This window comes from Bacillota bacterium (assembly GCA_013178305.1).
GTDB lineage: Bacteria > Bacillota > Sulfobacillia > JABLXB01 > JABLXB01 > JABLXB01.
Window position 1 is genome coordinate 403,032 of sequence record JABLXB010000002.1, and the last position, 57,671, is coordinate 460,702.

At 63.1% G+C, this 57,671-nt stretch carries 51 protein-coding genes, 1 tRNA gene and 1 riboswitch (2 of these 53 cut by a window edge); of the genes, 8 read left to right on the top strand and 44 right to left on the bottom strand.

Translation table 11 applies throughout. The features are described from left to right. The 7 genes from HPY55_07335 to HPY55_07365 form a co-directional block, all read left to right on the top strand. Positions 1 to 364 carry the final stretch of a TAXI family TRAP transporter solute-binding subunit gene (locus HPY55_07335; protein ID NPV70438.1) on the top strand. 692 nt of this gene lie to the left of the window's left edge, so the window shows 364 of its 1,056 coding nt (coding positions 693-1,056); its start codon lies beyond the left edge, outside the window; the stop codon is at positions 362 to 364. Positions 365 to 425: 61 nt separating this feature from the next. Then, a complete protein-coding gene (locus HPY55_07340; GenBank protein NPV70439.1) occupies positions 426 to 968 on the top strand; it encodes a DUF1850 domain-containing protein in 543 nt (180 codons plus the stop codon). Positions 969 to 1,020: 52 nt separating this feature from the next. Next, entirely contained in the window at positions 1,021 to 2,898 is a 1,878-nt protein-coding gene (locus HPY55_07345) for a TRAP transporter permease (protein ID NPV70440.1), read from the top strand. Positions 2,899 to 2,928: 30 nt separating this feature from the next. Further along, positions 2,929 to 4,020, top strand: coding sequence for an NAD(P)-binding domain-containing protein (locus HPY55_07350; GenBank protein ID NPV70441.1), 1,092 nt, complete (start codon positions 2,929 to 2,931; stop codon positions 4,018 to 4,020). A gap of 38 nt (positions 4,021 to 4,058) precedes the next feature. After that, positions 4,059 to 6,137, top strand: coding sequence for a transporter substrate-binding domain-containing protein (locus HPY55_07355; protein NPV70442.1), 2,079 nt, complete (start codon positions 4,059 to 4,061; stop codon positions 6,135 to 6,137). Further along, the gene (locus HPY55_07360; GenBank protein NPV70443.1) at positions 6,134 to 7,600 is read left to right on the top strand and encodes a sigma-54-dependent Fis family transcriptional regulator; all 1,467 of its coding nucleotides are present in this window, start codon (positions 6,134 to 6,136) and stop codon (positions 7,598 to 7,600) included. Before HPY55_07355 ends, HPY55_07360 begins: the two co-directional genes overlap by 4 nt. Before the next feature lie 25 nt (positions 7,601 to 7,625). Then, positions 7,626 to 8,651 (top strand): TAXI family TRAP transporter solute-binding subunit, encoded by a 1,026-nt coding sequence (locus HPY55_07365; protein ID NPV70444.1) that lies wholly within the window; start codon positions 7,626 to 7,628, stop codon positions 8,649 to 8,651. A gap of 105 nt (positions 8,652 to 8,756) precedes the next feature. Here HPY55_07365 and HPY55_07370 read toward each other — a convergent pair whose 3' ends face one another. The 38 genes from HPY55_07370 to HPY55_07555 all read right to left on the bottom strand — a co-directional run bounded on the left by HPY55_07370 (position 8,757) and on the right by HPY55_07555 (position 50,629). Continuing rightward, positions 8,757 to 10,025 carry a DUF1015 domain-containing protein gene (locus tag HPY55_07370; protein ID NPV70445.1) on the bottom strand — a complete coding sequence of 423 codons (1,269 nt, stop codon included), beginning with the start codon at positions 10,023 to 10,025 and terminating at the stop codon, positions 8,757 to 8,759. A 15-nt stretch (positions 10,026 to 10,040) separates the two neighbouring features. After that, positions 10,041 to 11,624 carry a phosphoglycerate dehydrogenase gene (locus HPY55_07375; GenBank protein NPV70446.1) on the bottom strand — a complete coding sequence of 528 codons (1,584 nt, stop codon included), beginning with the start codon at positions 11,622 to 11,624 and terminating at the stop codon, positions 10,041 to 10,043. 5 nt (positions 11,625 to 11,629) lie between these two features. Further along, positions 11,630 to 12,781 (bottom strand): alanine--glyoxylate aminotransferase family protein, encoded by a 1,152-nt coding sequence (locus HPY55_07380; protein ID NPV70447.1) that lies wholly within the window; start codon positions 12,779 to 12,781, stop codon positions 11,630 to 11,632. 537 nt (positions 12,782 to 13,318) lie between these two features. Further along, positions 13,319 to 14,158: a hypothetical protein gene (locus tag HPY55_07385; GenBank protein ID NPV70448.1), complete on the bottom strand. Its 840-nt coding sequence runs from the start codon at positions 14,156 to 14,158 to the stop codon at positions 13,319 to 13,321. A 467-nt stretch (positions 14,159 to 14,625) separates the two neighbouring features. Then, a riboswitch (cobalamin riboswitch) is annotated at positions 14,626 to 14,821 on the bottom strand. 568 nt (positions 14,822 to 15,389) lie between these two features. Next, on the bottom strand, positions 15,390 to 16,613 hold the full coding sequence (locus tag HPY55_07390) for a CapA family protein (protein NPV70449.1): 1,224 nt from the start codon (positions 16,611 to 16,613) through the stop codon (positions 15,390 to 15,392). A 71-nt stretch (positions 16,614 to 16,684) separates the two neighbouring features. Continuing rightward, entirely contained in the window at positions 16,685 to 18,913 is a 2,229-nt protein-coding gene (locus tag HPY55_07395; GenBank protein ID NPV70450.1) for a DUF3160 domain-containing protein, read from the bottom strand. Beyond that, positions 18,913 to 19,554: a VCBS repeat-containing protein gene (locus HPY55_07400; GenBank protein ID NPV70451.1), complete on the bottom strand. Its 642-nt coding sequence runs from the start codon at positions 19,552 to 19,554 to the stop codon at positions 18,913 to 18,915. Before HPY55_07400 ends, HPY55_07395 begins: the two co-directional genes overlap by 1 nt. 258 nt (positions 19,555 to 19,812) lie before the next feature. Continuing rightward, entirely contained in the window at positions 19,813 to 20,370 is a 558-nt protein-coding gene (locus HPY55_07405; GenBank protein ID NPV70452.1) for a metalloregulator ArsR/SmtB family transcription factor, read from the bottom strand. Positions 20,371 to 20,700: 330 nt separating this feature from the next. Next, positions 20,701 to 20,775, bottom strand: a tRNA-Asn gene (locus HPY55_07410). Between the two features lie 59 nt (positions 20,776 to 20,834). Then, positions 20,835 to 22,856: a DUF342 domain-containing protein gene (locus HPY55_07415; protein NPV70453.1), complete on the bottom strand. Its 2,022-nt coding sequence runs from the start codon at positions 22,854 to 22,856 to the stop codon at positions 20,835 to 20,837. Between the two features lie 217 nt (positions 22,857 to 23,073). After that, entirely contained in the window at positions 23,074 to 24,174 is a 1,101-nt protein-coding gene (gene rpoD / locus HPY55_07420; GenBank protein NPV70454.1) for an RNA polymerase sigma factor RpoD, read from the bottom strand. A gap of 31 nt (positions 24,175 to 24,205) precedes the next feature. After that, the gene (locus HPY55_07425) at positions 24,206 to 26,056 is read right to left on the bottom strand and encodes a DNA primase (GenBank protein ID NPV70455.1); all 1,851 of its coding nucleotides are present in this window, start codon (positions 26,054 to 26,056) and stop codon (positions 24,206 to 24,208) included. 149 nt (positions 26,057 to 26,205) lie between these two features. Continuing rightward, complete coding sequence (locus HPY55_07430) at positions 26,206 to 27,207, bottom strand: deoxyguanosinetriphosphate triphosphohydrolase (protein NPV70456.1); 1,002 nt, start codon at positions 27,205 to 27,207, stop codon at positions 26,206 to 26,208. Between the two features lie 78 nt (positions 27,208 to 27,285). Further along, positions 27,286 to 29,937 carry a pyruvate, phosphate dikinase gene (locus HPY55_07435; protein ID NPV70457.1) on the bottom strand — a complete coding sequence of 884 codons (2,652 nt, stop codon included), beginning with the start codon at positions 29,935 to 29,937 and terminating at the stop codon, positions 27,286 to 27,288. Next, on the bottom strand, positions 29,930 to 30,757 hold the full coding sequence (locus HPY55_07440) for a kinase/pyrophosphorylase (protein ID NPV70458.1): 828 nt from the start codon (positions 30,755 to 30,757) through the stop codon (positions 29,930 to 29,932). The genes HPY55_07435 and HPY55_07440 overlap by 8 nt, the downstream gene beginning before the upstream one ends. A gap of 91 nt (positions 30,758 to 30,848) precedes the next feature. Then, positions 30,849 to 31,313 (bottom strand): HAD family hydrolase, encoded by a 465-nt coding sequence (locus HPY55_07445; protein ID NPV70459.1) that lies wholly within the window; start codon positions 31,311 to 31,313, stop codon positions 30,849 to 30,851. 14 nt (positions 31,314 to 31,327) lie between these two features. Next, complete coding sequence (locus HPY55_07450; GenBank protein ID NPV70460.1) at positions 31,328 to 31,573, bottom strand: hypothetical protein; 246 nt, start codon at positions 31,571 to 31,573, stop codon at positions 31,328 to 31,330. Positions 31,574 to 31,616: 43 nt separating this feature from the next. After that, a complete protein-coding gene (locus tag HPY55_07455) occupies positions 31,617 to 33,827 on the bottom strand; it encodes a glycine--tRNA ligase subunit beta (protein ID NPV70461.1) in 2,211 nt (736 codons plus the stop codon). Next, entirely contained in the window at positions 33,824 to 34,735 is a 912-nt protein-coding gene (gene glyQ / locus HPY55_07460) for a glycine--tRNA ligase subunit alpha (GenBank protein NPV70462.1), read from the bottom strand. The genes HPY55_07455 and glyQ overlap by 4 nt, the downstream gene beginning before the upstream one ends. Before the next feature lie 127 nt (positions 34,736 to 34,862). Beyond that, entirely contained in the window at positions 34,863 to 35,300 is a 438-nt protein-coding gene (locus HPY55_07465) for a DUF4342 domain-containing protein (protein ID NPV70463.1), read from the bottom strand. Positions 35,301 to 35,401: 101 nt separating this feature from the next. After that, positions 35,402 to 36,148, bottom strand: coding sequence for a DNA repair protein RecO (gene recO, locus HPY55_07470; GenBank protein NPV70464.1), 747 nt, complete (start codon positions 36,146 to 36,148; stop codon positions 35,402 to 35,404). A 54-nt stretch (positions 36,149 to 36,202) separates the two neighbouring features. Next, positions 36,203 to 37,117, bottom strand: a complete 915-nt coding sequence (era, locus tag HPY55_07475; protein ID NPV70465.1) for a GTPase Era — start codon at positions 37,115 to 37,117, stop codon at positions 36,203 to 36,205. Between the two features lie 16 nt (positions 37,118 to 37,133). Further along, the gene (locus HPY55_07480; GenBank protein NPV70466.1) at positions 37,134 to 37,757 is read right to left on the bottom strand and encodes a DUF502 domain-containing protein; all 624 of its coding nucleotides are present in this window, start codon (positions 37,755 to 37,757) and stop codon (positions 37,134 to 37,136) included. Positions 37,758 to 37,764: 7 nt separating this feature from the next. Next, a complete protein-coding gene (locus HPY55_07485; protein NPV70467.1) occupies positions 37,765 to 38,217 on the bottom strand; it encodes a diacylglycerol kinase family protein in 453 nt (150 codons plus the stop codon). 1 nt (position 38,218) lies between these two features. After that, positions 38,219 to 38,608, bottom strand: coding sequence for an rRNA maturation RNase YbeY (ybeY, locus tag HPY55_07490; GenBank protein ID NPV70468.1), 390 nt, complete (start codon positions 38,606 to 38,608; stop codon positions 38,219 to 38,221). After that, positions 38,574 to 40,799, bottom strand: coding sequence for an HDIG domain-containing protein (locus HPY55_07495; GenBank protein NPV70469.1), 2,226 nt, complete (start codon positions 40,797 to 40,799; stop codon positions 38,574 to 38,576). The genes ybeY and HPY55_07495 overlap by 35 nt, the downstream gene beginning before the upstream one ends. Before the next feature lies 1 nt (position 40,800). Continuing rightward, on the bottom strand, positions 40,801 to 41,694 hold the full coding sequence (locus tag HPY55_07500; GenBank protein NPV70470.1) for a PhoH family protein: 894 nt from the start codon (positions 41,692 to 41,694) through the stop codon (positions 40,801 to 40,803). A 105-nt stretch (positions 41,695 to 41,799) separates the two neighbouring features. Beyond that, complete coding sequence (gene yqfD / locus HPY55_07505; GenBank protein ID NPV70471.1) at positions 41,800 to 43,032, bottom strand: sporulation protein YqfD; 1,233 nt, start codon at positions 43,030 to 43,032, stop codon at positions 41,800 to 41,802. A gap of 12 nt (positions 43,033 to 43,044) precedes the next feature. Next, positions 43,045 to 43,323: a sporulation protein YqfC gene (yqfC, locus tag HPY55_07510; protein ID NPV70472.1), complete on the bottom strand. Its 279-nt coding sequence runs from the start codon at positions 43,321 to 43,323 to the stop codon at positions 43,045 to 43,047. Beyond that, a complete protein-coding gene (locus HPY55_07515; GenBank protein NPV70473.1) occupies positions 43,292 to 43,828 on the bottom strand; it encodes a hypothetical protein in 537 nt (178 codons plus the stop codon). Before HPY55_07515 ends, yqfC begins: the two co-directional genes overlap by 32 nt. Before the next feature lie 9 nt (positions 43,829 to 43,837). Next, positions 43,838 to 44,815: a flotillin-like protein FloA gene (floA, locus tag HPY55_07520; protein NPV70474.1), complete on the bottom strand. Its 978-nt coding sequence runs from the start codon at positions 44,813 to 44,815 to the stop codon at positions 43,838 to 43,840. Between the two features lie 25 nt (positions 44,816 to 44,840). Continuing rightward, positions 44,841 to 46,217 (bottom strand): nodulation protein NfeD, encoded by a 1,377-nt coding sequence (locus HPY55_07525; protein NPV70475.1) that lies wholly within the window; start codon positions 46,215 to 46,217, stop codon positions 44,841 to 44,843. Between the two features lie 69 nt (positions 46,218 to 46,286). Then, positions 46,287 to 46,754 carry a GatB/YqeY domain-containing protein gene (locus HPY55_07530; protein NPV70476.1) on the bottom strand — a complete coding sequence of 156 codons (468 nt, stop codon included), beginning with the start codon at positions 46,752 to 46,754 and terminating at the stop codon, positions 46,287 to 46,289. 67 nt (positions 46,755 to 46,821) lie between these two features. Next, complete coding sequence (locus tag HPY55_07535; protein ID NPV70477.1) at positions 46,822 to 46,998, bottom strand: 30S ribosomal protein S21; 177 nt, start codon at positions 46,996 to 46,998, stop codon at positions 46,822 to 46,824. Between the two features lie 45 nt (positions 46,999 to 47,043). Beyond that, positions 47,044 to 47,388: a histidine triad nucleotide-binding protein gene (locus tag HPY55_07540; GenBank protein NPV70478.1), complete on the bottom strand. Its 345-nt coding sequence runs from the start codon at positions 47,386 to 47,388 to the stop codon at positions 47,044 to 47,046. A gap of 140 nt (positions 47,389 to 47,528) precedes the next feature. Beyond that, complete coding sequence (locus HPY55_07545) at positions 47,529 to 48,638, bottom strand: D-alanine--D-alanine ligase (GenBank protein NPV70479.1); 1,110 nt, start codon at positions 48,636 to 48,638, stop codon at positions 47,529 to 47,531. Between the two features lie 9 nt (positions 48,639 to 48,647). Further along, positions 48,648 to 50,078, bottom strand: coding sequence for a MiaB/RimO family radical SAM methylthiotransferase (locus tag HPY55_07550; protein NPV70480.1), 1,431 nt, complete (start codon positions 50,076 to 50,078; stop codon positions 48,648 to 48,650). Positions 50,079 to 50,239: 161 nt separating this feature from the next. After that, positions 50,240 to 50,629 (bottom strand): hypothetical protein, encoded by a 390-nt coding sequence (locus HPY55_07555; GenBank protein ID NPV70481.1) that lies wholly within the window; start codon positions 50,627 to 50,629, stop codon positions 50,240 to 50,242. A 190-nt stretch (positions 50,630 to 50,819) separates the two neighbouring features. Here HPY55_07555 and HPY55_07560 point away from each other — a divergent pair, with 190 nt between their 5' ends. Beyond that, positions 50,820 to 51,971, top strand: a complete 1,152-nt coding sequence (locus tag HPY55_07560; protein ID NPV70482.1) for a DUF362 domain-containing protein — start codon at positions 50,820 to 50,822, stop codon at positions 51,969 to 51,971. Positions 51,972 to 52,005: 34 nt separating this feature from the next. On the opposite strand, the gene HPY55_07565 is transcribed toward HPY55_07560, so the two are convergent. From HPY55_07565 to HPY55_07590, 6 genes are all read right to left on the bottom strand, one after another. After that, entirely contained in the window at positions 52,006 to 52,740 is a 735-nt protein-coding gene (locus HPY55_07565; protein NPV70483.1) for a 16S rRNA (uracil(1498)-N(3))-methyltransferase, read from the bottom strand. A 63-nt stretch (positions 52,741 to 52,803) separates the two neighbouring features. Continuing rightward, a complete protein-coding gene (dnaJ, locus tag HPY55_07570) occupies positions 52,804 to 53,952 on the bottom strand; it encodes a molecular chaperone DnaJ (protein NPV70484.1) in 1,149 nt (382 codons plus the stop codon). Beyond that, positions 53,945 to 54,283 (bottom strand): Hsp70 family protein, encoded by a 339-nt coding sequence (locus HPY55_07575; GenBank protein NPV70485.1) that lies wholly within the window; start codon positions 54,281 to 54,283, stop codon positions 53,945 to 53,947. Before HPY55_07575 ends, dnaJ begins: the two co-directional genes overlap by 8 nt. After that, a complete protein-coding gene (locus tag HPY55_07580) occupies positions 54,280 to 55,869 on the bottom strand; it encodes a chaperonin (protein NPV70486.1) in 1,590 nt (529 codons plus the stop codon). The genes HPY55_07575 and HPY55_07580 overlap by 4 nt, the downstream gene beginning before the upstream one ends. A 115-nt stretch (positions 55,870 to 55,984) precedes the next feature. Beyond that, positions 55,985 to 57,028 (bottom strand): heat-inducible transcription repressor HrcA, encoded by a 1,044-nt coding sequence (hrcA, locus tag HPY55_07585; GenBank protein ID NPV70487.1) that lies wholly within the window; start codon positions 57,026 to 57,028, stop codon positions 55,985 to 55,987. Positions 57,029 to 57,335: 307 nt separating this feature from the next. After that, a protein-coding gene (locus HPY55_07590; GenBank protein NPV70488.1) for a 6,7-dimethyl-8-ribityllumazine synthase crosses the window boundary here: on the bottom strand, positions 57,336 to 57,671 show its 3' portion. It continues 192 nt past the right edge of the window; only the last 336 of its 528 coding nucleotides appear in the window; its start codon lies off the right edge, out of view; it ends in the stop codon at positions 57,336 to 57,338.

Here is a 57,671-nt window from a genome sequence, read left to right on the forward strand (position 1 = left end):
TGCCGTAGTGGACGCGTCGAGCTCACTCCCGATCAACCTGATCGAACTCGACCAGGCGAAGCTGGCCGATCTGTTCAAGAAGGAAGTGTACCTGACGGGAGTGACGATACCGGCGGGCACCTACAAGGGCATTGACAGGGACGTCTTCTCCGCCGCGAGCCCCGCGCTCCTGCTGGTCCGCGAGAACATGGATGAGGAAACGGTTTACAGGATCACGAAGGCCATCTTCGAGAACATCCAGGCAATCGCCGAGGCCCACGTCCAGGGCAAGACCATAACCCTGGAGAACGCCGTCAAGGGCGTCTCGATCGAGTTCCACCCGGGGGCGAGGAAGTATCTGCAAGAAAAGGGCGTGCTCAAGTAGGCAACTCCATCGAGAAGGAGCGGCGCCGGCTCCGGGACACCGGCCGGCGCCGGCCCGGCGAATGCGGACCTGCGTGCTGGCGCTGGTAGTGATGCTCGTCCTGGCCGCCTGCCTGTTTCTGTGCTGGCGTACGCCGTTTCTCTGCGTGGTGAACGCCGGTTCCGGCGAGACGCTGTTTCAGGGACCCGTGACCCCCGGGTATAAGCTATCCACCCACATCATTCATTCGGTCCAACTGACTCCCGTCACGGAGTATTTCGAGGTCGATCCGGACGGGTGGATCGTGGCGACCGGTATGGACCACGCCGACCTTGGATGGGGGTTGCCGTCAACGGTGGAAGGGAGCGTGGAGATACGTGGCGGTACAGTACGGGTTCGCGGCCAGGTGGTGCGCCTCCGCGAACTCCGGTTCAGGGTCAGCTACATCAACCGGCCCAGGCTGATCCTCGTAACCGACCGGCGATACATCCTGCTGGCGAATCTCGTTCCCGACGGGGCGGCTGTGATCGTCCGCGTCGAGAACAGGCCTCGCTACGCACGCTATTTTGGAGGTGCGAACGGTGTTACGATTCCTGCGGAAGACGGAGCCCCGTCAGGGAGATGAGCGTCACCGCGAGCAAACAGCGGAAGAGCGGCTCAAGCGGATGGGAGAAGTCATGGAGAAGGAGCGCGCGCTCAACGGACCGGCGGCAAGGCTCGCGGCGCTGGTAGCCATCGCGTTTTCCCTGTACCAGCTATCCTCGGTTGCCTACAAGATGCTTCCGGCCATGCAGCATCGCGCCATCCACGTCTCGTTTGCGCTGGCGCTGGCCTTCCTGCTCTATCCCGCCTCGAAGAAGACGCGCGGGTTCATCAGCCCGGCGGACGTGGTGTTCGCGCTGCTGGGTGTGGCAGTGGGCGCCTACATTGTCGTGGACTACCACAATATCATCTACCGTATAGGCGCGCCGACCACGATGGACGTCGTAATGGGCGCCATCGCCATCGCGGTCATGATGGAAGCCTGTCGTCGCAGCATGGGACCGGCGCTGGTATTAGTCGCGGGGGTGTTCATGGCATATGCGCTGTTCGGGCACTTCCTGCCGGGACCGCTCTCGCACAAGGCCTACAGTCTCTCGCGGGTCATCGAGCATATGTACCTCACCTCGGAGGGCATCTACGGGGTGGCTATATATGTGACGGCCACGTTTGTGTTCACGTTTTTCCTGTTCGGCTCTTTCCTCAACCAGTCCGGCGGGGCCAGGGCGTTTATCGACATTGCTTTCGCGATCGCGGGGCGGTTTCGGGGAGGCCCGGCGAAAGCCGCGGTGGTCGCCAGCGGCCTGATGGGCATGATTTCGGGGAGCTCGTTCGCCAACGTCGTGGGCACGGGCACGTTTACGATCCCCCTGATGAAAAAAGTCGGCTACCGGCCGGAATTCGCGGGCGGTGTGGAGGCGGCGGCGTCGTCCGGCGGGCAGATCATGCCCCCCGTCATGGGGGCGGCCGCGTTCATAATGGCCGAGATGACGGGGATAAAGTACAAGGATATCGTGATCTACGCGGCGATTCCGGCCATCCTGTACTACCTCGCGGTCTTCATGATGGTCGATCTCGAGGCAGCGCGCACCAACCTCAGGGGACTAAAGCCGCACGAAATGCCAGATCTGCGACAGGCTTTGAGCAGGGGTTTTCTCCTCCTGGTTCCGCCGGCAGGCATAGTCTACTTCCTCATGGCGGGATACACCGAGATCAAGGCTTCGTACTACGCGATAATACTGGTGATTCTCGTCAGCATGCTTCGCAGGGACACGAGGCTCGACTGGAAGAAGGCGCTGGCCGCCCTCGAGAGCGCCGCGAAAGGCGCCGTAAGCCTCGTCGCGGCCTGTGCCGTTGCGGGCCTCATAGTGGGCACAGTCACCCTGACCGGCCTCGGGCTCAAGTTCGCCGATCTGGTTGTGGCCGTATCGGGGAACAACCTCTATCTCGCTCTATTCATGACCATGGTGGCCTCCATCGTGATGGGAATGGGCATGCCGACGGCCGCGCTGTACATCATCCTCGCCGCCATGGTGGCGCCCGCCCTCGAAAGGCTCGGAGTGCCGGTCGTCGCGGCGCACCTGTTCATCTTCTACTACGGCTGCTTTGCGGCGGTCACGCCACCGGTGGCGCTCAGCTCCTACGTGGCGGCCGCCATAGCCAGGGCTGACCCGTTCAGGACGGCGTTCGCCGGGTGGAAGCTCGCGTCGAGTGCCTTCATAATGCCCTTCATTTTTGCCGTATATCCTGAGATGCTCCTGCTGAATGGCTGGACCGCCAACACGATGTTGGTCCTTGGCCTCACAGTCCTCGCGGTTGTCGCGGCGTCGGCAGGGCTGGAGGGGTATCTGCTGCTGCCAATGACCATACCGGAGCGTGCGGCGATCCTCGGGGCGGCGCTGGTGCTCATGCGGCCCAGCCTTCTGACCGGCCTCGTGGGGGTGTTGGTGTCCGCGGGCGTGGTCGCCTGGCAGGTGAGGCGCGCCAGGCGGCAGTCGCAACCGGCGTGCCTGTAGGCAGGGCGCTCGAGGGAGAGGTGTTCTGTGATGAACGTGGCGATACTGGGCGCCGGTCACGGCGGGACGGCGATGGCCGCTCATCTCATGCTCAACGGCCATTCCGTCAGATTGTACGATAAGTACCCCGATGTCCTCCGGCCGATTCGCGAAGCGGGCTTCATCAGGGTGACGGGGGTCATTGGCGAGGGTGAATACCGGCCGGATCTCGTGTCCGACTCGCTGGAGGACGCAGTGACGGGCGCGGAAGCGGTCATGGTTGTGACCCCCGCCTTCGCGCACGGTGAAATTGCGGAGAACGTCGCCCCCCATCTCGAGGATGACCAGGTGATAGTGCTTCACCCCGGACGGACGGGTGGGGCCCTGGAATTCCGGCGGATCATCCGTGAGATGGGGTGCGCGAGGCGGGTGTACGTTGCCGAGGCGGGCACGCTCCTCTATGCGTGCAGGAAGATGGGGCCCACTGAAGTGAGGGTGATGGGGGTGAAGCAGAAAGTCAGGCTCGCGGCCCTGCCTTCGACGGATACTGCTCACGTGCTCGGGGTTATCGGCCGGCTCTTCCCACAATTCGCCGGGGCCAGGAATGTCCTGGAGACCAGCCTCATGAACATCGGCGCCGTGTTCCACCCCGCGCCGACCCTTCTGAACATGGGAAGGATAGAGGAGACACTGGGGGATTTCCTCTACTACCATCAGGGGATCACCAGGGGGGTGGCCCGCATCGTAGAGCGGGTCGACGGGGAGAGGGTTGACGTGGCCCGGGCGCTCGGGGTCGAGGTCGTCCCCGCGCGTGAGTGGCTTGCCGAGGCCTACGGGGTCGGCGGCGACACCCTGTACGAACGCATCCAGAACAACGCGGCCTACTCCGGTGTAAAGGCCCCCGGCAACATGAATGTCAGGTATATCACCGAGGATGTGCCAACGGGCCTGGTGCCCCTATCTTCGCTGGGACGCGTTGCCGGCGTGAAGACGCCGGTCATGGACGCGCTGATCGACCTGGCGTCGGCACTTCACGACAGGGACTACAGAGCCACCGGTCGAAATGAAACCACACTGGGCATTAGAGGGCTGACGCCGGCGGGTCTACAGAGGTTCGTCGACGAGACCGCGGTGTGGATCTGAGTGGCGCGGATCGCTCGCGACCGTAAGGGTGTGCCACCATGCGTTGTGCTGGACTGCGGTTGATATGCGGCAAGAAAGGCGGCGGCCGGGTGGCGACCAGGGCTGCTCGCTGGTTCGCCGCGACGGCTCTGGCTCTACTGCTGACACTGGTCTGCCCCCACGGGGCCAGCGCCGCTCCACCGGTTCCCGGGCGTACCGTCAAACTGGGTGCGAACAAGCACCTGCCACCGTACGAATTCCTCAACGAGTACGACATGTTCAAAGGCTTCAACGTGGACCTCATCAACGCCCTCGCCATAGAGACAAACCAGGACATCGAGGTGTACCCGATGTCCTGGGCGCTGGCACGGATATCCCTGAACAGAGGGTACGTGGACGGCTTGCAGGGGCTGGCGCGAACGCCTGCAGAAGCGAGCCTGTTCGACTTCACTGACCCGTACCTTACGGTCCAGGGCAGGATCGTCGTCCGGCGGGAATCGTCGAACATCGTCGACGTGGAGGATCTGAAGAGCCGGAGGGTGGCCGTAGAAAAGGACAGCGCCGCCCATGAGGCGCTGAGCAGGTATAACGCTATTGAACTCGTGCTATTGAACAGCCAGGTGGAAGCGGTAGAAGCGCTGCTCAGCGGCGAAGTAGACGCCGCCGTAGCGTATGACGTCGCGGCCCGGTACGTTGCGGAGAAATGGCGAAAGGCCGATGAAATCAAGATAACGGGTGAGCCGGTGTTCGATCTGCCGTATTGCATAGCCCTGGTGAAGGGGAACTCTCATCTCGTCGACTCCCTTAATCGCGGTCTCCGTTCGTTGAAAAGGAAGGGGATCTACGACCGGATATACGAAAAATGGTTTGGGCGCCCCGTGGACGTCAGCGGGTACTGGTCGCGGCGGTACCTGTACCCTGCCGTTTATGCGCTTGGGGCCCTTGCTCTGGTAGCCCTCGGTTCGCTCAGCTGGAACTACGTGCTGAACCGCGAAGTCAGGAACCGTACTCTCAAATTGAAAGAGATCAACACCCAGCTGGAGGAGCAGCGCAAGGCTGTCGCGGAAAGCGATGCTTTCAAGGAACAGATCCTCAACAGCGTGGGCAGCGGTATAGTCACCCTCGACAGAGCCGGGCGGATCGTGGCGATGAACGAGGCGGCCGCATGCTACCTCTTCCCGTTGAATGGAGGGAAGGCGCCCGATGGAGTTCCGGGATCCCGCTACGATGAGACCCCTCTGGCCACGTTCGTGGAACGCGCATCCATCGATGATTGTATGAATATTTCGCGCGCCATATCCGGGGTGGACAGGGAGATCACGCTGCCCGACGGGCGACGGTTGTTTTTCAGTATCAACGCCTATCCACTCGTCAATGTCGACGGAGAAGCGGACGGAGCGATCGTTGTCTTCACCGACGACACCGAGAGAAGACGACTCCAGGAACAGGTACACAGGCAGAACAAGCTGCAAGCCCTCGGCCAGATGCTGGCAGGGGCTGCGCATGAAATAAAGAACCCCTTGAGCTGCATCAAGAATTTCACGGACCTTCTTCCCAGGAAATTCGATGTGCCGTCATTCCGCGATGAATTCCTGCACCACGTCCCCGCAGAAGTGGCCAGGCTGGATCGCATTGTCTGTGACCTCCTCGATTTCGCGCGGCCCAGGGCGCCCGCACCGGAGATATTCCGCGTCCGGTCGCTGGTGGAATCGGTCCTGGCGTCGTGCCGCAAGGCGCTCGAACGGAGGGACGCGCGGGTCGACGTGACCGTGGGGGAGGAAACGGTGTTTGCAGACCTTGACCAGATGAAGCAGGTAATGATCAACGTGCTCCTCAACTCCGCGGAGTGGATCCGGGAGCGGGGGAGGGTTGTAATCACCTCCTGGGTGGAGGACGATGTCACCGTCATCAAGGTAACCGATGATGGAAGGGGAATACCGGAAGAAGCCCTGCGGGACGTGTTTAACCCGTTTTTTACGCTCCGGCAGGGGGGGACAGGCCTCGGCCTCACCCTAAGCCACCAGTACGTCAGCGACAACGGTGGCTCCATAGACATCGAGAGCATTCGCGGGAGTGGAACCAGCGTGGTGCTGCGACTACCATCCACCCCGGGACCGCAGGGAGGATCGACCGCATGAACCGGAGGAAAATCCTCATCCTCGACGATGAACCGGGCATCTGTTCTTCCTTGAAGTTCCATTTCGAAGACGAATACACCGTCTTCCAGACGCAGGACCCGGCGGAGTGCCTCGATATCCTGCGAGAGCATGAGATCGATGTGCTGCTCCTCGACCTCATGCTCGGTGATACGCACGGTCACCAGGTACTGCGGGAAGCCAGGCGTATGTTCCCCGACCTGATAGTGATAATCATGACCGCATACGGCACCATTCCATCCACAGTGGAGAGCATGAAGGCAGGGGCGTTTTCGTACCTGACGAAGCCCGTGGACCTGGATGAGCTGGGCGTTCTGGTGAAGAAGGGCCTCGAGTACGCCGACCTCCACAGGAGCATCAAATCCATCGGCGACGACCTGTATGCGAAATATGCGCAAATGGGGATCGTGGGAAGGAGCCGCGCCATGGAGCAGGTCATGGCGCTCATAGAGAAAGTCAGAGACATCGATAGCAGCATCCTCGTTACCGGTGAGAGCGGCACCGGAAAGGAGCTCGTGGCGCGCGCGATCCACTACGGGGGCAAAAGGCGCGGCGGCAGGTTCGAAGCGGTCAACTGCGCCGCAATACCCAGGGACCTCATCGAAAGCGAGTTGTTCGGGTACGAAAAAGGCGCCTTCACGGGCGCCGTCCAGAGTAAACCGGGGCGCTTCATGCTGGCGAACGGCGGCACGCTTTTTCTCGATGAGATAAGCGAGCTCGACCTCCTGGTCCAGTCGAAACTGCTCCGGGCACTCCAGGAAAAGGAGATTTCACCCCTGGGATCCACGAGTACACACCGCGTGGACGTCAGGATCATAGCCGCAACTAACAAGAAACTGGCAAGCCTGGTGAAGGCATCCCAGTTCAGGGACGACCTCTTTTACAGGCTGAATGTGATCAACATCGACCTGCCGCCATTGAGGGAGCGTTGTGACGACCTGCCCATTCTCGTGAGCCACTTTATCAGGAAGCAGGCCAGGCTTTTAGGGAAGCGCGTGACCGGAATCGAAGCCCAGGCCTACGCGATTCTGCAGGGGTATTCGTTCCCCGGGAACGTCAGGGAGCTCGAAAACATCATCGAGCGGGCTGTGGCCCTGGCGGAGAAGGATACAATCCGCGTGCAGGACCTCCCGGATCACCTGTACGAGTACGACCGGCTCAGGTTCGGCAACCATCTTCTCAGGGTGTCGCTCGGTGAGCCACTGCACGAGGTAGAGCGAAGGGTCATCATGGCGACGCTCGAGAGACTGAACGGCAGCAGGAAGGAAGCATGTCGCATGCTTGGTATCAGTGAGAGGGGACTGCGGAACAAGCTGGCGAGGTACAGAGTGATGCGAGCGCTCGACGCCAGTGGAAACCGCGTACACCGGGCCCTCGTGGGTTGCGAGCCGGACGGCGTCGCAGGAAACCGGGGTGGAACCCGTGCGCCGGGAAAATATGAATGATATGTCGTCCCGCGGGCGGCGGTTCGTGTCGGTGGTCATGCTCGTCGCGATCGCCACAGGCTACTCCGTGTTCGGGTCCGGGTGCGTACCGAATGACTGGCGCCCCGCCCGGAGCGCTGTCACCGGCGACGATGATACCCATGTCGATACGCCCGCAAGCCGCGTGCTGGTGTTCGCAACCGGCGAGATCTCTGGAGCGTACAACAGGGTGGGGAGCGTACTGGCGTCTCTCTGGTCCCGTAACGTGGAATCGCTCAGGGTCGTGACCCGGTCCACTGGTGGTTCCATGGCAAACCTCACCATGTTGTCGCGGGGCGAGGTCGATGTCGCGTTTGCCGCGTCCAATTCAGCCTACAGGGCGTTCGCGGGTCAGGCGCCGTTCAAGGAGCCGGTCCGGGGGCTCAGGGCAGTCGCCGCGCTGTACCCCGAGGTGTTTCAGTTCATAGCGAGGAAGGAATCCACGGCCAGGTCCATCTCCGACCTGAAAGGCCTTCGCGTGGCAGTGGGCAGCAGATCGGGCGGCACACACCTGACCTTCCTTGAATTATTGAAAGCCCACCACCTCGATCCGGAGGATATGCAGCTCGAGTATCTATCCTTCTCAGAAGCGGTGTTTGCGATGCAGGCAAACATGATAGACGTGGCCGTTGTTGGAGCCGGCATCCCCACGCCCGCAATCGAGGATATGGCTGCCATGTTCGACATTAAGCTCCTGGAGGTGGACCCTGACAGGACCCGCGGGTTCATCAAGACCCAGCCATACCTGACCCAGTACAGGATCCCCGCTGGAACGTACCGTGGAGTGGACCACGACATTCTTACGATAGCATCGCCGGCCCTGCTCGTCACGACGGACCGGCTCCCGGACGGGGTTGTCTACGCGCTGGCTGAATCCATGTTCGGAAACGTGGAGCTCCTGAGGAGCCAACCTCATTGCAAGAACATCCAGATTGAAGCGGCTACCAGGGGGCTATCGATTCCGCTTCACCCGGGGGCTGAGCGCTACTACCGTGGCGCGCTCGTGAATACCTCGACGACGATGAGGCCGTAGCTAACCGTAAACTGCGCCAGCGCGGTGAGTCTGTCGCAGCGCCACGTCCAGTCTCTTCACCCACTGGCCTGGCGGTACCTATCCCCGCCGGGTTGAAACCAAAGCCTAGCGGTGTCCAGTAGACCGGGGCAACTCCAGATCGCACATGACGAGACCAGCCGGCACCTTGGGATAGAAATAGGTAGTCTTGCGCGGGAATCGATAACCCTGGCAGGCTTTCCGGAAAACCTCATCCACCGAGACAGATGGCACGAGAAACGCGATCTCAGCCCGCCCAGAAAGGACCTCCTGCACCGCCGACGTGGCATCCCGCGTATACTCGACCACCGGGCTTCCTCCTGGCGCGCCCTCCACCCCGAGGACGCCGTCCACAACACGATCCACCAACTCCAGGACTCCGGCAGTGTCGCGATCGCTGGAAATGGCCCACGCGCGGTCCCTGCTCGCCGCTACCAGCGTTGTCTTCGAGCCACCCGATTCGGCCAGCGATTCCAGGAAAGCCGCCCCCTTGGCTGGCCATCGTTTGTCGCCAGCGGGAGCAGCCATAGGGGCAACCTCTCCCGCGCTACCGAAGACGCCGGACACAGCATCGATAAGCCGCTGGGCAGTCCCCGCAGAGCGCACCAGACGATGTGTGGGCAGAACCACCAGCCCGGGGTCGCCCGTGGAAACCAGCGCAGCAAGGACGGCCGCGCGGCCGTCACGGCCCGTCCTCTCCCATGCAAACCGCCCCACTGATTCATAGCGATGGTGGCCATCTGCAATCACGGCCCGCAGCGGGGCGAGGGCTGCCACCACGCTGTTAACCAGCGCCCGATCGTCCAGGCGCCAGACCCGCAACTCCTCGCCCCCGAGCTGCGCCACCAGGTCGGGGGATCGCCCACTCAACACGGCCTCCACCTGGGACGCCACCCGTCCACGAGGGTCCTCGTACAGCGCAAGGATGGGACTGAACTGCGCCCTGCAGGCACGCAAGAGGTGCAGGCGATCCTCCCTGGGGGCGGTCATAGTCTCCTCGTGCGGCATTACCCCTCCTCCAAGGCGACCCACCAGGGCCGTCCTCACAAGACGGCAGCCGCCATGCAGGAACGAGTGCCGGTACACGTACAGGGACGGCACTGGGTCACGCACGAGGATGCCCTCATGGCGCCACGATGACCACCTTGCGGCGGCTTCATTGTACCTCGCCGGAGGAGGGTCCGCCGGAGGAATGCACAATTCCAGGCGAACGCAGTTGTACGGGTGCTGCGCCTCCAGGCGCCGGGCGTCCTCTTCGCCAACCACGTCGTACGGCGGGGAGAGAACCGGACCGAGGTCCCCGCCCACCCGGTCAGGATTGAAATGAACCCCTTCAAATGGAAGCAACTCCGGCACGACAGCGCTCCCTCCTCAGCGTTCCAGGTACACAGGGCGGGCCGAGAGCACGCCCTTCACCTTGACCACGCGGGCCACGGCGTCAGGAGGTGCCGGCGAGTCCATGCCCAGCACCATGATTGCCTCTCCTCCCCTGGTCAACCTGGCCACCTGCATCCCGGAAATGTTCACCCCGGCTTCGCCAAGAATGGTGCCCACCTGGCCGATGATCCCGGGCTGGTCCACGTGCGGGCAGACGAGCATGAATTCGGCCAGCTGAGTGTCCACACGGTGCCCGTCTATTCGTATGAGGCGGGGATCCCCCAATGCCGAGAGGCTTCCCGCCACACTGCGCTCGCCTCTGCTCGTGACGGTCCCGATATCTATCGAACCCGGGTACCCGTCCCCCGCTTCGGTCCTGACCTCGCTAATCTTGATGCCGCGTTCGCGTGCCAGCAACGGTGCGTTGACAGCATTGACATGCTCCTGGAGGAGTGGGCGGAGAAGACCTTTCAGCACCGCGGACAGCAGGGGGCGGGTATCCATGTGGGAGACCTCGCCCGACCAGGTCACCCTGACTGAAGAAATCATCCCTTCTGACCATTGGGCTGCAAAAGAACCCAGGGCGCCGGCGAGGGGCAGGATAGGGGCCAACCGCTGCCCATCCTCGGGTGCTGGCGCGGGGATATTAACTGCTGCAGAAACAAGTTCTCCCCGAAGCACCGCCAGAACCGTCCGCGCCGTCTCCACCGCCACGCTCACCTGGGCTTCCCTGGTAGATGCACCCAGGTGGGGCGTGATTACCACGTTATCGAGGTCGAGGAGCGGGTGGCCGGCATGGGGCGGCTCCGAACACAGGACGTCAAGGGCCGCTCCGGCCAGCCTGCCATCCCTGAGGGCACGGGCCAGCGCATCCTCGTCAACCACCCCTCCGCGCGCGCAGTTTATGATGCAGGCACCCTTCTTCATTCGTGCAATGGCTTCGTCGCCGATAAGACCCTCCGTGTCATGCGTGAGGGGAACGTGTACACTCAGAAAATCGGCCGCCGGGAGGATCGCGGACAATTCGCCTGGAACGACCCCCATGCTCTCCATCCTCTCAGGAGAGACAGCAGGGTCATAGGCCATTACCTTCATCCCAAGGGCCAGGGCCCGCCTTGCCACTTCCGAGCCGACCCTGCCGAGACCGAGAAGACCCAGTGTCTTGCCCCGCAGTTCTGTGCCCATAAAGCGGTTGCGCTCCCACTTGCCCGATGTCACGTGCATGTGGGCCTGCGGTATCCTGCGGGCAAGGCACAGCATCAGCCCTATCGTATGCTCGGCCACCGCCACCGAGTTGCCACCGGCGGCGTTCACCACCACAACTCCCGCCCGGGTGGCTGCCTCCACGTCGATGTTGTCGACTCCGGCCCCCGCCCGCCCGATCACGCGCAGCCGCGGAGCCGCCGCAATCGCCCGTGCGCCGATGCGGGTGGAGCTTCTCACGAGGATGGCGTCATACCCCCCAAGGCGCTCGACAAGCTGGTCCTCCTTCTGGGGCCCGCATACATCCACCTCAGCCTCATGCCTGAGGATGCCGACCCCTTCCTCCGCTATTCCGTCCGTTACCATGATTCGCAATTGTGTCACCCCCCGGCGGTGAATACTTCTTCAGCAGCAGCTACAGCGCGGCCGCGTTCGACAGGACGCCCGAGATCCGCGCACGCCATCTCCAGGGCGGCCAGGGTAACGATCACTTCCTGCCAGCTGACATTGCCCACGTGTCCGACCCGGAAGATCCGCCCCGACAAGGGCCCTTGACCGCCCGCCAGGACCACCCCGTACTTCCGCCCGAGGGTCGACAGTAGTTTCTGCCCGTCGAGCCCCTCAGGCAGCACCACGGCGGTCACCGTGTTTGAGGCGCAGTCGTCGGAGGCCAGGGTCTGCATTCCCATGGCCCGTACCCCGGCGCGCACGGCCCTGGCCACGGTCGCGTGGCGGCGGAATACGTTCTCGAGGCCCTCGGTTTCCAGCATTCGCAGGGACTCGCGCATCGTGAAGAGTAGCGAGACTGCGGGGGTATACGGAGTCTGGGGGTCCGGCCGCTCGAGAAATTTGCGCGCCGCCTTGAAGTCCCAGTATACGCTCCGGGACACCGTCCGCTCCACCTTCCCCCAGGCCTTTTGGCTCAACGATATCGCGGCAAGGCCGGGCGGGGTCATGAGGCCTTTCTGGGAACCCACGACGACCGCATCGATTCCCCAGTCGTCCTGCCTGAGTTCGATAGCGCCCGTCGAGCTTATGGCATCGACCACGAAGAGAACGTCGTCCCTCGGAATGGCCTTTCTGATTGCCGCAAGGTCCATGGTGACACCCGTGGAGGTCTCGTTATGGGTGACCACGACTACTCCAATCGACGGATCCCGCTCCAGCGCCGCCCCCACTTCCGCCGGGTCGACCGCTGTCCCCCACTTCGATTCGATGACCTGCACATCAGCGCCGGTCACCCGCAGGATCTCGGCAAACCGCGCGCCGAACTCCCCGGCCACGGCCACCAGCACCTTCTCCCCGGGGGATACCAGGTTGACCGCCGCCGCCTCCATACCCCCGGTCCCGGCGGCTGGGAACAGCAGCACGGTACCAGCGGTCATCAAGACCCGCTTCAATCCCCCGGTTACTTCATGGAGAAGAGCGCCAAATTCCGGACCTCTGTGATTGATCATCGGCTGCGCTCCGGCTAACGCCGCGCCGACCGGCACGGGCGTAGGGCCGGGAATCATGAGACACTGTCGCTCCACCATCCATTCCTCCTCTCGTTTTGTACCCCATAAAGAGTAAAGAACCCCTCGTCCCCGGTAATCGGGGACGAGAGGCTCCTCTCGCGGTGCCACCCCGCTTGTCGCGCCGCTGTCTGGTTTACACCGCGGCCCGACCGCTCAACGGGCTGTAACGGATCCCACCGTCAGGCTTCCGGTTTAGCCGTGCCTGCCCTCCAGGCCGGAATTTCCCATGATGGGAGGCCGGCTCGCACCAACCGCCGGCTCTCTTGACCTCCCGATCAGGTACTCAACCCTTCATTGGGGTAACATATTTAGCGCTTAGTCTATCCGGTGGTCCGTGTGTTGTCAATAGGCTAGTTGAGGCGTGTTATCAGTTCTTCTCTGCGCCACAGCAGCGGTCGCGTGTACACCTGTGCCCTGCAGCAGCAGTCACGCCGGGAAGTGTGCTCCACAGCAGAGATCGCGCCGAAATCCCTGCTGTACAGCAGACATCAGTGGCAGCCATATCCCAAAACGCGCCGTGGTCAACGCAGGCTGACCTTTCTTTCTGCTTTGCTAGATATGTCGTCCAGCACCACAAACGTCCTGACCTCTTCGTTCCGGTATGACACCGACAGAATCGCAACCTCGACGCCAAAAAAGTCCCTTGCGTTCTCCTCGGTAACGATCGAGCCTGTTGGCCCCATGGTAAAGATCTCTTACGATAAAGTCGCGGTCAACGATGAGGCTCAGAGCCTTGTGCATGCGTACATCGTTAAACGGCGGCCTGGTGCCGTTCGTCATGATGTAATGGGTTATTGTTGAAGGAGCAGAGGAAAACGCAAACCGGCCCTCTCTTGACAATTCCCTCGTGTGTGCAGGCTGAATGGCCCCGAGGTCCATCACGCCCATGATTTCCCCGGCACGCAGTGCCGCCAGTCGTGTTTCTGGGTCCGGTATCACTTTGACCCGGATGCGTTTTGTCTTGCCTGGCTTGCCCCAGTAGCTGCCATTGGCTTCCAACAAGGCATACTGATCTCTCTTGTGCTCCACGAGTCTGAATGGACCAGTCCCCATCGGTAGGCCATTAAAATCGCCGTTCTCCTCAAAGCATTTGGGACTGAACATGGCGCTGTAGAAGCTGACCATCCTGTGAAGCAACGTAGGTTGGGGTTTATTGAAAACGAGCCTCACGGTGCTGCTATCAGCTTTTTCAACCTGCTTCAGTGCTGGGTACGCTTCTTCGATATTGAATGAGTAAAAGGAAGATGGTCGGGGGCTGATCCTCTGGTAACGTTTGAAGTTCGCAATCACGGCATCAGCGTCAAGAGCGACCCCGTCATGAAACCGTACGCCTTGCCGAATCTTGAATGTCCATTCCCTGCCGTCGCGCGACATTTCCCAGCTTTCAGCCAAACATCCCTTTGGTTCGCCCCGGCTATCGAGGTCAATAAGCGGCTCCCAGACATAGAGGATGGAGCTGCAGTAGTATGGGTCCTTCACCCCGGGAACCAGGTCTCGCGGGGCGGCAAGGACGACCTCTGCGGATACCGCCCGTCTGTTGCTCGAGCACCCAGTGACTGAAACTGCGAGTACAACGCCCAGCAAACACAGCAGAGACGAACGCAAGAACAGTCCAATCCGGTTGAGCATAAGAAGACCCCTTTTCGACGATAGTTGTTGTTCGATGTCGGGACACCGCGTCACACTTGACCATCCATCCCGCAACGGCTTCATGTCGTCCGACGTTCGAACATGGGAAGGCGCGCAAGGCCACGAGCCAAGACTGTCGAACACTACCCAACAGAAAACCCTCCGCTCCTACACGAAGCAGAGGGCTTAACCTGCCATTGCTGGCCGATCCACCCCCTATCCGGCGTAGGGGACGACCTCGATTGCCAGGCAACCGGTCTCCTGACTAAGGTTCATCGCTCTGGCGCCGCCTTCCCAGGTATTGCCCAGTGGCCTTATGGCGCCTTGCTTCCCCTCACAGTGGCGGGACCGTGTCAGACTTGCACTGACAGCTGCCCAGGTTGCACCGGATCCTGGTCTTGAAGGACCTGGGATTGACGTTGGATCAGATCGCGACGCTGCTCCGCCAGGAGCTGTCGGCCGAACAGATCCGGGGCATACTCCAGCTGAAGAAAGCAGAGGCTGAGCGCACTTGTCTGAGGAGCGGGCACGGCTGGCAAGGGTCGAGGCGATGCTGGCGCAAATCGAAAAAGAAGGGAAGATGCCCATGTACGAAGTAGTGCTGAAAAAGATTCCCGCCCAAAATGTGGCAAGCGTCCGTAGGATTTTGCCCAGAGCAGCTGCACTGTTGGCAGCATGTTTCAAAGGCATGCTATGTTCATGTCGCTTTATCTCTCGGATTACCTCGAGGAATAACCTCGTCTGTCGAGCCGCTTTCTCTTTTTCCAATTCGTCTGCGCAGGCAAAAACTGAACGTAGCCTTTAAGTCAGGGGATCGCTTTCAACCTGTGCATTTTGAAAGCATTCCACTATCCGTTCCGGAAAGCGGACATCGAGTTAGATGATTCCCGTTCACCTGTTCCATCAAAGGGAGCTGCTGAAACAATACTCCGTTACTTGATGAGACATGACCGATGCAGCTGACTGCTAGCAAGGAACTTTCCTTGAATCTGATTCACGGTATCCAGACACACCCGTCCGCTGACACAAATGTGCCGAACGCCCGCGAAAGTGCGGCTATCCGCTGTATGATGCGGGTGGCGTTCTCGCCGCTGGCCGCGACGGGCGAGCATCCATCGATCACCACGGGGATCACCTCCGCCCCCAACAGGCCGGTGCTCTCGTTTTCCGCACCATCCGTGCGCCTGGTCGCGGGCCCGCCCACGTTGAGACAGCCCACTTCGATCTTCAGCACGAAGGTCTCGCTGGTAGATGCGACGTCGATCACGCCCGCGCGAACGCCCCCCTGGTCAAAGACGAAATTGCCCAGGCTGTACGCTATCAGCGAGGTGCTGCCCGGCGGCCCCCCGTTAGGGTGGTAGACCTCGATGCCCTGCACCACGTGGGGGTGGTGCCCTAACACCACGTTCGCACCCCAGTCGCAAGCGAGGTGCGCGAGGTCCACCTGCGCAGGGCCTGGCACGCTGGAGAACTCCTTCCCCCAGTGGAACGAGACCACCACAACTCCGGCGGCCCGGCGGGCGGTCTCGATTTCGTCCCTGATTGTTTCCGGGTCGAAGAAACACACCCACGGGCGCTGAGGGTCGAACACGACCCCTTCCTGAGGAAAGAGGTTGTACGCTAGGAGGGCTACTGTGAGTTCCGGCTCCCCGGGCCCCAGGTCGAAACGGCGAATCTGCGGGAGTCTGGCCGCCGCAGGGGTATGTCCCGCACCCACGACGCGAAGGCCTGCCTGGAGCGCAGCGTCGATCGTATCGCCGAGGCCGCCCGGCCCCTGGTCAAGGGCATGGTTGTTCGCCAGGCACAGGTCGGTGATTCCAGTCTCTCTCAGAGAATGCAGCCACTCTGGCTCGGCCCTGAACACGAATCGCTTGGCCGCCGGGGCGGCCACGGTCGTAGCTGGACACTCGAGGTTGACCAGTCCGATGTCAGCGCCGCCGAACAGTTGCCTGGCACCGGAGAGCAGCGCCCGGAGTCCGTCCCTGCCGCCCGCCCCGCCGCCTGTGTCGCTTGCGCCGTTCGAGGCTCTCGCGCCGCTCCCCGCAATGGCTTTTCGCACTCCGCGATCGAGCAGGACGTCCCCCGCCGCCACGATGGTCACAGTTTCGCGCGCACTGCGCGCCGCGCGCAGATTACGCACCGCCCCCACATCACGGCCGACCACCGGCCGCGCGACGACAATCCCAATACCAACACCCAGCGTTACGATCGCGGCCATCATGCTGGTTCGCAGACCACGACCTGCCGGTGAACCCGAGCCCCGGGCCAACGCCCTTGTCAGCGCGCCGGTCAACAACCCGAGTTGTACGGCGTGGCCGGGACGGGCAGTTTCGCTTTTACCGGAGCCAGGAACGTCCCGGTCCATGGCGGGATGCCCGGCGCCTCCCCTTTGTCGAGCATGCTGCGCCATTCTTCGTCGGTGAGTCTCCGGTCGCTCACGAACTCGTGGTATGAGAAGACAGCACCCCTCGTCAGGTATAGCTTCCCTTCTATCGGAACGACCACGAATATCTCGTTCGCCCTGCCCACGCCCTCCTCAAGGCACGAAGACTGGGATGTGTGCACGTCGGCGATGACCGCCATGTCCTTGTCACCCTCGTCGGTCACCTCGAACCATCTCATGCGCATCGTCTCATCCTGGCCCTCGACCAGGGATGCCGTCAACTCCTCGAGGAAAGCACCATACATCCTGATCTGGGTGTACTCTTCCCTGGTCAGCGGCTGCCCCTCCAACTCCTTGATTGACATACGCTCCAGGAACCCGAGGAGCTGCTCGAAGGTCGATAGCCGCTGAGACATGGACTCGGTTAGTACGCCGCGCACCCCCAGCCCGTTCCAGGCCTTCGTCACCAGCCAGCGAAGCCTTGAGTAGAACTCGGGCTGCGGCTCGACATATCCCCTGATGAGAGGGGGCGGCTCATCCCCCCCGCACTCCGCGCCACTCTGCTTGCCATAAAGGATCGTGTCGTGCCTGAGCTCCGCCCACCCCGCGAGGGCTGTGTTGAGGCTCTTATCTTCCCACGCCGTGTTTCTCATGAATGAGGGATACCCGGTGTCCCGGGACTCGAGCAGGGGGCGAACCGCCCACAGCCATCCCCAGTAGAGGTCGGATTGCCAAGTGGATTCCGGCTCCCGCGCGAGGCGGGCGGTCTCCTTTTCCAGCAGGCCAGCGTAGTCCGGCCACTTGATAGGCTCCTTGTACATCTGGAACAGGATCGTCCTGGCCTCCGTGGACCCCATCGCCGCCATCACGTCGAGACCCTTCGGGAACGGGCGCTCCGGCCACTTCGACAGGTTCTGCAGCACTTCCGAATCGGCGATGTACCTCTGTCCCATGAACCTGAACTGCAGCCCCCCGGGGATTCCCGCAAGCTTCACCTTGATCCTCGAACCGGGCAGCTTCCGTGCCTCCTCAACCAGCGACTCGACGGCGCGCTTCTCGCTCACCGTGTCAGGGTCCAGGCCCTTGCCGGACGCCTTCTCCGCCGCACCCAAGAGGGCGACCGGGGTCAGGTCGTCGGCCTTGCCGGCGAAAAACGAGGTCGGCTCGTATACCCTGTTCCACAATTCCAGCAGGCGCGGGTCCACCCTCAGGGCCAGGCAGATCAGTGCGGCCACGCGAGCGAGCTCGAGATCGGGCTTGCCTTCGGCCGTCTCCAGCGCAACCGGCACGTTACCGTACCACATCATCCCGCGGAAATATGCCTTGAGGTCGTCACTCCGGGTGTAGTGGCCTCTGGCCTTACACTGGGAGTAGTCGACCATGTAGGGGAACAGGTTGGATTGCGCCCTGCCCTGGGCCTCGAGCGCGAGCGTCGTTTCCCTGGCAACCAGGGATTCCATCTCCGCCGGCAGCGAGAACTTGGGATTCCGCTGCATCCCCAGAAGGCGGGCGGCCGTTTCGAAGTAGGCCGCAGCCTTGAGCGCGGCCGCTTTCGCTTTGGGGGTCTTCGAGTCGTGATAAAACTCGAGCATCACGCCGTACATGCGGTCCGTGAGTTCCTTCACCGCCGGGTACAGCCTCCTGGCTTCCATGTTCCTCAGGGTCGAATCGTATATAACGTGGTAGACCTGGAGCACAGAGTCCACGGAAATGAAGCTGGGTATCAGCAGGTACTCGTTGTTTTCGTAGATGTAGAACAGCTGCTTCTCCATCGTCGGGCTCACGAAGAACCCGTTCTTCGCGAGGAGGGACTTCTGGTCCGCGGTGAATGACCCGAACTGCGCCAGGTTCTCCACGTTCGACAGGTCAGACTTTACAGTGTAGGGTGCAACGACCGGCTTCACCGCGGGTGCAGGCCACGCGGGCACCTTCTTGGGGAATTGCACGTCGCCGGTCTCCACGGGTTCACCCGGTTGCCCGGGTTCGGCCGGAGCCTGCTCCTGGGGCTCCTGCCCGGCTGGCTTGCCGGGAGCCCCAGCCTGGGGCCGCGTACACCCGGCAGCCACCCCGCCGAGAATCGCCAAAACCACCGTGATCGCCATTATCCGCGCAATCACTCGCGACCCTGCTCCCATCACGGAACCCTCCCTGCCAGCCCATCGCCGGGCTGTCCTTCGGTACCGTCCACTGCCTCGAACCCAAATCCACTCCACTTGTATGCCCTGGTCGAGAACGCCCCCGATCGCTCGAGCTCCACAGCCACCAGCTCGAGACCGCCGTCACCGTCGGCGTCCTCCACGCCAAAATCCACAAACGGCCTGGACAGCCGCGATCCCAGCCACCGCGGGACCGGCCCCTGCTCCGACCAGGCGTACACGAACAACCGCCTGTCAAAGACCGGGTCCAGGCGGGTCGTCTTCCAGACGCCCACCAGAATCTCGGATCGCCCATCGCCGTCCACGTCGCCAGAGGCCACTTTCCAGGGGTTGAGGCCCCGCAGGCCGGTCCACGACTTGCGGTCGACAAGGAAAACCGTCATCTGCCTGCCGAATTGCTCCAGGGGATTACCGGTCACCATGAGCAGTTCGCGCACGCCATCACCGTCGACATCGCCCAGGCAGGCCGACCTGGGGAAGGTCCCGGTTGCCACGGCCACGACCGCGACGGCAGCCAACAGCACGGCAAGGGTCCCTGCAACGCGGGCCGTAATCGGGGAACGGGAGATCGGGAAACGGGAGATCCGTCCTAGCATGTGCACAAGCCGCCTGTCCAGCATCCAGCCATTCGCCCCCCAAAAGCGCCGCGGAACACCTGGAGCGATCCATTGGCGCAAGACCCTACCGTCTCCTATGACGGTCGGGTTTCCCGCGTGGTTCCTCGCGGGACGACGCTGCGCGGCGATTCGCCCCAGGCAATTCACGGGGCTCCTCCCGGGGCGGAACGCCACCCGGGAAAAAATACGATCACGTGGACTGCAAATGATCACGCTTACCGCCCACATGATCGTGTTTGGTAGCCCTGAGCGCGAGTTCTCTCACGTGCGCCAGTAGACTCCGTCGGCGCGGTCCATGAGGCCGGCGTCGATCATGTACCTCCGCAGTGTGGCGTAGTCCGGATGGTACTGCTTGATGATCTCGTTCAGTTCCTTCTCGGGATACTTCCGGTTGCGGTCGAATTTCTCGACCAGCCAGTTCAGTATGACCTGTCGCTTCTTCGGGCTGGCCGGCAGCTCCTTGATCTTTCCGTCAGGGACGAAGACTCGCATCACTTTTCGCTCGTAAGCATCCCCGCTCTCATCCGCGGCGATGGCCACCGCCTTGTCGCCCTCGAGGAACCGCCTGGTGAGGGCGCGGAGAGATTCCATGTCGAGCCTGTAATAGTGCACGTTGCCTTCGCGCCTCATGCTCACGAGGCTCAGGCTCTTCAACTTGTTGAGGTGGTGCGAGACAGTCGGCGCCTGCAGGTCGAGTGCTATGGCTATCTCGTCGACGCTGCACTCGCGGTTGGCCAACACGCCCACAATGCGGAGGCGGCTTTCATCTGCCAGCGCCTTGAAGAACCTGAGCAACGCCTCAAAGTTCTCTCCATCCATTTGGCTATCATCTCCGTGCTGGTTGCCGACTCCCTTCACAGCCGCGACCGTATCGGGGGCGGCGACTGTCGTCCCAGGGGCCTGGGAACATCTCCGTAGATATGCGTCTAATTAGAAGTATATCGAAGCACCTGGCCCGCGTCAAGCGTTTCGGCAAACGCCCTGCTCAGAGGGGGTGTATAGGGAAATCATCTCCGGCGCCACTCGAGCGATCCTGTTCACCCTTCATCGAGAGAGCCATATCGCACCGGTTTCGCACCGATCCACTAGACAATGGGAATTCCCTTGACTCGTCCGATCCCGTAACCCATTGACGCTCTAGAAAAGATTTGGCTCCTCGAGCAGGATTCGAACCTGCAACCCTCCGGTTAACAGCCGGATGCTCTACCGTTGAGCTATCGAGGAGCGCAATCAGCGATACTTATTATACTCGACGGCCTGACCAGAGTCAATCCAGGTCAACATTAACGGCCGGCGCTGGTAGAACGCTGTTTCGGCTCCCACCGCACCCATCCTTTGAGCGTCAGGACCGCACGCCCGGGGCCGAGATCGTTGGTGACCTGCCTCTCAGACCCGGCCACACGGAGCACCACTCCGGAACGTACACCGCCTGACACGTGTATCGCGCAGTTCTCGGCGGCGGCCATGCCGGCAACGGCGCTGCCGGTGAGCGATCTCATGCGCCCCCGCAGGCCCGCCGCTTCGAGAGCGGCGCGCGCCGTCTCGGCCATCGCCAGCAAGTCTTCGTAGAGCACGGAACGCTCACCGGCGCTCAGGGCCGTTTTCGTACCCAGTTCGGTCCCGGCCCGCCCCACGTGCACGTCGCCCGCAGAAACGACCGCTCCCCCGCACACCCACGCATTCTCGGCATGCACACCGCGGCACGCTTCGATTCTCGACCGCAACGTACGTTCACCGATGAACACCCGGCCCACGGCCTGGACCGTTGATATCTCCACGAACCTTGCCCGGAGGTCGCCACCCGCAAGGATGCCGCGTCCCGTGCACCCGGTTATGCCGCCGCCCACCACGACGTCGCCGCCGGCGCTCACCTCGGAGCACTCGATCCGTCCGGCGACCACGTCCCACGCGGCCATGACGCAGGAACGCGGCCCTATCGCCCCGCTTACCACCACCGTCCCGGGGAACTGCAGCGTCCGCCCCTCCTCGATCGATTCAGCCCTCAACACGGGCACCAGTGCCAGGAACGACCCACCTACGAGCCAGGCCTGGCCGTCGATGGATGCGACTATGTCAGCACCGTCAGGGGAATCCTCGACGTTGGGTCCCCGCTCGACGGTGACACTCGATCCGTGCCTGGCCTTCAGCCGGACTCCGGTTACGTCGATCCCATCCACGCCCTGCGTGGGCGGTTCCACCCTGACGAGCGCCTGGCCCTTCGAGACCCATCCCTTTACCACAGCTGGCTCAGCTACGGCGCCTGTTCCATCGCCCGCTCCGGTGCCCGCCCCAGAGCACGCGTCCGCGTCGAAAAGGCGAATGGCCCGGCCATCCCGCCCATTCCTCGCAGGAGTGGCCCAGGCCACAACGGCCTCCTTCCCCGGCCACGGAGACTCCACGAGCTCCGCCACGGCCTCTTCGGCGATGCCGTGAACCACGCCCGCCGTGTGGACCTCGGCGCACACCACCACGAGGTCAGGAAACGCGCCGGCCCCCGGGCCGTCGGCCCACGGCCATATCCGGGCGGAGGCGTCCATCCTGTTCGGGGACAGCGTCGTCAGCACGCGGTTAACCTGCCCCAGTACGTGCAGGGAGGCCAGGGCGAACAAGGCGCCCGCGGAGCGCTGTGTGCACTTCAACACGCGCGCTACCTCCGTTATGGTGAGCCCCTCGAAATGGTACAGCGTGAGGGCCAGCCGTTCGTTCCCTGGAAGCCTCGCGATCGCCCCCGCCAGCGCGCCTGTGACCACCTGCCAACGCTTCGCCACTTCCGTCTCATCGTTCTCACCGAAAGCGCCCCCGCCTCCGGTCGTTTCGCACATCAGGCTCCCGCAGGTGTGAATGAGGACGGCGAGGCTGACTCCCGAAAGGAGGCCCTCCTGCTCTTCGCGGGACAGGCAGGGCCGTCCCAGGACAACGTCGGCGGGAGGCAACACGCCACCCTCCCTGAATCCTACCGTGCAGTTGTGCAGCAGAGGGGAAATAACCCTGTGTACGGCCGCGTCGGACCCCATCGAGCGGCGGAGACCGTCCAGCACGGCTGTGCGGGTCCTCGAAAGGAGGTGTGTGTCGTACTTGACGTCGCCTGCAGGCGGCGCCTCGTCCAGCAGGTTCTGGAGTTCAGCCGCCGCGTAGTCGGTAAGCAGTTCCATGGGCACGCCCGGAGGAAGGTCAAGGGCCAACCGTTCCACGGCCCACTTGAGGAGTTCGGCGCTTTCAATAATGAGGCGCGACCTGACCGCCTGGTCGCGAGTAACAAGGTATTCGCACCACAACCTGTGCCGCCTTGCGGATCGTTCCTCCACGGCTAACACCCCGGGCACGGGCTGCCGGCGGGGTCCGGCCGGCGGGTTCCCCCCGCCATCCCACCGTCAGACCACGATTTCCGAATAATTTCTATGCGATCCGCCTTTATCCTTCGACACTACCGGTGTTTGTTCGACAAGAGGCCGGGCGGGCTATTCGGCCCGTCCGGCCTCTTCAACGTTTAGCCGTCTCCGCGCGTCCCGCGCGGGATCGATCTTACTCCAGGAAGTCTTTCAGCTTCTTGCTCCTCGAAGGATGGCGCAGCTTGCGCAGCGCCTTCGCTTCGATCTGCCTGATACGCTCCCTCGTCACCCCGAACACCTGGCCGACCTCTTCGAGCGTCCGCGCCCTGCCGTCGTCCAGCCCGAACCTCAGGCGCAGCACTCGCTGCTCCCTCTCGGTGAGCGTGTCCAGGACCTCCTCAAGCTGCTCCTTCAGCAGCTGGAACGAGGCGGCGTCGGCCGGCGCGGGGACGTCGGCGTCCTCGATGAAGTCCCCGAGGTGGCTGTCTTCCTCCTCACCTATAGGAGTCTCCAGCGAGACCGGCTCCTGCGCTATCTTCATGATCTCGCGCACCCGCTCGACGGGGATACCCATCTCGTCCGCTATCTCCTCGGCGAGCGGCTCACGCCCGAGCTCCTGCAATAGCTGGCGCGACACGCGGATCAGCTTGTTTATCGTCTCGACCATGTGTACCGGGATCCTGATGGTGCGAGCCTGGTCGGCGATGGCGCGGGTTATCGCCTGCCTGATCCACCAGGTGGCGTACGTACTGAACTTGTAGCCCTTCCGGTAGTCGAACTTCTCGACAGCCTTGATGAGGCCCAGGTTCCCTTCCTGTATGAGATCGAGGAACAACATCCCGCGACCGACGTATTTCTTGGCGATACTGACGACTAGCCTGAGGTTGGCCTCGATGAGCTTCCTCTTGGCCTCTTCGTCGCCCGCCTCCATGCGCCTCGCCAGGTCGATCTCGTCCCCGGCGGTAAGCAATGGCACACGCCCGATTTCCTTCAGGTACATCCTGACGGGGTCGTCGATCGCGATCCCCTCAGGGACCTGGATGTCCGCCTCGGGTTCCACGTCTCCCGCGGTTACATGAGCGTCGCCGGGCTCGAGCGGCTCGAGTACCTTGCCGCCGTCCAGGACCTCGATCCCCAGGTCGGACAGCGCTTCGTATACCTCGTCTATCTGCTCCGGAGTGAGGTCCACTCCCTGCAACGAGTCCATTACCTCGGCGTAAGTGAGCACGCCCCGCTCCTTGCCGAGCTTGATCAGGTCCTGGACCCCTTCGATTGTGATCTCCCTTTTGCTCAACTACTTTACCTCCGCGATCCGCGGGCTACGGTCAGGCTGAACCTTTAACCTCGCTTAATAGCGACTGCATCTCTCTCATAAGGCTGATGCGCTGTTCGGAGTTACCCGCATCGCAACGTGCGATTAATTCGGTGAGAGCCGCGAGTCTCCTCTTCTTGAGAAAGAAAACACAGTCACGGAATATTCTCTCGTCAAAAACGGCGTCTCCGGAGACCGCCAGCGACGCGGCGGCGCTCACGAGGTCCTCATCGTCCAGCCGGTTAATCAGGAGACCGAGGTCCACCGCCCCGCCCTCCGCAATAAGGGCCAGAGCGTGCCTCGCCAGTCTCCCGAATCGCGACCCCGTGAAGCACTCCTGGCTGATCTGCCGAAGCCTGTCGTCCGGGATGCCCGCGAGCATCATCCTGACGAGGTTCTCCTCGGCCTTTTGGACCGCCGGTGTCGAACCATCCTGAACCAGATTTTCTACAGATTTCTTACCGTCTATAGTATGGAGTCCGAGAGCGTTTTTATGCCGTACTACCTCTTCCTGGCTCGTTCTTGCTCGTTTTCTCACCACTGCCCAAACGGACTCGCTCGAGACCCTCAATTCCTCCGATATCCTGGACACGTACGCGGCCTGTTCGACCTCGTTTGATATGCTCCAGAGGAACGGCGCTATCTTTTCGACGACCGCGCCTTTCGCGACCGGATCCGCCGCGCCGTGTTCCTCGACTGCCTTCCTGAATATGTAATCGACGACGGGGAGCGCGGCGTCAACCACCTGGAGGAACTTCTCTCCACCCGCTGCGCGAACGAACTCGTCCGGGTCCTTGCCCTCGGGGACCTGCGCCACCCTCACGCGGCAGCCCGCACCCTTCAGGAGCTCGAGGCTCCTCAGTGTGGCGGCGGTTCCCGCCGAGTCGCTGTCGAAACTCACCACGACCTCGCAGCCGAGGGGCACAATCGCCTGGATCTGCTCCTGCGTTAGCGCCGTGCCGCACGACGCCACCACGTTGTCGATACCCGCCCCGTGGCAGGCGATGGCGTCCATGTATCCCTCGACCACGATCGCCTGGTTCTTGCGCCTTACGGCGTCTTTCGCAAGGTACAGCGCGTACCACACGCGGCCCTTGACGTACACGTCGGTCTCGGGGGAGTTCACGTACTTCGGCGCCGGTTGCGCCGGCCCTGACCCCGCCTGCACGCCGCCGGTCCCGCCGCCGGTCTCCAGAAGCCTGCCGCCGAACCCGAGCACGCGGCCCCTGTGGTCCGAAACCGGGTACATGACCCTGTTGCGAAAACGGCTGTAGTACCCGGTGCCCTGCTCGCGGGGTGAAACCAGGCCCGCCGCCAGCAGGTCTTCGACGGCTATCCCCTCCGCGCGCGCGGCCGCGATCAGCGCGTCCCAGGATTCGGTGGCGTACCCCAGCCTGAACTTCCGCGCCAGTTCCCGCGATACCCCGCGCCGCTCGAGATACTCCCTGGCCTCGCGGCCCGCGTCCGAGCCGAGCACGCGCTCGTAGTACGCGGTCGCCCACTCGAGCGCCCTGAGGATCGCTTCCCGCCTGCTCCGTTTCCTGGACTCCTCGGCGCTCTCCCTCGGGTCGGGGATCCTTATCCCCGCCCTCTCGGCGAGATCCTTCACCGCTTCGGGAAACGAGACGTTCTCCCTCTTCATGAGGAACGCGAACACGTCGCCGCCGGCCTGGCACCCAAAACAGTGGAATACCTGTCTCTCCGGCGATACGGCGAACGAAGGCGTCTTCTCTATGTGAAAGGGGCAGAGCCCCATGTAGTACTTGCCCGTTTTCCGCAGGTTGACGTACCTCGAGATAACCTCGACGATATCGGTGTGGGCCCGAACGTCCTCTATAAGCAGCTGGTCAAATCCGCCCCTCACACACGTCACCCTCACTTGGACTCAAAAAGCCCCATCCCTTTCGGAAGGATGAGGCTTACCGGTCACTACCAGTCTAAGGGAGTACCTCTTCCCCCCTTTTCGCTTGTACCAGCAATGGCCTTATTCGGCAGACCGGCCCTATTTCCTTCTCATATTTCCAGCGGCCACGGCTCGGGCAGGAAGAACTTGCGGTACTGCGCGACCGCGAACCGGTCGGTCATACCCGCGATGTAGTCGCAAACGGCCCGCTCGGGCACCTCGCCCGCGGGCGGCCCCTGCCCCTCGTAAAGGTCGGATGGGTGTTCGAGGTAGTACCCGTAGAGCTGCTCGACGAGATTCCTCGCTTTGGCCTCCTCTTTCTTGGCCTTCGAGCCTACGTACACCCTCTCGAACAGGAAATCGCGGAGTCCGTTTACGGCGGCCGCGATCGCGTCGCTCATCCTTATCTCCGGACGGCCGTCGCTCGAGACGATAACATCGTACACCATGGAGTGAATCCGGGCCGAATGGCGGCGGCCTACCTGGTCGAGGAGCCCCTCGGGGAAATCCGATTCGTCGAGCACCCCGCCGCGCATGGCGTCGTCTATGTCGTGGTTTATGTACGCTATGCGGTCGGAGGCGTGCACGACCTGGCCCTCGAGGGTCGATGGCTTGAGGCCGCCGCAGTGGTTCAGTATCCCGTCCCTGACCTCCCAGGTCAGGTTGAGGCCGTCGCCCCTTTCGAGGACGTCAACCACCCTCAGGCTCTGCTCGTTGTGGCGAAATCCGCCGGGATGTATGGAGTCCAACACCTCCTCGCCGGCATGGCCGAAAGGGGTGTGGCCGAGGTCGTGCCCGAGCGCGATCGCCTCCGCGAGATCCTCGTTCAGGCGCAGCGCCCGCGCAATGGTGCGCGCGATCTGGGCAACCTCCAGCGTGTGCGTGAGCCTCGTCCGGAAATGATCGCCCTCGGGGATGATGAACACCTGCGTCTTGTGCTTGAGCCGGCGGAACGCCTTGGAGTGGATTATCCGGTCGCGGTCACGCTGGAAGCAGGTCCGGACAGGACACGGCTCCTCGGGCCGCGCCCTGCCGCGCGATTGTGAGCTCTTGCAGGCATACGAGGACAGCCGCTCGTTTTCGAAAGCCTCGGCCCTCTTCCTGAACTCCACGGGCATCCCTCCCCTTAGGCCCGGCGCGGACGTCCCCCCGGCAGGCGGTCGCTCGCCGCCCGGCGCGGCCGGCCGGCACTAGGCAGTCTTGTTCCTTATCGCGGCCTGCGCGGCAGCGAGCCTCGCCACCGGCACCCTGAACGGCGAGCAACTCACGTAGTCCAGGCACGCGATGTGGCAGAACTCGATCGAGCGCGGCTCGCCGCCGTGCTCACCGCAAATCCCGATGTGCAACTCCGGCCTGGTGGACCTGCCGAGTCTCACGGCCGTCTCCACGAGATTCCCTACCCCGTCCCGGTCCAGAACGGCGAACGGATTGTCGGGAAGGATCTTCTTCTGTACGTAGGTGTGGAGGAACTTGGCTTCGGCGTCGTCCCTGCTGAAGCCGAACGTCATCTGGGTGAGGTCGTTGGTCCCGAACGAGAAGAACTCGGCGTATTCCGCAATACGATCGGCGGTGAGCGCCGCACGAGGCACCTCGATCATCGTGCCCACAATGCACGGGATGTCGACGCTGGTAGCGGCCCTCACCTCGGCTGCCACCTTCTCGACGAGCTCCTTCATGAGGCGGAGTTCTTCGTAATGACCGACCAGCGGGATCATGACCTCCGGCATGGCGTCGGTGATCCCTTCGCGATAAAGCTCGGCGGTCGCCTCGAATATCGCACGCGCCTGCATTTCATATATCTCCGGATACACTACGCCGAGACGGCAGCCCCTGAAACCGAGCATGGGGTTGGTTTCGGCGAGGGCACGCGCCTTCCGGAGGATCTCCTCTTTGCGCTCGACTTCCTCGCCCGCCAGGCCGCGGCTCTTGGCCTCTGCGATCTGCACCACCAGTTCTTCGACGTTCGGGAGGAACTCGTGGAGCGGTGGGTCGAGCAGCCTTATCGTGACGGGGAGCCCCCTCATCGCCTTCAGGATCGCCTTGAAATCGCCCTGCTGGATCGGGAGGAGCCTGTCGAGCGCGCGGCGGCGTTCCTCCTCGGTCTGCGCCAGGATCACCTCCTGCACGATCGGGAGACGGTCCGCCTGCATGAACATGTGCTCGGTGCGGCACAGGCCGATACCCTGCGCCCCGAATTCGCGCGCTTTCCGGGCGTCCTCGGGGGTATCCGCATTCGCCTGCACGCCGAGACGCCTTACCTCGTCCGCCCACGCGAGGAGGTTCTTGAACTCTGCGCTGAGTTCGGGGTCAACCACCTTCACTGCGCCGAGGATGACCTGCCCCGTTGCGCCGTCTATGGAGATGATATCGCCCTCGTTCACGACCCTGTCGCCGGCCGCGAACAGCCGGCGGTCGAGGTCGATCTTAATCGCGTCACACCCGACGATACACGGTTTGCCCATGCCGCGCGCAACAATAGCCGCGTGGCAGGTCATTCCGCCGCGGCTCGTGAGTATCCCCTGCGAGTAGACGACGCCGGGCATGTCGTCCGGCGTGGTCTCCGGCCTGACGAGGATGATCTTTTCACCGTCCTGGCCGAGCGCCTCCGCGCGGTCGGCGTCGAACACCACCCTGCCGGTTGCAGCTCCCGGGGATGCGGGGAGCCCGACCGCGATAACGTCCAGCTTCGTCTTTGGGTCGATCCCGCGGTGCAGCATCCTCACGACCTGCTCGGGTTCGACGCGCAGCAGCGCTTCTTGTTTATTGATCTTGCCCTCGCCTACCATGTCGACGGCCACGCGCACCGCGGCCGAGGCGGTCCTTTTCGCCGAGCGGGTCTGAAGCATGAACAGCCGGCCTTTCTCGACGGTGAATTCGATGTCCTGCATGTCGCGGTAGTGAGACTCCAACATCGTACAGATGCGCTGCAGTTCGGCATACGTAGCGGGCATTTGCACGGCCAATTCCGCGATCGGTCTGGGTGTGCGGATGCCCGCCACGACGTCCTCGCCCTGTGCGTTGGTGAGGTATTCTCCGTACAGCTCGGGGACGCCCGAGGACGGGTTCCTCGTAAACAGGACCCCGGTGGCCGAGTCGTCGCCCATGTTGCCGAACACCATCGACTGGACGGTGACCGCCGTCCCGAGGTCGTCGGGTATCTTGTTGATGCGGCGGTACACGATTGCCCGCTGGTTATTCCACGACTCGAACACCGCGCGTATCGCCATCCTGAGCTGCAAGCGCGGGTCCCGGGGGAACTCCATGTTGGACAGTTCCAGCACGAGGCGCTTATAGTCGTCTATCACTCCGGCGAGCGCCGCCGCGGTGAGGTCCTGGTCGTGCACGGCCCCCGCGAGTTCCTTATGATTGTGGAGGACGCGTTCGAACTGGCTATGGTCCAGCTTGAGAACCACGTTTCCGAACATCTGGATGAACCGCCGGTAGCAGTCCAGGGCGAAGCGCCTGTCGCCTGTCTGTCTCGCCAGCGCCTCCGTAGTCCGTTCGTTCAGGCCAAGGTTGAGCACCGTATCCATCATCCCCGGCATCGATATCGCCGCCCCCGAACGCACCGAAACGAGCAGCGGGCTACGGTCGTCGCCGAGCGCCTTGCCGGTTTCCTGCTCGAGCGCCGAGAGCGCGGCGGCGACCTGTTCCTCGAGTCCGTCAGGGAGCTTCCCGCCCGAGCGGTAGTACTCGACGCACGCCTCGGTGGATATAGTAAACCCCGGTGGCACCGGAAGCCCCAGCCCCCGCATCTCGGCCAGGTTCGCGCCCTTCCCGCCCAGGAGGGCAACCATCCCCTTGTTACCCTCCTGGAAACAGTACACGTACCTCTTAGACATGGGCCCCACCCCTCGTAACGTACTCGATGACGTTGTTGGCGGTTTCCTCCACGGCCTTGTTGGAAACGTCGACCACTGGGCACTCGAGCGTCTTGAAAACCTCGTTGGCGTAAGCGATCTCCCTGCTTATCCGTTCGAGGTCGGCGTAGTCGGCTTCAGATGGGAGTCCCATAGCCCTCAGGCGCTCTACCCGGATGCGCCGGAGCTGCTGCTCGTTGATTGTCAGCCCGACGATCTTCCACTTGGGTACGAGGAACAACTCCTCCGGCAGCTTGACTTCGGGGACCAGTGGGATGTTCGCAACCTTCCACTTGCGATTGGCAAGGTACAGGCTGACGGGTGTCTTGGATGTGCGGGAAACACCAACGATGACCACGTCGGCGTTGAGGAAGCCCCGTGGGTCTTTCCCGTCGTCGTACTTCACGGCGAACTCGACCGCTTCAACCCGTTTGAAATAGTCCTCGTCGAGCTTCCTCACGAGGCCGGGCTTCATCTTGGGCCGGAGGTCGGTGGTTTCCCCGAGCGCCTCCAGCACGGGCCCCATGATGTCCACAGCGGGAATGCCGTAGCGCTCGGCCTCCTTCCTCACGGCCTCGCGCAGTTCGGGGACGATGAGCGTATAGACTATGACGCTCTTGCCCGACTTTGCCTGGGCGATGATGTCGTGGATTAGCGCCGCGTTTTCGACGTGAGGAATGCGCACGATGTCAAAGGCTTTCGAGTTGAACTGGGACGCTGCCGCCCGTGCGACGAGCTCCGCTGTCTCACCGACCGAGTCCGAAACGACGAAGATCGTTGGAAGAGCCTCCGCGGCGTCGATGTCGAGTCATCCCCCTCCGGCACGTCATCCGGGGAATTGCCCCCGAGAGGATTATATACTCCCCCGGGCGATCACTTCCTCCCACGAACGGCTACAGCCCGCCACCCTGGATGAGGTCGAGAAGATCGGCCAGCGAGCCCTCATAATCCGCGACGTACTGGACGCTGTTGCGGTTCCTGACGGCGGTGTTCACGAGGAATGTCTTCATGCCGGCGCCGGCGGCGACCAGGTCCTCATCCACGTCGTTCCCCACCATCAGGCACTCGTGTGGCTCGCAACCTATGATGGAGCAGATCTCGCGGTAATACTCGGGGCGAGGCTTGCAGAAGTGCATGTGCTCGTATGTTGTGATGAGGTCGAACAGGTCCGGCGATATCCCGGCCCATTCGAGCCTCTCAACGATCGCAGCGCGCGGGTATAGGGGGTTCGTTGCCAGTACGGTGCGCATGCCCGCGTCCACGGCCGCCTGCACCACGCGGGCGGCGAGAGGGTCGGGGTTCGAGTGCCGGCGCAACCTGGGGAAGTCGGCGGCGTAGAACTCCTGGAAGACCGGCATCCAATCCTCCGCGGTCACGCCGAATTTCGGGAAAAAGTCCTCGCAGAAAACCTCCATGTTCGTCTGCTCGCGTCGGTGTTGTCGACCATCGCGGCCACCGACGCCATCAGTTCCTTGACGAATCTCTGCGGGGCGCATGCGTGAGCGAACCTCGGGGCGAGGAGCGATAAGTAGTCGTTCATGAACGCCTCGAACTCTATACGAATCAAGGTGTCATCCAGGTCAAACAGGATCGCTCGTATGGCCGGACTCAGCGGCACGCCCAAAACACCTCGCACCCGCGCCGTGCGCGTTCGCGCGGCGCTACGATACGACCACCCTCGACAGGTCGGCCGCTCTCCCGAACAGCCCCGTGATGTTGGACAACAGGGCCAGGCGGTTCCGCCTCACCGCGGGGTCCTCGGCCATTACAAGTACCTGGTCGAGAAACCGGTCAACGGGCTCCCTGAGGCCGGCCATGTGTTTGAAGAAACTGGCGTAATCCTCGGACCGGAGCATCTGCTCGGCCGAGCCCTTCGTGGAGAGGAAGCTATCATACAGCGCCTTCTCCTCGGGCTGGGCGAAAAGCCGCACGTCCACCTCGGCCGGAGCCACCTCACGCGCGAGGTTCGCCACCCGCTTAAACCCTACCATCATGCGTGCGAACTCCTCCTCCTGGAGGAACGCCTGCAAGGCCCTGGCCCTCGCAACGGTTGAGGGGACGTCGTCGAACCCCGCCTCGAGCACCGCGTCGAGTACGTCGTACCTTATCCCATCGTCCTCCAGGAACGCCCTGACGCGCCCCTTGAGGAACTCCAGCACTCGAGACTGTTCCTGGAGCACGCGGTCCTCGCCGGCGCCCATGGACGGCGCCAACAGATCGAGGGCTGATCTAACCATCAGGCTCAGGGGCGCGCGCACGCCTCCACCCACGCCGCTCGCGCCCGCCGCCAGGATCGAAACGATACCGGCGCCCTGCCTGCGCAGGGCGTACGGGTCCTGCGACCCTGTCGGGGTTATCCCCGCCAGGAAGCAACCGCAGATGGTGTCCACCTTATCGGCGAGTGACAGCACCGCGCCCGTCCTCGTCGCAGGGAGATCCCCCCCGGCGTGCCTGGGTAGGTACTGCTCGGCCAGAGCCGCGCACACCTCTTCGTCTTCTCCCTGCCTCCGGCCGTACTCGCGTCCCATCGTCCCCTGCAGCTCGGGGAACTCGCGCACCATGTTCGTGGTCAGGTCGGTCTTCGAGAGCACCGCCGCGCGGTCGACGAGTTCCAGCGCGGCGCCGCTTATTCCCGCAGCCGCCGCGATCTTGCGCGCAGCCTGCCTTACTCGCTCCGTCTTATCGAAGTACGTGCCCATTTTCTCCTGGAACAGAACCCGCTTGAGCAGGTCGACGCGCTCCCCAAGCGGTGTTTTCTGGTCCTCCGCGAAAAAGAACGCGGCGTCGGCCAGTCTGGCGCGGATGACCCTTTCGTTGCCGGTACGCACGATGTCGAGCCCTTCGGATCCGCCGTTCCTCACGGCGATGAAGCAGTTCTTGAGCTTCCGCCCGGAGCACGGCACGCCCGCCGCCCCACCACCTGCGAAGGCGCCACCACTGGCAGATGCGCCTCCGCCCGCGGGTGGGCCACCCGCGTCGTAAACGGGGAAATAGCGCTGGTGGTGCTGCATCGTCGTGACGAGAACCTCGGTGGGTATGACGAGATAGTCGGGGGAAAACCCGCCGGCGAACGCCGCCGGGTACTCCACGAGGTAGTTCACCTGTTCGAGGAGCGCGGGATCCACCGACGCCGCGCCCCCCTCGGCGGCGGCGACGGCTGCTACCTGCTCCTCGATCATCTTCCTGCGCTTGTCCTGGTCCACGACGACGCCGGCGCGCGCCAGCACGTCTTCGTACTCGCCGGGTTGGCCGATTTCGAACGGCCCCGGCCCCAGCACACGGTGGCCGTACGTCAGCCTGCCCGACTTGACTCCGAGTACCTCGAACTCGATCGGGTCGCGACCGAGCAGCGCGAGGAGCCATCTGACCGGCCTCGCGAACGCGTGCTCGCCCAGTCCCCACCTCATGCTCTTAGGGAATTCAAGCGCCATAATCAGCGCGGGGATAGCCTCGGCCAGTACCTGGGCCGCGGGGCGGCCCTTGTCCACCTTTACTGCGAAAACATACTCCCCGGCGGGTGTCTGCCTCACCACGAGGTCCCCGGGTTTGACACCCTGCGATCTTGCGAAACCCATCGCCGCACTGGAGAAGCCGCCATCCGGCGTGAGGGCCACGGATTTGGACGGGCCGCGCACTTCGACGGTACGCTCGCCCTGCGCCCCCGGGACACCGGAGCACAGCAGCGCCAGCCGCCTCGGGGTGGCGAGCACCCTGACCGCGGTGGCGGTGGGGCCGCTGGTCCCGGCGGGCGTGAGCCTCAGGTCGTCGAGCATCTTCGCCGCTTTCTCCCTCATCTGGTTGACCGCGGACGGTATATAGGCGGCGGGCATCTCCTCGAACCCGATCTCGACGAGAAGGTCTCGAGACGTCATCCCCGCTCACCCCCGACCCAGCGTGAAAGCGGGAACCCCTGGTCTTTGCGCTGCTCGAGGTATGCCCTGGCCACGTGGCGGGCGAGCGTCCTCACCCTGAGCAGATAGGACGTGCGCTCGGTCACGCTGATCGCCCCCCTGGCCTCGAGCACGTTGAACGTGTGAGAGCACTTCAGCACGTAGTCATACGACGGGAGGACCAGCCCGTCGTTCGCGAGGCGCCGCGCCTCCTTCTCGTACGTTTCAAACAGGTTGAACAGCGTGGGGATGTCGGCCAATTCGAAGCTGTACTTGGAGTGTTCGAACTCGGCCATCTTGAATACGTCCCCGTATGTGAGGCCGTCGACCCACTCGATGGTGAACACGTTGTCGACTCCCTGTATGTATGAGGCCAGCCGTTCCAGGCCGTACGTGATCTCAACCGATACCGGCCGGCAGTCGTACCCCCCCACCTGCTGAAAGTACGTGAACTGGGTAACTTCCATGCCGTCCAGCCAGACTTCCCAGCCGAGGCCCCAGGCGCCCAGCGTGGGTGACTCCCAGTTATCCTCGACGAAGCGGATGTCGTGCGTGGCGGGGTCGATGCCCAGGGCGGAGAGGCTCTTCAGGTACGTGTCCTGTATGTCCGCGGGCGAGGGCTTCATGATGACCTGATACTGGTGGTGCTGGTACAGCCTGTTGGGGTTATCGCCGTACCGGCCGTCCGTGGGACGCCTCGACGGCTCCACGTACGCCACCCTCCAGGGCTCCGGGCCCAGTGCCCTCAGGAACGTCGAGGGGTTCATGGTGCCGGCGCCTTTTTCGACGTCGTAGGGTTGCATGATGGCGCATCCCTGGTCCGCCCAGAAATTCTCGAGGCTCATGATCACGTCCTGGAACGTCTTCCCGTTGCGGACGGCCGTGGTCATTCCGCACCCTCCTTGACCCCGTCTAAAAGCGGGACCCCCCGCCTGCCATGGTCTTCGTCACCACAGGGACGGGAGGTTCCCACGGAACTGCTCCTCGTCATGCGATCTCAATCTACCAGCGCGTCCATTACTTGTCAACGTCGCGGGCGTTCGTCACCGGGCCGTCGTGCCCCGCAGGCCCCGGCCCCTTTCGCTCCAGTTCGATAGTGCACTTTGAAGCGAGCGCCACGGCGACGCCGAACGCCGCGAGGAACGGGGCGACGACGGCGCCGACCGCGCCCACGGTCACGGGCAGTTCGACGATCACGTCGTCTCCCTGCTTGACAACGATCCTCGTGACGTTCCCCTCGCGGATGAGGTCCTTGATCTTGTCGACAACCTCGTTACCCTGGACCTGAATCCTCTCGGTCCACGTCTGGCCGGGATGCTTGCCCTTGTCCTCGAGGGCAATCAGGGCCTGGACGACGTCCCCGTTCGCCTTCTCCAGCGCGTCCCGCGCCTCTTTGTATGACACACCCGTTCTGGACCTGACCTGGTCGATCATCTCGAGAGTAATGTTCAAGATTCTTCACCTCGCGCGCTATTGGTTCCGGCCGCCGGAGGCGCGGTTCCAGTACCATTCTGCACCAGCCCATCAGAAATATGCAAGATGCATACCCCCCTTCTTCAGGCCGGAGACAGCGATTCAAGCATCTTCGACGACCTAGGCATCCTGCCGCAGTGATACCCGAGGTACGACTCGAGCGCGAGCCTGGCCTCTTTGAGCATTCGCCCATCGCAGCGAAGCGCGCGGATACTGTTCTGGTCGCCGGACTGCAGGAACCTGATGGCGTTGATTGTGCCGGTTGCGATACTGATCGCCTGGTCCCCGCAAGACGCGCATACGACACCACCGGCTGCGGGGTCGAACCCGGTGAATCCCGAGCCGGCTCCCGCCGCGGTCCCGCATACGGCGCACGTATCGAGTACCGGCTTGTACCCGGCGGTGGAGAGCGCCCTCACGAGGAACCAGACCGCCACGGTCTCCGGATCGAGGCCGGAGTCGATGAACTTGAGAGCGGAGAGGAGCAGCGCGAACATCGGCGCGGAAGGGTCCTCGTCCTCGGTGATGACGTCCGCGACATCCGCAACGTACTCGGCAAACGCGAACCTCGACAGGTCCTCGCGGATCCGCCTGAACGAATCCCTGATGTCGCACTGGGTGATGGTGTTCAGCTTCCTGCCCTTGTGCAGGACGAAATGGCAGTAAGAAAGCGAATCGGTCGCGGCCGAGAACCTGCTCATAACCTTTCGCGCGCCCTTTGCCACCGCGCGGATCTTCCCGTACCGCCCCGTGAACAGCGTCACGAGCCGGTCCGCCTCGCCGAGTTCCATCTTCCGTATCACTACCGCCTCGGACTTGAACAGCGCCAACTACACCACTCGCTTATCCGCGCCCCGCGGTAGCCCCGGCCGGGGCCTTGCGCGTCATGCATCGGGGTGATATCCAAAGGACCGCAGGACGGATTCCCTGTTGCGCCAGTCTTTCTTCACCTTAACCCACAGGTCGAGATAGACCCTGTTCCCCAGCAGCGCCTCGATGTCCTCTCTCGCGAGCCGGCCGACCTCCTTGAGGAGGCGCCCGCCCTCGCCTACCACTATCCCCTTCTGGGACTCGCGTTCCACGTAAACGGTGGCGCTTATGTACACCAGATCGTCGCTCCTGGGCACCATTTCCTCGATGTCGACCGCGACTGAGTGGGGGACTTCCTCCCTCGTAAACATGAGGATTTTCTCGCGGACGATTTCTTTCACGATAAACTGCTCAGGCTGGTCGGTGATCATGTCCTCGGGGTAGTACATCGGCCCCTCGGGCATCAGCCCGCTTACGACCTCGATCAGTCGCTCGACGTTGCGCCCGGTCACCGCGGACACGGGAATGACTTCCTTCGCGGGGGCGAGGCCCGAGTACGCCTCGACGACACCTTCCACCGTCGCAGGGCCGCGCCCGGCTGGGCGCCCAAGGAGGTCCACCTTGTTCACGGCCACAATGACGGGTGAGGACGCGCGGGTAAGCAGGTCTGCGACGTACCGGTCACCGGGGCCGGGTCCCCCGGAACCGTCAACCACGAACACCACGCAGTCCACTTCGGAAAGTGTCCTCTGCGCCACCGCCAGCATGTACTCTCCAAGTTTGTGGCGGGGCCTGTGAATGCCGGGGGTGTCGATGAACACAACCTGGACGGGGGGCTTCGTCAGGACGCCTGAGATGCGATTGCGCGTCGTCTGCACCTTGTCGGACACTATGGAGATTTTCCGTCCGATCATGCGGTTGAGAAGCGTGGACTTGCCAACGCTGGGTCTTCCGGCGATGACCGCAAAGCCGGACCGCGAAACCGTCAAGCCCTTCCCTGCGTCGTCAGCCGTTCCCGCCAACCGGCTGCCCTCCCGCCATGTTCCGCGCCTGCTCCGGAGTAAGTATACCCCCCGAAACCACCATCTTTATCCCTTCCTCGACGGAGATGTCGAGGATCTGTACGTCCTCACCCGGAACGAGCACCAGGAAACCCGAGGTCGGATTCGGAGTAGTAGGAATGTACACGCTGAGAAGCCCCCCAGTCCGGCCCGAGCACGACTGGGGGGTCTCGCCCGTCACGAACGCGATGCAGTATATCTCCCGTCTCGGCCACTCGATGAGACACACCCGGCGGAACGGGCTCCTGTCGGCGTGAAGGAAGGTGTCGACTATCTGCTTCACGGTGACGTATATCGACCCCGCGAGCGGGGTGCGGGAGATAGCGTATTCGCCCAGCGCAATGAGTCGCTTCCCAAGGATGTTGGCTGCAAGCGCGCCAAGCCCGAGGATTATGATGAGGCTTGCCGCCGCCCCGAGGCCGGGGACGTCCCGGCCCAGCACGGCCCTCACCGGATCGTGAAGTATACCGTCGATGAGGTTGAATACAAACCTGAGGAAAACGACGGTGAAAGCGAGGGGTATGAAAACGATCAGTCCTGTTACGAAGAAAGTCTGGACCTTGCGCAAGTAACCGTCACCTCTTCATCGCCGCCTGGAGGCCCAGCGCTGCGCAGCAAACCACCGCCGCGGCCAGCGCCAGGGGCCTCGTCCTGGCGGCCTGTGCAATGTTGGCCGCAACCATATCGAACTCCGGCAGGAACACGAGAAGCCCCACCACGATCGCGTACATCGCCGATATCAGCACGGCCCCCGCCGCGACGTCCTTGCATTTCGCGGCCAGCGGGTGGAAGTCGTGCGTAGCGAGGTCGACCAGGGCTTCGAGCGCGGTGTTGATTGCCTCGGAGAGGACTACAACCATGGTCGCGGACACCACGAACAGCAGTCCCGTGATGGATACCCCGCCGAAATACGCGAGCGACAGCGCGAGGAGTCCCATGGCTAAGTGGATCCTCATGTTCCTCTCCGTCAGCCAGACGTACCGCAGCCCCGCGAAAGCGTTTCTGAAACTCTCCCCGAGTGTACGCATGTCAGAACCCCGCGGCCGCGAGCACGCGGTCCTGCGTCTCGGCCATCCTCGTTGCGCCGGCGGGGTCACCGTCGTCGTATCCCAGGAGGTGAAGAGTGCCGTGGATCACAAGAAGGGCGAGCTCGCGCTCAAGCGTATGCGAGTACTCCGCAGCCTGCGTGGCGGCCGTATCGACCGATACGACCACGTCGCCGAGCATCCGCAGGGGTGGACCGGCGGCCACGGCGGGCTCGTCCTCAGTGGTCTCGAGCATGGAGAAGGCGAGCACGTCGGTGGACTCGTCCCTCCCGAGGTAGCGCAGGTTCAGTTCCCTCATGTAATCATCGCCGGTGAAGATGACGCTGAGTTCGTCGGCCTCAGACTCCCTGCCCTCCGCCCTGATCGTCGCCATCGCGCAGTTCCGCGCCATCTTTTCCAGGCGGGCTTCCGTCAGCCCCGCCGGCAGTTCCCTCAGCAGGACGTCCACCAGTACCTCCATCAGTCTCATCCCCTTCGGAGGGCGGCGCACCAGCGCCCCTGGCGAGGTTTTCGGGATAACCCACCCTCGCATGGAACATGCCGCTCAGCGCGCGCATGAACGTGTCGGATATCGTATCCAGGTCTTTCAGAGTCAGGTCGCACTTGTCGAGCTGGTGATCGTACAGGCGGTCCTTGACGATACGCCTGATGAGCGTTTCGATCCTTCCAGGCGACGGCCTGACCAGCGAACGCACGGCGGCCTCAACGCTGTCGGCCAGCATGACTATCGCGGTCTCCTTGGACCCCGGGCGCGGTCCTTCGTAACGGAAGTCCTCCTCCGCCACCTGATCCCCCGTCTTTTCGTCCTCCGCCGCCCTGGAGTAGAAGAACGACACCAGCGTCGTCCCGTGGTGCTCCCTGACGAAATCGATCACCCGTTCCGGCAGCCGGTACTGTCTCGCGAGGTCGACGCCGTCCTTGACGTGCGACGTGACGATCAGCGTGCTCAGCCCAGGCGCCACCCTGTCGTGCGGGTTCTCCTGAAAGCCGATCTGGTTTTCGATGAAGAAGTACGGTCGCTTGATCTTGCCTATGTCGTGGTAATACCCGCCAACTCGTGCCAGGAGGGAATTCGCCCCGACCGCCTCGGCCGCAGCCTCCGCCAGATTGGCCACCATTACGCTGTGGTGGTAGGTGCCGGGGGCTTCGATGAGGAGCTTTGACATGAGCGGGTGGTTGGGGTTCGCGAGGTCCAGGAGCTTCACCGGTGTCATTATGTTGAAAAGCGTCTCGAAAAAGGCCAGCGCCCCGACTGCGAGGAACGACGAGATAACGCTGCCGTTGAGGATTCCGAGCGCGACGTCCTTCCACGCGGTGGCGAACGGTGTACCCATCGTGAGCGCCATCGCCGTGCCGGCCAGGCCGCTTACGAGGCCGACCAGCGCGCCTGCCCTGACGAGGTCCGACCTGTGACCTACCCGGGATATTCCGTAAACTGCCGCCGTTCCGGATATGGCCGACACCACCATGAACGCCGCGTCATTCCCCGCGGCCACGCCGACCGCAATACTCATGCACACGCCGGCCACTATCGCGGCGCTGGGGTCGAGCAGGGTGGCCAGGAGCATCGTCCCGGCGGGGATCGGAGCCATATACTCGGAGATACCCCTCAGGAACCTGGAAAGGACCACGATCCCCACGAACACGATGACGAGCTGCATTACCTTGGTCTCGCTCGCGTATATATCCGGCTTGAACTGCCGGAGATACATCCACAGCGTGCCGACCAGCAAGAGTGAGAGGATGATGGAGGACACCACGGTCCTGAAACCGATCCCGGCGCTCGAGATGCCGCCTTCCCTCATGAGCCTGAGGTGCTCTTCGGTCACGACCTCGTTTTTCTTCACTATGATGTCGTCCTTGAACACCTTGACGGGCTGGACTGAATCGGCCGCTCTCTTGCGGCGCGCGGCGGTCTCCGCCTCGTTGATGAACCTGTTCGGCCTGATGTATCCCTTGACGATCGCGCTGGCCACGGACTTGAATTCCTCGGGCAGCCTGTACTGCTGAAGTTCGTAGTCAACCTGGGCGAGGCTCGCGGAGTACGAGTCGACGTGGACTCCGGAGTCCATCACCTTTCTCGCAGCCCCTATTGCCGAGACCTTGACGTCCGCTATCTTCTCGGATCCGGCGCGTAGAAGCGCCTCGGCGTAAAGCGGCGGGATGCTGACGCCCGACGCGTTCCGGAAATCCTCGACGCGCCTTTGAATCTGGGCGTAGTGGTCTTCCGAAAGGGAAATCGCCTTGTCGAAGACCGCGGAGATGTTCTTTTCTACTTCGACTGAGATTCGCCTGTCGACGTCGTATATCGCTGCGACCTCGGCGACCTTCTCCGCGCGGAGTCTGTCGGTAGCCGCTCTATCGACGAAGTCCCTCGTCGCGGTGATGTTCTTCGGGGCAGGCCTCCCGGCCTGGAGCGATAGGCGCTCCGGGGTCATCGAGTTGAGGAACACGATAGTGAGGATGACGAACGCGAGCGCGCTCCAGACCCAGCGCCGCAGCGTGGCGCGCGGGCCGCCGGGGTATATCCTGCCAGGTTCTCGCAACAACCTGAGCAGGGACACGCTACGACCCCTCCCCGGCTGTCTGTCTCTTCTCAAACCTCTCGTACGCCTGGACTATCTTCTGCACCAGTTCGTGGCGGACGACGTCCTGGTCGGAAAGGTACACGAACCTGATGCCATCTACTCCCTTCAGCACCTGCCTGACGTGTTCGAGGCCGGACTCGGTTCCTTTGGGCAGGTCGACCTGGGTAATGTCGCCCGTCACCACGGCCTTGGAGCCTATCCCGAGCCTCGTCAGAAACATCTTCATCTGTTCGGGGGTCGAGTTCTGCGCCTCATCGAGGATGACGAACGAGTCGTCGAGCGTCCTGCCTCTCATGTAAGCGAGCGGCGCGACCTCGATGAGCCCCCGCGACATGTACTTCTCGAAAGTGTCCACGCCGAGTACGTCGAAAAGCGCATCGTAAAGCGGCCTCAGATACGGGTTCACCTTCTCCTCGAGGGTGCCCGGGAGAAACCCGAGCCTCTCACCGGCCTCCACCGCAGGTCTCGTGAGCACGATCCTGCTGAAATCCCTGTTCCGGAACGCGGCCACCGCCATGGAAACCGCGAGGTACGTCTTGCCGGTGCCGGCAGGGCCGATGCCGAACACGAGCGCGTTATCGCGGATCGCCTGGATGTATTGCCTTTGCCCCAGCGTACGGGGCTTTATCTGCTTCCCCCTGGCCGTGATGATTATAGCGCCGTCGGCAAGCTCCGCCACCTTCTCTATGGAGCCTGTCCTCGATGTGTCCATGACGTAGCGCACCTGCTGGGGCGAGACCGAACCCCTTTTCGCCATGCGCATTACCTGCTCGATGACTTTGGAAGCGGACTCCACCTCCTCGGGGGGCCCGCTGAGGGTGATCTCGTTTCCGCGTGTGGCGACCCTGACCTTGAACGCCTTCTCGATCATGGAAAGGTGCTCGTCGTACTGTCCAAACACGTTGAGGGCCTCTTCGTTTGTGTCAACGACCAGCTTCCTCGTGGCCGTCTCGTTATCCAAATAATCTGCCTCCTGCTACCTCATCAGGGCGGAAACGCCGATGTCCTCGAGTGTCGTAATCGACACCCTGACACTTACTGCCGAATCTCCTTCGTGTGATTCGGCAGAAACATCGACCACGTCCGCGTCCTGCGGGAGTTCGAGCCTCACCGCGGAGAGAGCCTTGTCTCTCGCGGAAAGCCTCGCCTCCTCGCGGCCCAATTCAATTCTTCGCGGGACTATTTCGTAATAGGTTTCAGTAATGCGTTCGACAGGTAGGGGTATATTCCTCCAGATCAAGGGGGTCACCCTGGATGCCTTCTCGTGCTCGGCGAAAGGCACGGGCTTTCTCCCCTTCCATATTATGTCCCTACCCGCGATCCTGATGACACCCCGCGTATACGTCTTACCGCTTCGCTCCTTTACCCGCTGTGCGTACTCTTCTGTAACCTCAACCGACCTCGTGACCCTGGCCATGACCTGGCCACGTGCCCGCACCGCCCTGTCGATCGTCTTCGGCGGGGGCGGCGGAGCGCCCGGCGGGGTGGGCGGCGCCGGCGCAGGGGGGCCCTTCAGCCTGCCCTCGATGAGCACCTGTCCGGCCACGACGCTGTCCCCTTCTTTAACTGCGGGCTCCCCCATGAACACGAGAACCCTGGCCACGGTCCCACCGACGCGCGCGACTATGTTGGCGGGGGTATTCGGGTCGTCCACCGGCGCAGGGGGCAGCGTCTTCTCTATTACATCGATGATAACCCTTGTGCCCTGGAACCTCAACCTCACCCATGAAACGTGATCGACCCTCGAGAGTATCCCGAGTTCGATTTCCCTGGAATCGAGCCTCGAAACGGGCACACCCACCTTCAGCCCGCATTCCGCGGCGGCGCGGAGCACCTCGCGGCCGGCCTCGTCGCTACCCGCGCCCGCAACCTCGATGAACCACACGCGCGAGGACACCAGCCATATCACAACGGCGCACACCAGCAGTCCGGCAATGAAGGCGTGCCGGCCACGCCACCTCTTCAGGAAGAACGGCAAGCCGTGCTTCTTCCTGATGCGTATGCTGCACCGGGTCTTCCTGGCAACCCGCCTGAGAATGCGAAAGCCGCGGGCGCTGACGTCGGCTACCAGCGACTCAGGCCCGCGGCGCAGGTTCGAAAGCGTGACCCCGTTGCGCATCGCCAGGTTGACGAAGCGTTCGATCACCCGCCCCCTGATCTCGATGGTCACGTAGCCTGAAACCAGGCGCCACGCCTTAAAGGCTATCATGCCGGCCGCACCTTACCCCTCAAGGCCGATAGAGCATATCCGGCCGGTCAACGTAATCTCGTCGGGAACGATGCTGCCGATCTTCAGTTCCTCGCCCCTTATGGTTATCTGGCCTTCTCCAAAGCCGATCACCACACACTCGGGTGAGTACTCGATCAGGCCCCTGTGGTTCTCCACGCTCATTTCCACGTTCCCGATGAGGGTTATACGGGGCAGGTCCAGCACGACATCGCCGGGCAGTTCGAGCGCGCCGGCGATCCTATTCCTTATCCGTCCCCCTTTCCGCTCCACCCTCCCGTCCCCCTCCGGAATAATGTCTATTCCGGCAGGGAGCGGCGAAGAATCTTGACGCGGGACGGCGGCACCTTGGAGGCCCGATTATCTCCGACAGGACGATCGCGGAGACCATCCTGTCCGGGCCGAGGAACTCGAACGCGAGGCCGCCACCCTCGCCGGCCGTCGCCGAGGCCAGCTGGGGTGTGGCGCCGGCCTGGTCGCGGGCCGCCCCCGTGCGGACCAGCGGGAGTTCGGCAGCATCCAGCGCCTGCAGGATCCCGGGCTCGGGCGGTGCGGTCTCGATCAGATCAGGCGCCGGCCCCGGCTGCTCCCGGCCGTCGACCTGCGCGGGCGCGCGGCGCTGGGCGGGGCCGCCAGGGGGCCAACCGGGCATTGGGGGCCACTCGCCACGCGGCCTCTGCGAGGGCCTGCGCGGATCGCGGCCACCACGTCCCCTGTTCGCAGCCGCTGAGCTGAAAAGCCATATCAGGATGAACGCGAGAATCGCCAACGGTTCCATGCCCGCCACCTACTTCTTGTCGATGCCCTGGCTCTCGGGCCTCGGGCCTGCCTTGGATATCGCGTTTCTCATATGCGTGTCCGCCATGATGTTCTGCATCTGGTAGTAGTCGAGCACGCCGAGGTTGCCCTCCCGTAGCGCCTCCGCCAGCGCTCTGGGTACCTCGGCCTCCGCCTCGACCACTTTGGCCCTCTGCTCCTGCACGAGGGCTATCATCTCCTGCTCGTGCGCGATGGCCATCGCGCGCCTTTCCTCGGCCTTGGCCTGGGCGATGCGCTTGTCGGCCTCGGCGCGGTCGGTCTCGAGCCGCGCGCCTATGTTGTCGCCGACGTCGACGTCCGCGATGTCGATGGACAGAATCTCGAACGCCGTGCCCGCATCCAGCCCCTTGTTCAACACGGTTCGAGATATGCTGTCGGGGTTCTCGAGCACTTCCTTGTGGCTAGTCGACGAACCGATGGTCGTGACGATGCCCTCACCGACCCTGGCTATGACCGTTTCCTCGCCGGCGCCGCCGACCAGGCGGTCGATGTTTGCGCGGACCGTCACGCGCGCCTTCGCCTTGAGCTCGATGCCGTCCTTCGCCACGGCCGCCACCGTGGGCGTCTCGATGACCCTCGGGTTGACGCTCATCTGCACCGCTTGAAGCACGTCGCGCCCGGCCAGGTCTATCGCGGCGGCCCGTTCGAACCCGAGCGGGATTTCCGCTCTCTGCGCCGCGATCAACGCGTTGACCACCCTGTCGACGTTACCGCCCGCGAGGAAGTGCGCCTCGAGGCTGTTCACGTTGACGTCGATTCCCCCCTTGATGGCCTTGATCAGCGGCGTGATGATCTTCGCCGGCGGGACCCTGCGGAGTCTCATGCCTATAAGGGTCACGAGGTCTATCCTGACGCCCGCCGCGCGCGCCGAGATATAGAGGCCCAGGGGAACGAAGCTGAAAATGAGCGAGAGGCCGATGAACGCTATCGCGATCACTATCAACATGGAAAGCAACGCCGCCACTACTCATCTACCTCCTTGGATAGCTTGCCCGAATCCTGCCCGGTTTGCCGGGGGTATCATCCCGTTGTCCGTCTCCGAACGTGACCACGACCGTCCCGCCGGAATCCTCCAACACGTACACCGTCTGCCCGCGGTCGATGAACTCGCCCCTGGTGATCACGTCGACCCGCATCCCATCGATCTCCACCACGCCCGCGGGCCTGAGGTGGGTCAGCGCTATGCCTGTCTTTCCGGCCAGCGATTCGGGGACCTGGCCGGGTTCTCCCGGTCCCCTGGCCGAAGTCCCGCTGAGCGTGGACGCGAGGGTCAGCCTCCGCCAGATGCCCCGCCTTAGGCCGAACCTCACCGCCACGAGCAATGCGAGGGCGCTGGCGGCCACCGCTATGAGGAGCATCTCGATCCCCTGCCCGCTCCGCGCGATGGCGAAGTATATGCTCAGGATCATGCTGGCGATCCCGCTGAAACCGAATACGCCGAAACCGGGCATGAACGCCTCCACAGTCAACAGGAGAACACCCAGGAGGAACAGGGCCGCGACCTCCCATCCCGCCGCGCCCGCAGCCGCTTGCCCACCGAAGTACAGTGCGAACGCCGAAAGCCCGACCAATCCTGGAATGCCGAAGCCTGGCGTCATCGCCTCGACAACCATGCCGAGGAATCCAATGGTGAGGATCACCGGCGCCACGATGGGGTTACTCACGAACCTCGCCAGTCTCTCGGCCGGCGTCTGCCGCTCCGTGACGACCCTCGCCCCCTGGAGCCCAAAGGACGCGAGCACCTCGTCGCGGTCGGCGGCAGTCGCGTCGGAGATGCCGAGCTCCAGCGCGCGCTTCCATGTCAGGTTCAGGAGCTTCCCCTTTTCCTTGACGCCGGGGATCTCGATTCCGGCGTCGGCCATTCCGGCGGCGAGCTTCGGGTCCCTGCGGCGCCGTTCGGCCGTCGACTCCAGCTCCGCCCGCCACGCCGACAACACTTTTTCATCGAGGGGCCTGGGTTCCGCGGAACCGATGCTCGACCCCGGGGCCATGGCCACCTTCTCCGCCGACAGGGTTATCAGGGCCCCCGCCGACCACGCGTGGTCCCTGACGTACGCTATGGTCTTCACGGGCGACCGCACGATCCTGTCCTTGATGGCAATGGCGGAATCGATCCGCCCGCCCGGCGTCGATATCTCCACGATAACCGCGGCGGCCTTCTCCCTCTCCGCGGTATCGAACACCCTGGTCACGTATCGCGCGAGCGCCTGTTCGACGGCGCCGTTCAGTTCCACCACGTACACCTGCGGATTCGGCTGCTCAGCGGCCTCCGGAAACGCCGCAGCGAAAGCGCCGGCCGCCATCGCGAACGCCGCAGCGAGCGCTATGCCCAGCGCAAACCTCCTCATCTCAAGGCCTCCCCATGAACTAAATGGGACCCGACCACAGGCCAGGTCCCGGCGATGATGGCTGCGCGGTCAACCGTTCTTGCCCACGTCCTCCAGCAAAGACCTGACCACCTGATTGACGAGCCTGCCGTCCGCCTTACCGCGGACCTTCGGCATGAGTACCCCCATCACCTTGCCGAGGTCGGCCGGTCCCCTGGCGCCGACCTCGCGGATGGCCTCCTCGGCGGTCTTCCTCACGTCATCCTCCGACAACTGCTCGGGGAGGTACTCCATCAGGATGGCGATCTCTTCTTCCAGGGCCTCGACGGCATCCTGCCTGCCCAGGTTCCTGTATTCGGCGATGGCGTCGCGCCGCTGTTTTACCTCGCGGGCGAGCACCGGTATGACGCCGGCGTCGTCGAGCTGCTTCATCTGGTCGACTTCGGCGTTCTTGATGGCGGCGCGCGCTAGTCTAATGACGGAAAGCCTGGTCTTACCCTCCTCGCGCGCCTTCATCGCCGCCTTCATGTCTTCCATCAGCCTGTCCTTGATGCTCACTGTGATCCCTCTTCAAGTGCGCCCATTGAACAGATAGACCGGATGGGGTCTCCGGTCTTCGATCTACTTAACGGTACTTCCGCTTCCGGGCCGCCTCGGACTTCTTCTTGCGCTTTACACTGGGCTTCTCGTAGTGCTCGCGCCTGCGGACCTCGGCCAGCACGCCGGCCTTCTGGCACTGCCTCTTAAATCTCCTGAGGGCAGCGTCGAGGGTCTCGTTCTTCCCAACCTTAATTTCAGCCACAAATCTCCCTCCCTCCGACCCGGCATTCGCTGGTACGTCCCGCTGCTAGCCTGGTGGCCAGGTCATCTGGCGGCCGCCCAGCACGTGCAGATGGAGGTGAGATACCGTCTGTCCACCCTGTCTCTTACAGTTCACTACCAACCTGAACCCCTTCTCACTGATGCCGGTCATCCCGGCAACCTTGTTTACCACCATCATGGTGTGCCCCAGTAGGTCCTTGTCAACACCGTTCGTATCAGCTAGAGAAGGGATGTGCTTCCTGGGAACAACCAGGTAGTGCACCGGCGCCTGGGGGCTACGGTCCCTGAACGCGACAACCCGGTCGTCTTCGTACAGGACCTCGGCTGGGGCTTCCTTTCTCACAATTCTACAGAAAGGACAGTCGGCCAGCGGCGTCACCTCCCCCCGAGCGTACAATGCTTAACGGTTAAGCTTCTTGGTACGGAGCGAATTTATTCTACATGGGCCGCGGCAATTCCTTTTCCAGCGGGATGCTGAAAAACCGCTGGTCGTTCCAGGCGCCGGCGCCGTCAGGGCCTGTATGTCGTCACGCGCCGCGACCGGTCTGCGTGTCGCTCGATGGCGAGATCGATAAGCCTTGTTACCAGTTCAGTGTACGAAATCCCGGTCGCCTGTATCATCTTCGGATACATGCTCACGCTGGTGAACCCGGGGAGCGTGTTGATCTCGTTGAGCCAGATCCTGTTCGAGTCGCGCTCGACGAAGAAGTCGACTCTGGCGAGTCCCGCCGCATCTATACACCTGAATGCCTCTATCGAAATCCTCTGAATACCCTTCACAACGGCGTCCGGCAGATCCGCGGGGACGATCAGTTGAGTATCGGGGTCGAGATACTTGGCGGTATAGTCGTAGAATTCCCGTGATGGGACTATCTCCCCCGGCGGCGACGCAACTGGGTCGTCATTGCCCAGCACCGCGCATTCGATCTCGCGGGCATTCTCCACGCCCTCCTCCACCAGGACCTTCCTGTCATACTGACAGGCCTTCCCAAGGGCTTCCTCCAGGTCAGCGGCATGTTTGACCTTGGTCACGCCGACGCTGGAACCCAGGTTGGCCGGCTTCACGAATAGGGGCGGGCGGAATGACTCGAGAAGCGACCGCACGACGGCTTCGGGGTCTGCCTCGAACTCGTGCCTCATGAGCACGCGGTGCTTCACGACCGGAAGGCCTTTCTCCCTGAACAGCCTCTTCATCACGTCCTTGTCCATTCCGGCAGCTGAGGCCAGGACACCACTGCCGACGTAGGGAATGTCCGCGAGGTCCAGCAAGCCCTGGATCGTACCGTCCTCACCGTAGGTACCGTGAAGCATCGGGAAGACCACGTCGATACTGCCGGCCGCCTCGAACGGGGCACCATCAACGCGCACGAGGCTATTCCTGTTCGGTTCGGGCACGAGCGCCACGGATACCCCGTCGTCGTTCTCAACAACCCCGCGCTGGAGCATCCTTATAGCGTCGCCGGCCAGGACCCACTTGCCTTGCTTGCTGATACCGATGGGCACGACCTCGAACCTGTCGCGGTCGATGAACTTGAATACCGAGGCCGCGGACATGAGCGATACCTCGTGCTCGCCGGACCTGCCCCCGAAAATGAGACCCACGCGTACCTTCCCGATCATCCTGTGTACTCAACCTCCATGCGCGTCGTCGACGAGGACGCCTCTGACACCCGAGGCGGTAGCCCCTGTGATTTCGACCGTCACGATTTCCCCTTTCAGGGTCCCGGGACCGTCGAACCATACTCGAACGTAGTTGCCCGTCAATCCCTCCAGCGCCGCGTACCGGTCCTCACCGCCCTCTTCCACGAGGACCGTAACCCTCGATCCCACCATGGCCTCGTGGAATCTCAGCGAGAGATCCTTACCTATCTTTATGAGCGAACGTGCGCGCCGTTCCTTCACGGCCCTCGGGACCTGGCCGCCCATACGCGCGGCGGCGGTGCCGGGCCTTGCGGAGAACGGGAACACGTGCAGGCGGCTGAAACCAGCCGTCTTTACGACGTCACAGGTGAGGTCGAAGTCGGCGTCCGTTTCGCCGGGGAAGCCCACCATGACGTCGGTCGTGAATCCGAGACCCGGTATGCTGCTCCTGAGCTCATCCGAGAGCCGGATGAACTCCAGGGCGGTGTACCCGCGGTTCATCGCTTCGAGTATCCTGTCCGACCCGCTCTGAAGCGGGACGTGCAGGTGCGGGCACACCTTCGGACGCCCCATCTCCCCCACGAGTTCCGGGGTTATGTCCATCGGCTCCACCGAGCTCAGCCTTATCCGCTCGACGCCCTCGACGTCGTGGATGAGCCGGACCATCCCTGCGAGGGTCAATGGGCCCGGTGTAGCGGCAGCATGGCCGCCGGACCCGCCGTCCGAGCGGCCGTCCCCCGCATTCTGCTGCCGGAGGTCCTTACCGTATTCGCCCAGATGAATACCTGTCAGTACGATCTCCTTGTAGCCGGCCGCGGCCAGCCTCCTCACCTCGTCGAGGACCGGCCCAGGTCGCCTGCTTCGAACCGGCCCCCGCGCGAATGGCACGATACAGTACGAACAGAACTGCTCGCATCCGTCTTCGATCTTGACGAATGCCCTGGTACGCCCCTGGAACTCGACGGCGCCGGCCTCCTCGAAATCGCGGCACGACCACGCCCTGTCGACGCAGCTCATCCGTGCCCCGGTCGCCAGGAATTCGTCGACGTATCGCGGCAGGTCCGCGCGGTGCGCCGCTCCCGCCACGATGTCCACCTCCGGCAGCGATCCGGCCTCACCCGGCGCCACCTGGGGGTAACACCCCGAGACCACCACGACAGCGGACGGGTTCAGTCTCCTCGCCTTTATCGCAGCCTGCCTCGACTTCGCCTGGCTTCGGCCGGTTACGGCGCACGTGTTTATCACGTATACGTCGGCAACTGCTCCAGGGTCGGCGACCTCATAGCCGTGACGCCTGAATGCCGCCGTCATGGCGGCCGTGTCGTACTGGTTGGCCTTACACCCCAGCGTAACGAAGGCTACTGTCCGGCCCGTGTTACCTGCCCCGCCTGTCGCGGCCGTCCCGCCTGTATCCATCATGGCGCGCGCCGTCCCCGTCAACTCCCCGTAACCGGAATCCTGATGCTATGCTTGCCAATTCAACGCCGCTTCTAGTGAACTCCTTTCGACAACGGATCAAAGAAGAAAAGCCCCGTATTTTCGGGGCTCCCAAATAGAGGGAGCGAGAGTGGTCTGCGAGACTAATCGTCGTCTTTGCGGCCACGGCGGCCGTGACCGTCTTTGTCGTGGTCATCGTCATGATGATCGTGATCGTGGTCATGGTGATCGTGGTCGTGGCGGTCATCGTCGACTTCACCATTAAAGAGAATCGCGCAGACCTTGTTGATCGGGATCACGACTTTCTTGGCGCGCAGCTTCGCTATTAGCTTTCCTTCCTGGAATACTTTAATCTTGATCCTGTCACCATCGGACGCGAACAGGATGAGCCAGCCGACTTTGATCGCTGTTTTCTTCACATTGCTCGCGATGTTGACAGACTCGTCACACTCGTATTCGACGACAATCTGCCCATCATCGTCGCACCACGGTTCGCTGCAGATCTCCGCCAGCGCCTTCGAATCCTCGTTCACCGGTTTCACCCCTTCCTTCAAGACATGCCTGAGTTTAACACCGCGCTGGTATAGAATATGTAAACCACAGGGATTGTGTTCGAACCGCAGCCTGGTGGCAGCAGGGTAGGCAGCCGCGTGCTTGAGGACGCCGCGAGGATTCTGTTAGACTGGTGGACGACGGGTCCAGCGATTGGAGGTGCCATCCGGTATGGCGGAACCTGTATGGGTGAACCGGTGCCGCACATACGACCGCAAGGAGATATCCGCGGCCGTAGCGGCCTCGTTCGACGGGCTCGTGTCCGCACAGGCCGCTTCCGGCTTGAGAGGCTCGAGGGTGCTGGTGAAACCGAACCTGCTCGGGCCCTCACTCCCCGCTCGCGCGGTGACGACGCATCCAGAATTCGTCCGCTCCGTGCTCGAGGTACTGAAGCAGTTCACCCCGCACATCGTGGCCGGCGACTCCCCGGGTTGGGGGAGCTGCGCGCAGGCGGCGGAGGGCTCCGGTGTAGCGGACGTCTGCAGGGAATTGGGGGTCGCGCTGGGGTCGTTCAACGACCCGGTCGAGATACGTCACCCGGATGGCCGCGTCTGCAAGAAGTTCCTCGTGGCACGTGAGGTGGCCGAGGCTGACGTGGTCATCAACCTTCCCAAGCTCAAGACCCACCGCCTCACGGGGCTCTCGTGCGCCGTGAAGAACGTGTTCGGCTGTGTCCCGGGATTGCGCAAGGCGCAGTCCCACGTTCGCATGCAGGACACCGGGGTGTTCAGCGCGATGCTCGTCGACCTGTGCGAGGCGGTCCGGCCCGCGCTGACGCTGGTCGACGCGGTCGTCGCTATGGAAGGCAACGGCCCTAGGTGGGGAAAGCCACGCGAGGCAGGGGTGGTGATCGCGGCCGTGAGTCCTTACGCCGCGGATGTGGTCGCCAGTGAGATTGCGGGGATGGACCCCTCGGAGGTGACGACCATAGCCGCCGCGGCGGAGGCAGGGCTTGGCCCGGCCATAGCCGGCGAGATCGACCTGCGGGGATTGACACTGGACGAGGCCCGCGTGAGGGATTTCAAGAAACCCTCGCGCCGCGGGGATGACCGGATGGCGGACTCCGGACGGCGAAGGCCGCTTTCCGCGTGGCTCAAGCGTCACCTCACTGAGATCCCGGACATCGCCGCGGAAAGGTGCCGCAAGTGCTCGGTTTGCGTGGAGGTTTGCCCCGCCCGCGCGATTTCTGGCGCCGGTGACGGTTGCCCGCCGGTGATCGACCATTCACTGTGCGTACGCTGTTATTGCTGCGAGGAGATGTGCCCGCACGGCGCCGTTGACGTTCGCAGGCCGTTGTTGTCCAGGATCATGCAGCGATTCTAGCCGAGGGGCCTCCTGAGGTTCCGGGATGCCCTGGCTACCCGAGGTCACCGTAGTGCGACAGGATAAGCGCCGTCGCTATCATGCCCGCCGTCTCCGTACGAAGGGTGCGCGGTCCGAGCGACACGCAGATCCCCCCGCGGGCCCGCAGCGAGTCGACCTCGCGATCGGACAGCCCGCCCTCCGGCCCGACGACGACGCCTACCCGCCCACCCCCCGAGTCCCTCGAATCCATGTCGAGGGCTTCGAGCAGCCTCCGCTCGCCGCCCGCGTTCTCCCACAGTATGAACAGGGCCGAGCCGGGTCCGGGCGTTACGTCGCCGAGAGCTGAGACCCCGGCAACCTCGGGAATCACGCGACGGCCACACTGCTCCGCCGCCTCCCGCGCGATCCTCCGCCAGCGCTCCACCCTGTTCTCCACGCGGTCTCCAAGATGGACTACAGTTCGCTCGCTCACGACGGGGACTATCGAGTGCACTCCAACCTCGGTGCACTTCTGGATGATGAACTCCATCTTGTCACCCTTCGGGATTGACTGGTAGAGGGTCACTTTACAGGACGGCTCCGGCGCGAGGCCGGCTTCTCCCGTGATTCTGCCGGTGACGCTCGCCCCTTCGCCCGGATGACCTCGCCTGCCACGCGCGGCTTCAGGCAGGTTACACGATACAATCTCGGCAACCCATGCAGTGCCGCTCCCATCCAGCGCAACAAATGCGTCGCCCTCCGACATCCTCAGCACCCTGAGCATGTGGAGGGCATCAGGGCCGTGCACGGTTACGCGGTCATCCGAGAACTGGTCCGGATCGACGAAAACCCTGTGAAGGCCGATGGCGTCTCACATCCCGAAGGCGTCTTTCATCTTCCCGAAGAAACCCCTGTCCTTGCGGCTCTCGGCCTGCAGCCGCGCGAACTGCACCAGGAGTTCCCGCTCCTTGTCGCTGAGTCTCGTTGGGACCTGTACCGTGACGTGCACGTGCAGGTCGCCCCTTCCCGACCCGCGGAGGTTCGGCATCCCCTTTCCGCGCAGGCGGAACACGGTCCCGGGCTGAGTGCCCTCCGGTATCTTGAGTGATGACTTCCCGTCCAGTGTGGGCACCTCTATCTCGTCACCGAGCGCGGCCTGCGTAAATCCTATGGACGCGTCCACGTGCAGGTCCGAACCACGCCTCTCGAACACGTTGTGGGGTCTGACCGTGACATTGACGTACAGGTCGCCCCGCGGGCCACCGCGCTCTCCGGGTTCGCCCTCTCCGGCCAGCCGGAGCCGCAGGCCGGTGTCCACCCCGGGTGGGATCTTCACGGTGACGACGCGCTTGCGCCGCTCGCGGCCTCTTCCCCTGCATTCGGGGCACGGGGTCTCAATCACCTGTCCGGTCCCCCTGCAGTAGTCGCATGTGCGTGACGTCATGATCCGGCCGAGCAGCGTATCCTGCACCGTCTGCACGTGGCCTGTGCCTCCGCAGGTACGACACGTCACAGTCCTCGTCCCCGGCTTGGCCCCCGAGCCTCCGCACGTCTTGCACGGCTCCCAGCCTGTCACCTCGACGTCCTTCTCACCGCCGGCTGCAGCCTCCTCGAGGCTGATGGTCAGGTCAAACTGGAGATCGGCGCCCCGCGCGGGACCGCGCCTCTGCGCCTCGCCCCGGCCGCCGCCGAAGAACATGTCGAATATGTCGCCGATTCCGCCACCGAACCCCCCGCCGAACGGGCTCCCGAACGGACCGAAATCGTAATCGCCATACCCACCGGGCCCCTCCGCCCCCGGCCGCACGTGCCCGAACCTGTCGTAGTTGGCCCGCTTGCCGGGATCGCTCAGGATCTCGTACGCCTCATTGATCTCCTTGAATCGGTCCTGGGCGGACGGGTCGTTCGGGTTGGCGTCCGGGTGATATTTCTTGGCAAGCTGCCTGTAGGCTTTCTTTATGTCATCCTGCGAGGCATCGCGGGGGACCCCGAGAACCTCGTAATAATCCTTCTTAGCCAGTCTCTCCACCCGCCTTTGCCAGGACTTCTTCCCTGGTGAGTGTCACGTCCAGGTGACGCGGATTGGAACCGTCAATCAGAATGAACGGGACGCTTACGTTCACGACCTGCCACCGCTCCAGATCCCGGGCGGCGCGCGCGCACGAGGCCAGCGCTTTCGCCAGGGCGACCGGGTCGGATCTCAGGTCAACCCCGTGTCGTTGACGGAATTCCGCGACTATCATCTCCAATATGACACAGGCGAGGCCCGTTGGGGAGTCCCCTGACATCCGCAGTTCGCCCTCCAGAAATACACGGGCGGGGTCGCGCAGACCGCCGTCAGCCGCTATCAAAAGTCTGGATCCCCCGACTCCATTTGCTCGGCTACGGCCTCCTTCGCGGCGCCGCTTTCGTCCCGTTTCTTTATTATAGTATCTATCCTCAGGATCGCCTCGGCAATCTCGCCCGCGGCCTTGAGCGCGTGGGTTTTCACGAGCGTCGGGTCGACGACTCCGAGGTCGTACATGTCCGCAACCTCGCCAGTGTCGCAGTCGACAGCCAGTGAGTCCTTGCCGCGTTCCACCTGGGCGGCGACCACGTCACCCACCTTCTCCAGCGGGTTGAAACCGGCGTTGGCGACTATCTGCGACAGCGGTTTCTTGAGTGCCTCAGCCACGCACGCCACGCCGTACGCCGCCATCCCCTTCATGCTGGCGCGGAGCTGGTCGATCTCGCGCGCAACCGCGATCTCCATCGCCCCGCCCCCGGGCACGACCCCGCCCTTCACGGCCGCCTGGACAGCAGCCGCAGCGTCCTGTGCCATGCGCTCCCTCTCACCGACGACCTCCTCGGTAGCAGCCCCAACCACGATCGTCGCCATGGGCTTGCCCTTGCCACCGACGATGCGGATGTGCTCGAGCTTCTCATCCTCGTACACCCTGTCGGCGGCCCCGAGATACCTCTCGATCTCCGAGATCTCCTTCTTGAGGCCGGTACGCTTGACAGGCCTCGCGCCGGTGTGTTCCTCGGCCTGCCGGAGGTCTTTCGAGGCCACGCGCTGGACCACCATAACCCCGGCGTCGGTGAGCATCTCCTCTGCGACGTCGCTGATGCCGCGGTCGACGAGGACCACGTTCACGCCCATACCGATGACCTTGGAGACGTTCGCCTTGAACTCTTCCTGCAGTTCGAGGTAGCGGGCGAAACCCGCTTCGGTGCCGAGCGCCTCTTCCTCCATTTCCTCGGGTTCGAGCGCGTCGTCCACGACGAGCACCTTCGCGGGCGAGACCTGGCGCGGCATCTGCTTGTTCACCCTGTCCCGTTCCACGATAACGCCCATGAACACCTCGTTATCGGCGCCTTCAACCGAGACGATCGTATCCGACAGCTTGAAGGTAGGTTCCCTGAGCTTTTCGCCGCCTACCATGCGGGCGGCGCGCACGACCAGATTGGCGATGTCCCTGTTCTCGCGGCCGGCTATCAGCGCTACCCTCTCGAGGATCGGGTCCTTGACTCCCTTGACCTTCCTCGATTTGGCCTTCATGCACTCCACGGCGCGCGTCACGCCGGCCCTGACGCCTTCGATGATTCGTGTGACAGGTACTCCCTTGATGGCCTGGTTGACCCCTTCCGCGAGGAGGGCGCCCGCCATGATAGTCGCCGTCGTGGTCCCGTCGCCGACCGCCTCTTCCTGCGCCCTCGCAGTGTTTATGACCATCCTGGCAGCGGGGTGGTTGACGTCCATTTTGGTCAGGATGGTTATGCCGTCATTTGTTATGACGACCTCTCCAAATCGGTCGACCAGCATGCTGTCCAGGCCCTTGGGGCCTATGGTGCCTTCCACTGCGGAAGCGATCGCCCTGACCGCACTCGAGTTCGTGAGCAGAGCCGCCAACCGTTCGTCGATCTCGGAGCTCGAAGAAACCTGCTTCAGCGTCATAAGTGCCTCCCTTTGACATGCCGCGGCCCCCCGGTTAAGGAGAGCCGCCGCGCTTCCTTAAAGACGGTATTCACGGAAAACGCCGCCATCTCCGGCGGCGGGGTCAATCCAGGGCCTATCCCGCTCCTTTGCTCAAAGCCTCGCTGAGTTTGGACTGAACGTGCTTGACGATCGCGATTACGCGGGCGTACTCCATCCTGCGAGGCCCCAGCACCGCGATCTTACCCACGCTGCGCCCCCCGACCGCCAGCACAGTGCCCACAAGGCTGCAGTCCTCTATCTCCTTGACCCCTGTCTCACCGCCGATGGAAACCATAACCGAACCATCGTTGAGTTGCCCAGTGACGCGTGAGTTGACGAGCTCGCGGACCGTCTGGTCATGCTCCAGCATCCCCAGCACCGCGCGGGCCTTATCCACGTCGCGGAACTCCGGCTGCTCGAACAACCTCGACGTGCCCCCCACGTACACCCTCTCGTCGGGGTCATCGTCAACAAACGACCTCAGGACATCGAGGGCTTCGCGCATTACGGACTTGTAGGCCGAGAGCTCCCTGTTCATGACCTTAACCGCTTCGTCGGCGCACAGGTCTACCGGAACGCCGCGGAGCCGCTCGCTGAGGGCCTCGTACAACCCGTGGATCTCCTCATCGGCAAGGCCTGCCGGCCTGTCGATGACCGAGGTCTGGACGAACCCCGTGTCGGTCACCAGCACGAGGAGCGCCGACCCTTCCATCAGCGGCACGATGCTCAGCCGGTGGAGCCTGGCGTTGTCGAGCTGGGGGCCCAGGACGAATGCAAGATATCTGGTCGTGTCCGACAGGACCTTTACCGTCTGCTGGATGAGGGCCTGTATCTCCCTGGTCTTCTCCTCGAGCACCCGGTGGATGTTCTCGATGACCGCGGAGGACAGGTCCGCCTGCGGCATCAACCAGTCGACATAGTAGCGGTATCCGAGGTCGGACGGAACGCGACCTGAGGACGTGTGGGGTTGTTCCAGATAGCCCATTTCCTCGAGGTCGGCCATCTCATTGCGAATAGTGGCAGGACTGACCCCCAGGCTGTACTTGCGGGCGATAGTACGGGACCCCACAGGCTCCACCGTCGAGACGTAATCCTCGACGACTGCGCGAAGAACCCGCATCTTTCTATCGTCCAGCATCCCTGCACCTTCCCTTTTGGCGCCGGCGCCTATCGAATTCGTGGGGCCGGTACCATTAGCACTCGTGGACGGGGAGTGCTAAGGTTCTACTAATGAAATTACCATCAGCAGGGCTTGCGTGTCAAGGAAAGGCCGCAGCGTCGCGCGATCGCCGCGTTGTGCCTTAACTTTACTCATACGCTGCGGCTGAGTCCGTCAAGCAGAAGCGGATGGGCGCCCTGTCACCGTGTGGACCGCCGGTTGGGCACGGTGACATCACCCGGAGTGTAGCCGGCGCGGCGCATACTGCTGCTGGCCTGAGCTTCTTCTAGACGTTCTTGACCAGGTTTGCCATTTCGATGCCTGCGACAGCTGCGTCCCAGCCCTTGTTACCGGCTTTTGTACCGGCGCGCTCAATTGCCTGTTCTAGATTGTCCGCCGTGATGATCCCGTAAATCACGGGGACTCCGGTCGCCAGGCCTGCCGCAGCCACCCCCTTCGCCGACTCGGCCGCCACGTACTCGAAATGGGGTGTGGCGCCCCGTATCACCGCGCCTAGGCACAAGACGGCTGAGAACCTGCCGCTCTCGGCCAGTTTTTTGGCAACAAGCGGTATTTCGAAAGCCCCGGGGACCCAGGCGATCTCGATGTCCTCGTCCCGTGC

Coding starts and splice junctions, on each gene's coding strand:
- HPY55_07340 (NPV70439.1), top strand. CDS start 426: ATGCGGACCTGCGTGCTGGCGCTGGTAGTGATGCTCGTCCTGGCCGCC.
- HPY55_07445 (NPV70459.1), bottom strand. CDS start 31,313: ATGCCGGTCTTCCAGGAGTTCTACGCCGCCGACTTCCCCAGGTTGCGC.
- HPY55_07390 (NPV70449.1), bottom strand. CDS start 16,613: ATGGCCGCGATCGTAACGCTGGGTGTTGGTATTGGGATTGTCGTCGCG.
- yqfD (NPV70471.1), bottom strand. CDS start 43,032: ATGATAGCCTTTAAGGCGTGGCGCCTGGTTTCAGGCTACGTGACCATC.
- HPY55_07500 (NPV70470.1), bottom strand. CDS start 41,694: ATGATCGAGAAGGCGTTCAAGGTCAGGGTCGCCACACGCGGAAACGAG.
- HPY55_07545 (NPV70479.1), bottom strand. CDS start 48,638: ATGATCGGGAAGGTACGCGTGGGTCTCATTTTCGGGGGCAGGTCCGGC.
- HPY55_07355 (NPV70442.1), top strand. CDS start 4,059: ATGCGTTGTGCTGGACTGCGGTTGATATGCGGCAAGAAAGGCGGCGGC.
- HPY55_07350 (NPV70441.1), top strand. CDS start 2,929: ATGAACGTGGCGATACTGGGCGCCGGTCACGGCGGGACGGCGATGGCC.
- HPY55_07400 (NPV70451.1), bottom strand. CDS start 19,554: ATGCTGGACAGGCGGCTTGTGCACATGCTAGGACGGATCTCCCGTTTC.
- HPY55_07435 (NPV70457.1), bottom strand. CDS start 29,937: ATGTCTAAGAGGTACGTGTACTGTTTCCAGGAGGGTAACAAGGGGATG.
- glyQ (NPV70462.1), bottom strand. CDS start 34,735: ATGACCACGGCCGTCCGCAACGGGAAGACGTTCCAGGACGTGATCATG.
- ybeY (NPV70468.1), bottom strand. CDS start 38,608: ATGGCGACGATCAGGGCGGAGGGCAGGGAGTCTGAGGCCGACGAACTC.
- HPY55_07515 (NPV70473.1), bottom strand. CDS start 43,828: ATGGAACCGTTGGCGATTCTCGCGTTCATCCTGATATGGCTTTTCAGC.
- HPY55_07580 (NPV70486.1), bottom strand. CDS start 55,869: ATGACGCTGAAGCAGGTTTCTTCGAGCTCCGAGATCGACGAACGGTTG.
- HPY55_07395 (NPV70450.1), bottom strand. CDS start 18,913: ATGGGAGCAGGGTCGCGAGTGATTGCGCGGATAATGGCGATCACGGTG.
- HPY55_07485 (NPV70467.1), bottom strand. CDS start 38,217: ATGCGTACACTCGGGGAGAGTTTCAGAAACGCTTTCGCGGGGCTGCGG.
- HPY55_07550 (NPV70480.1), bottom strand. CDS start 50,078: ATGATGGATACAGGCGGGACGGCCGCGACAGGCGGGGCAGGTAACACG.
- HPY55_07560 (NPV70482.1), top strand. CDS start 50,820: ATGGCGGAACCTGTATGGGTGAACCGGTGCCGCACATACGACCGCAAG.
- HPY55_07455 (NPV70461.1), bottom strand. CDS start 33,827: ATGACGTCTCGAGACCTTCTCGTCGAGATCGGGTTCGAGGAGATGCCC.
- HPY55_07525 (NPV70475.1), bottom strand. CDS start 46,217: ATGAGGAGGTTTGCGCTGGGCATAGCGCTCGCTGCGGCGTTCGCGATG.
- HPY55_07345 (NPV70440.1), top strand. CDS start 1,021: ATGGAGAAGGAGCGCGCGCTCAACGGACCGGCGGCAAGGCTCGCGGCG.
- HPY55_07405 (NPV70452.1), bottom strand. CDS start 20,370: ATGGATGGAGAGAACTTTGAGGCGTTGCTCAGGTTCTTCAAGGCGCTG.
- HPY55_07360 (NPV70443.1), top strand. CDS start 6,134: ATGAACCGGAGGAAAATCCTCATCCTCGACGATGAACCGGGCATCTGT.
- hrcA (NPV70487.1), bottom strand. CDS start 57,028: ATGCTGGACGATAGAAAGATGCGGGTTCTTCGCGCAGTCGTCGAGGAT.
- floA (NPV70474.1), bottom strand. CDS start 44,815: ATGTTGATAGTGATCGCGATAGCGTTCATCGGCCTCTCGCTCATTTTC.